At 51.9% G+C, this 57,671-nt stretch carries 57 protein-coding genes and 1 other annotated feature (2 of these 58 running past the window's edge); of the genes, 50 read left to right on the forward strand and 7 right to left on the reverse strand.

Features of this window, described 5'->3' with window-relative positions; translation table 11 throughout:
• Together EDM58_RS08650 and EDM58_RS08655 are read left to right on the forward strand one after the other, a co-directional pair.
• A protein-coding gene (locus EDM58_RS08650; RefSeq protein WP_122912969.1) for an MBL fold metallo-hydrolase crosses the window boundary here: on the forward strand, window positions 1-221 show its end. The gene continues 427 nt to the left of window position 1, outside the view; the window shows 221 of its 648 coding nt (coding positions 428-648); the start codon falls outside the window, past its left edge; it ends in the stop codon at window positions 219-221.
• An 80-nt stretch (window positions 222-301) separates the two neighbouring features.
• Window positions 302-1,573 (forward strand): CapA family protein, encoded by a 1,272-nt coding sequence (locus EDM58_RS08655; RefSeq protein ID WP_122912970.1) that lies wholly within the window; start codon window positions 302-304, stop codon window positions 1,571-1,573.
• 22 nt (window positions 1,574-1,595) lie between these two features.
• Here EDM58_RS08655 and EDM58_RS08660 read toward each other — a convergent pair whose 3' ends face one another.
• On the reverse strand, window positions 1,596-2,669 hold the full coding sequence (locus EDM58_RS08660; protein WP_122912971.1) for a coiled-coil domain-containing protein: 1,074 nt from the start codon (window positions 2,667-2,669) through the stop codon (window positions 1,596-1,598).
• Window positions 2,670-2,787: 118 nt separating this feature from the next.
• Between EDM58_RS08660 and EDM58_RS08665 the strand changes: the two genes are divergently transcribed.
• Window positions 2,788-3,912 carry a class I SAM-dependent methyltransferase gene (locus EDM58_RS08665; protein ID WP_122912972.1) on the forward strand — a complete coding sequence of 375 codons (1,125 nt, stop codon included), beginning with the start codon at window positions 2,788-2,790 and terminating at the stop codon, window positions 3,910-3,912.
• Window positions 3,913-3,944: 32 nt separating this feature from the next.
• Here the strand turns inward: EDM58_RS08665 and EDM58_RS08670 are convergent, their stop codons facing one another.
• Complete coding sequence (locus EDM58_RS08670; protein WP_023557445.1) at window positions 3,945-4,211, reverse strand: DUF2626 domain-containing protein; 267 nt, start codon at window positions 4,209-4,211, stop codon at window positions 3,945-3,947.
• Between the two features lie 124 nt (window positions 4,212-4,335).
• A complete protein-coding gene (locus EDM58_RS08675; RefSeq protein ID WP_122912973.1) occupies window positions 4,336-5,040 on the reverse strand; it encodes a helix-turn-helix transcriptional regulator in 705 nt (234 codons plus the stop codon).
• A 254-nt stretch (window positions 5,041-5,294) separates the two neighbouring features.
• Between EDM58_RS08675 and EDM58_RS08680 the strand changes: the two genes are divergently transcribed.
• The 3 genes from EDM58_RS08680 (at window position 5,295) to EDM58_RS08690 (ending at window position 7,313) form a co-directional block, all read left to right on the forward strand.
• Window positions 5,295-5,672, forward strand: a complete 378-nt coding sequence (locus EDM58_RS08680; RefSeq protein WP_122912974.1) for a Spx/MgsR family RNA polymerase-binding regulatory protein — start codon at window positions 5,295-5,297, stop codon at window positions 5,670-5,672.
• An 81-nt stretch (window positions 5,673-5,753) separates the two neighbouring features.
• Entirely contained in the window at window positions 5,754-6,530 is a 777-nt protein-coding gene (locus EDM58_RS08685; RefSeq protein WP_246000599.1) for an enoyl-CoA hydratase/isomerase family protein, read from the forward strand.
• 141 nt (window positions 6,531-6,671) lie between these two features.
• Window positions 6,672-7,313, forward strand: coding sequence for an RsfA family transcriptional regulator (locus EDM58_RS08690; RefSeq protein ID WP_122912976.1), 642 nt, complete (start codon window positions 6,672-6,674; stop codon window positions 7,311-7,313).
• Between the two features lie 69 nt (window positions 7,314-7,382).
• Here EDM58_RS08690 and EDM58_RS08695 read toward each other — a convergent pair whose 3' ends face one another.
• Window positions 7,383-7,850 carry an N-acetyltransferase gene (locus EDM58_RS08695; protein WP_023557440.1) on the reverse strand — a complete coding sequence of 156 codons (468 nt, stop codon included), beginning with the start codon at window positions 7,848-7,850 and terminating at the stop codon, window positions 7,383-7,385.
• Between the two features lie 282 nt (window positions 7,851-8,132).
• Between EDM58_RS08695 and EDM58_RS08700 the strand changes: the two genes are divergently transcribed.
• The 10 genes from EDM58_RS08700 (at window position 8,133) to EDM58_RS08745 (ending at window position 18,050) form a co-directional block, all read left to right on the forward strand.
• Complete coding sequence (locus EDM58_RS08700; protein ID WP_122912977.1) at window positions 8,133-9,479, forward strand: acetyl-CoA carboxylase biotin carboxylase subunit; 1,347 nt, start codon at window positions 8,133-8,135, stop codon at window positions 9,477-9,479.
• Between the two features lie 15 nt (window positions 9,480-9,494).
• Window positions 9,495-9,710, forward strand: coding sequence for an acetyl-CoA carboxylase biotin carboxyl carrier protein subunit (locus EDM58_RS08705; protein WP_122912978.1), 216 nt, complete (start codon window positions 9,495-9,497; stop codon window positions 9,708-9,710).
• 60 nt (window positions 9,711-9,770) lie between these two features.
• Window positions 9,771-10,682: a hydroxymethylglutaryl-CoA lyase gene (locus EDM58_RS08710; RefSeq protein WP_122913055.1), complete on the forward strand. Its 912-nt coding sequence runs from the start codon at window positions 9,771-9,773 to the stop codon at window positions 10,680-10,682.
• A gap of 17 nt (window positions 10,683-10,699) precedes the next feature.
• A complete protein-coding gene (locus EDM58_RS08715) occupies window positions 10,700-11,452 on the forward strand; it encodes an enoyl-CoA hydratase-related protein (RefSeq protein ID WP_122912979.1) in 753 nt (250 codons plus the stop codon).
• Window positions 11,453-11,486: 34 nt separating this feature from the next.
• Window positions 11,487-13,025: an acyl-CoA carboxylase subunit beta gene (locus EDM58_RS08720; protein ID WP_122912980.1), complete on the forward strand. Its 1,539-nt coding sequence runs from the start codon at window positions 11,487-11,489 to the stop codon at window positions 13,023-13,025.
• Between the two features lie 156 nt (window positions 13,026-13,181).
• Entirely contained in the window at window positions 13,182-14,147 is a 966-nt protein-coding gene (locus EDM58_RS08725) for a ketopantoate reductase family protein (RefSeq protein WP_122912981.1), read from the forward strand.
• Complete coding sequence (locus EDM58_RS08730) at window positions 14,144-14,542, forward strand: DUF3397 domain-containing protein (protein WP_122912982.1); 399 nt, start codon at window positions 14,144-14,146, stop codon at window positions 14,540-14,542. The genes EDM58_RS08725 and EDM58_RS08730 overlap by 4 nt, the downstream gene beginning before the upstream one ends.
• A gap of 55 nt (window positions 14,543-14,597) precedes the next feature.
• A complete protein-coding gene (locus EDM58_RS08735) occupies window positions 14,598-15,155 on the forward strand; it encodes a helix-turn-helix domain-containing protein (protein WP_122912983.1) in 558 nt (185 codons plus the stop codon).
• A gap of 115 nt (window positions 15,156-15,270) precedes the next feature.
• Complete coding sequence (gene bshC, locus EDM58_RS08740) at window positions 15,271-16,893, forward strand: bacillithiol biosynthesis cysteine-adding enzyme BshC (RefSeq protein WP_122912984.1); 1,623 nt, start codon at window positions 15,271-15,273, stop codon at window positions 16,891-16,893.
• A 110-nt stretch (window positions 16,894-17,003) separates the two neighbouring features.
• Complete coding sequence (locus EDM58_RS08745; RefSeq protein ID WP_246000601.1) at window positions 17,004-18,050, forward strand: S-layer homology domain-containing protein; 1,047 nt, start codon at window positions 17,004-17,006, stop codon at window positions 18,048-18,050.
• A 76-nt stretch (window positions 18,051-18,126) separates the two neighbouring features.
• Here the strand turns inward: EDM58_RS08745 and EDM58_RS08750 are convergent, their stop codons facing one another.
• Window positions 18,127-19,404, reverse strand: coding sequence for an APC family permease (locus tag EDM58_RS08750; RefSeq protein ID WP_122912986.1), 1,278 nt, complete (start codon window positions 19,402-19,404; stop codon window positions 18,127-18,129).
• Between the two features lie 120 nt (window positions 19,405-19,524).
• On the opposite strand from EDM58_RS08750, the gene EDM58_RS08755 reads away from it, so the two are divergent.
• The 31 genes from EDM58_RS08755 (at window position 19,525) to ileS (ending at window position 52,994) form a co-directional block, all read left to right on the forward strand.
• Window positions 19,525-20,442 carry a LysR family transcriptional regulator gene (locus EDM58_RS08755; RefSeq protein ID WP_122912987.1) on the forward strand — a complete coding sequence of 306 codons (918 nt, stop codon included), beginning with the start codon at window positions 19,525-19,527 and terminating at the stop codon, window positions 20,440-20,442.
• 100 nt (window positions 20,443-20,542) lie between these two features.
• The gene (locus EDM58_RS08760; protein ID WP_122912988.1) at window positions 20,543-21,802 is read left to right on the forward strand and encodes an adenosylhomocysteinase; all 1,260 of its coding nucleotides are present in this window, start codon (window positions 20,543-20,545) and stop codon (window positions 21,800-21,802) included.
• A 151-nt stretch (window positions 21,803-21,953) separates the two neighbouring features.
• Window positions 21,954-22,385, forward strand: a complete 432-nt coding sequence (gene mraZ, locus EDM58_RS08765; protein WP_122912989.1) for a division/cell wall cluster transcriptional repressor MraZ — start codon at window positions 21,954-21,956, stop codon at window positions 22,383-22,385.
• Between the two features lie 17 nt (window positions 22,386-22,402).
• A complete protein-coding gene (rsmH, locus tag EDM58_RS08770) occupies window positions 22,403-23,347 on the forward strand; it encodes a 16S rRNA (cytosine(1402)-N(4))-methyltransferase RsmH (protein ID WP_122912990.1) in 945 nt (314 codons plus the stop codon).
• 34 nt (window positions 23,348-23,381) lie between these two features.
• Complete coding sequence (ftsL2, locus tag EDM58_RS08775; protein WP_122912991.1) at window positions 23,382-23,810, forward strand: cell division protein FtsL; 429 nt, start codon at window positions 23,382-23,384, stop codon at window positions 23,808-23,810.
• A gap of 141 nt (window positions 23,811-23,951) precedes the next feature.
• On the forward strand, window positions 23,952-26,345 hold the full coding sequence (locus EDM58_RS08780; RefSeq protein ID WP_122912992.1) for a penicillin-binding protein: 2,394 nt from the start codon (window positions 23,952-23,954) through the stop codon (window positions 26,343-26,345).
• Window positions 26,346-26,408: 63 nt separating this feature from the next.
• Window positions 26,409-28,328 (forward strand): stage V sporulation protein D, encoded by a 1,920-nt coding sequence (locus EDM58_RS08785; RefSeq protein ID WP_122912993.1) that lies wholly within the window; start codon window positions 26,409-26,411, stop codon window positions 28,326-28,328.
• 126 nt (window positions 28,329-28,454) lie between these two features.
• Window positions 28,455-29,948 carry a UDP-N-acetylmuramoyl-L-alanyl-D-glutamate--2,6-diaminopimelate ligase gene (locus EDM58_RS08790; RefSeq protein WP_122912994.1) on the forward strand — a complete coding sequence of 498 codons (1,494 nt, stop codon included), beginning with the start codon at window positions 28,455-28,457 and terminating at the stop codon, window positions 29,946-29,948.
• A 44-nt stretch (window positions 29,949-29,992) separates the two neighbouring features.
• Window positions 29,993-30,964: a phospho-N-acetylmuramoyl-pentapeptide-transferase gene (gene mraY / locus EDM58_RS08795; protein ID WP_023557420.1), complete on the forward strand. Its 972-nt coding sequence runs from the start codon at window positions 29,993-29,995 to the stop codon at window positions 30,962-30,964.
• A complete protein-coding gene (gene murD / locus EDM58_RS08800) occupies window positions 30,961-32,325 on the forward strand; it encodes a UDP-N-acetylmuramoyl-L-alanine--D-glutamate ligase (protein WP_122912995.1) in 1,365 nt (454 codons plus the stop codon). Before mraY ends, murD begins: the two co-directional genes overlap by 4 nt.
• Before the next feature lie 70 nt (window positions 32,326-32,395).
• Window positions 32,396-33,484: a stage V sporulation protein E gene (gene spoVE / locus EDM58_RS08805; protein WP_122912996.1), complete on the forward strand. Its 1,089-nt coding sequence runs from the start codon at window positions 32,396-32,398 to the stop codon at window positions 33,482-33,484.
• Window positions 33,485-33,568: 84 nt separating this feature from the next.
• Window positions 33,569-34,672, forward strand: coding sequence for an undecaprenyldiphospho-muramoylpentapeptide beta-N-acetylglucosaminyltransferase (gene murG / locus EDM58_RS08810; RefSeq protein WP_122912997.1), 1,104 nt, complete (start codon window positions 33,569-33,571; stop codon window positions 34,670-34,672).
• Window positions 34,673-34,773: 101 nt separating this feature from the next.
• A complete protein-coding gene (murB, locus tag EDM58_RS08815) occupies window positions 34,774-35,679 on the forward strand; it encodes a UDP-N-acetylmuramate dehydrogenase (protein ID WP_122912998.1) in 906 nt (301 codons plus the stop codon).
• A gap of 15 nt (window positions 35,680-35,694) precedes the next feature.
• On the forward strand, window positions 35,695-36,951 hold the full coding sequence (murA, locus tag EDM58_RS08820) for a UDP-N-acetylglucosamine 1-carboxyvinyltransferase (RefSeq protein WP_122912999.1): 1,257 nt from the start codon (window positions 35,695-35,697) through the stop codon (window positions 36,949-36,951).
• 138 nt (window positions 36,952-37,089) lie between these two features.
• Entirely contained in the window at window positions 37,090-37,884 is a 795-nt protein-coding gene (locus EDM58_RS08825) for a cell division protein FtsQ/DivIB (RefSeq protein WP_122913000.1), read from the forward strand.
• A 24-nt stretch (window positions 37,885-37,908) separates the two neighbouring features.
• Window positions 37,909-38,619, forward strand: a complete 711-nt coding sequence (locus tag EDM58_RS08830) for a DUF881 domain-containing protein (RefSeq protein WP_122913001.1) — start codon at window positions 37,909-37,911, stop codon at window positions 38,617-38,619.
• A gap of 19 nt (window positions 38,620-38,638) precedes the next feature.
• On the forward strand, window positions 38,639-39,382 hold the full coding sequence (locus tag EDM58_RS08835) for a DUF881 domain-containing protein (RefSeq protein WP_122913002.1): 744 nt from the start codon (window positions 38,639-38,641) through the stop codon (window positions 39,380-39,382).
• Between the two features lie 2 nt (window positions 39,383-39,384).
• Window positions 39,385-39,732: a small basic family protein gene (locus EDM58_RS08840; protein ID WP_023557411.1), complete on the forward strand. Its 348-nt coding sequence runs from the start codon at window positions 39,385-39,387 to the stop codon at window positions 39,730-39,732.
• Between the two features lie 140 nt (window positions 39,733-39,872).
• Window positions 39,873-41,129, forward strand: coding sequence for a cell division protein FtsA (gene ftsA / locus EDM58_RS08845; protein ID WP_122913003.1), 1,257 nt, complete (start codon window positions 39,873-39,875; stop codon window positions 41,127-41,129).
• A gap of 93 nt (window positions 41,130-41,222) precedes the next feature.
• Window positions 41,223-42,380, forward strand: a complete 1,158-nt coding sequence (gene ftsZ, locus EDM58_RS08850; RefSeq protein WP_122913004.1) for a cell division protein FtsZ — start codon at window positions 41,223-41,225, stop codon at window positions 42,378-42,380.
• A gap of 647 nt (window positions 42,381-43,027) precedes the next feature.
• Entirely contained in the window at window positions 43,028-43,990 is a 963-nt protein-coding gene (gene spoIIGA, locus EDM58_RS08860) for a sigma-E processing peptidase SpoIIGA (protein WP_122913006.1), read from the forward strand.
• 2 nt (window positions 43,991-43,992) lie between these two features.
• Window positions 43,993-44,715, forward strand: coding sequence for an RNA polymerase sporulation sigma factor SigE (gene sigE / locus EDM58_RS08865; protein ID WP_122913007.1), 723 nt, complete (start codon window positions 43,993-43,995; stop codon window positions 44,713-44,715).
• Window positions 44,716-44,861: 146 nt separating this feature from the next.
• Entirely contained in the window at window positions 44,862-45,641 is a 780-nt protein-coding gene (gene sigG / locus EDM58_RS08870; protein WP_122913008.1) for an RNA polymerase sporulation sigma factor SigG, read from the forward strand.
• 134 nt (window positions 45,642-45,775) lie between these two features.
• Window positions 45,776-46,057, forward strand: a complete 282-nt coding sequence (locus EDM58_RS08875) for a YlmC/YmxH family sporulation protein (protein WP_122913009.1) — start codon at window positions 45,776-45,778, stop codon at window positions 46,055-46,057.
• Between the two features lie 79 nt (window positions 46,058-46,136).
• Window positions 46,137-46,967, forward strand: a complete 831-nt coding sequence (pgeF, locus tag EDM58_RS08880) for a peptidoglycan editing factor PgeF (protein WP_122913010.1) — start codon at window positions 46,137-46,139, stop codon at window positions 46,965-46,967.
• A gap of 24 nt (window positions 46,968-46,991) precedes the next feature.
• Window positions 46,992-47,690: a YggS family pyridoxal phosphate-dependent enzyme gene (locus tag EDM58_RS08885; protein WP_122913056.1), complete on the forward strand. Its 699-nt coding sequence runs from the start codon at window positions 46,992-46,994 to the stop codon at window positions 47,688-47,690.
• A 45-nt stretch (window positions 47,691-47,735) separates the two neighbouring features.
• Window positions 47,736-48,158: a cell division protein SepF gene (locus tag EDM58_RS08890; RefSeq protein WP_023557402.1), complete on the forward strand. Its 423-nt coding sequence runs from the start codon at window positions 47,736-47,738 to the stop codon at window positions 48,156-48,158.
• Window positions 48,159-48,187: 29 nt separating this feature from the next.
• Window positions 48,188-48,451: a YggT family protein gene (locus EDM58_RS08895; protein ID WP_122913011.1), complete on the forward strand. Its 264-nt coding sequence runs from the start codon at window positions 48,188-48,190 to the stop codon at window positions 48,449-48,451.
• A gap of 17 nt (window positions 48,452-48,468) precedes the next feature.
• Complete coding sequence (locus EDM58_RS08900) at window positions 48,469-49,242, forward strand: YlmH family RNA-binding protein (RefSeq protein ID WP_122913012.1); 774 nt, start codon at window positions 48,469-48,471, stop codon at window positions 49,240-49,242.
• Between the two features lie 106 nt (window positions 49,243-49,348).
• Window positions 49,349-49,834 carry a DivIVA domain-containing protein gene (locus EDM58_RS08905; protein WP_023557399.1) on the forward strand — a complete coding sequence of 162 codons (486 nt, stop codon included), beginning with the start codon at window positions 49,349-49,351 and terminating at the stop codon, window positions 49,832-49,834.
• Window positions 49,835-49,890: 56 nt separating this feature from the next.
• Window positions 49,891-50,158, forward strand: a binding site (T-box leader).
• A 49-nt stretch (window positions 50,159-50,207) separates the two neighbouring features.
• Entirely contained in the window at window positions 50,208-52,994 is a 2,787-nt protein-coding gene (gene ileS / locus EDM58_RS08910) for an isoleucine--tRNA ligase (RefSeq protein WP_122913013.1), read from the forward strand.
• 139 nt (window positions 52,995-53,133) lie between these two features.
• Here ileS and EDM58_RS08915 read toward each other — a convergent pair whose 3' ends face one another.
• Window positions 53,134-54,264 carry a M24 family metallopeptidase gene (locus EDM58_RS08915; protein ID WP_246000604.1) on the reverse strand — a complete coding sequence of 377 codons (1,131 nt, stop codon included), beginning with the start codon at window positions 54,262-54,264 and terminating at the stop codon, window positions 53,134-53,136.
• Between the two features lie 52 nt (window positions 54,265-54,316).
• Window positions 54,317-55,549 carry an MFS transporter gene (locus EDM58_RS08920; RefSeq protein ID WP_122913014.1) on the reverse strand — a complete coding sequence of 411 codons (1,233 nt, stop codon included), beginning with the start codon at window positions 55,547-55,549 and terminating at the stop codon, window positions 54,317-54,319.
• A gap of 155 nt (window positions 55,550-55,704) precedes the next feature.
• On the opposite strand from EDM58_RS08920, the gene EDM58_RS08925 reads away from it, so the two are divergent.
• The 3 genes from EDM58_RS08925 to EDM58_RS08935 form a co-directional block, all read left to right on the forward strand.
• Window positions 55,705-56,589: a LysR substrate-binding domain-containing protein gene (locus tag EDM58_RS08925; protein WP_122913015.1), complete on the forward strand. Its 885-nt coding sequence runs from the start codon at window positions 55,705-55,707 to the stop codon at window positions 56,587-56,589.
• An 85-nt stretch (window positions 56,590-56,674) separates the two neighbouring features.
• Entirely contained in the window at window positions 56,675-57,436 is a 762-nt protein-coding gene (locus tag EDM58_RS08930; protein WP_246000605.1) for a TraR/DksA C4-type zinc finger protein, read from the forward strand.
• 20 nt (window positions 57,437-57,456) lie between these two features.
• Window positions 57,457-57,671, forward strand: the 5' portion of a protein-coding gene (locus EDM58_RS08935) for a mandelate racemase/muconate lactonizing enzyme family protein (protein WP_122913016.1). The gene runs 904 nt beyond the window's last position; only the first 215 of its 1,119 coding nucleotides appear in the window; the start codon lies at window positions 57,457-57,459; its stop codon lies beyond the right edge, outside the window.

Here is a 57,671-nt window from a genome sequence, read left to right on the forward strand (position 1 = left end):
TTGTAATCGGGCAGCATTGCTTTGGCGGTGATGTCTTGTTTGCGCAAAGCATCGGCCGCACGGATTTGCCCGGCGGCGATTATGAGACGTTGATGGCAAGCATCCAGGATAAATTGTTCGAGCTGGATGACGAGACAATCGTCTATCCCGGCCACGGACCCAAAACGACCATCGATACGGAGAAGACCTATAATCCCTATGTAACCGGCATGCTGCGGTAAGTCAGAAATCAGGGTGAGCAGAGGAATTTGTCAGCAAATGGCGAAAAGATATGGGCAGTAATGAAAAAGGAGCGACAGTCATGAGAAGTAACAGGCGTTCCCGGGCGTGGGTGATCACCCTGTCTCTCGCCCTGCTGGCAGGGTGTGCACCAGTGCCTGCCAATCCGGAGGAATCTACCGCCTCAAAGGTGCAGTCGCTACCGCAACCAGTGTCCGTACAGACGGGAGAGTCTTTGCCCAGCGAACCTTCGCCTCCTCCGCCCATCAGGGAAGAAACGGAATCCCGATTTCCCGAAGTGCGTATATCCGTAATGGCAGTCGGCGATATCATGGTCCATGATCAGCAATTGGAGGGTGCCTGGAATCCCGCCAGCAAGTCCTATGATTTCCTTCCATCGTTTGAGCATGTGAAGCCCTTGTTTCAGGAAGCGGATTGGGTGATCGGCAATCTGGAGACGACAATGACTGGGAAAGAGGCACGCTATACGGGCTACCCCATGTTCAATTCCCCTGAAACGCTTGCCCAGACGTTGGTTGATGTCGGTTTTACGGCAGTATCCACGGCGAACAACCACTCCCTGGACCGCAAAGAGCAGGGAGTAATGAAAACGATTGAACATTTGGACCAGTCAGGCCTTTTGCACACGGGGACTTTTCGCAGCGCCGAGGAGCGAGACGAACCGCTTTTCCTGACCAAAGATGGTCTCACGATGGCTTTGCTTTCCTACACCTATGGGACCAATGGCATTCCGATCCCCGAGGGCAAACCGTATCTGGTCAACCTGATCGACCCGGACTTGATGAAGAAGGACATCGCCCGTGCGCGGGAAAAGGCTGATCTGGTGGCGGTAGCGCTGCACTTCGGCGATGAATACGCGCGATTGCCGAACGCCTTTCAAAAACAGACGGCGGAGCTTTGCCTGCAGTATGGTGCGGACCTTATTCTCGGAGCACATCCGCATGTCGTGCAGCCATACGAATGGAAAAAGGTGACACTGGAGGACGGCCGTGAGCATACAGGCTTGATTGCGTATTCGCTGGGCAATTTTATCTCCGCGCAGCGCTGGGATTACAAGGATGTAGGGGCGATTTTGAAGCTTAGCTTGTACAAGGGAGAAAACGGGGATGCAAAGATCGAAAGCGCAGAAATGATTCCGACTTATGTTTATTTTTCCCGCCAGAAAGGCAAACGCAGCTATGTCATCTATCCCGTCCCGCAAACGTTGGAGAAGCTTCAAAATGGGGAAAAAGGACTGTCCCTGTCCAAAGAGGCCATCCAGTATATGAAAAAGCTTAACGTAGAAATCCCGGTCCATGTGAACCTGGATCAGTCCAAACCAAAAGCCAGCTAATTCGATAGCTGGCTTTTTGCCGTTACGGTTTGCCCCAACCAAACGGGAGGTTTAATTTTAGCTGGAGCTTCAATACCTCATCCATCATGCTCAGCTGTTCTACCTGGATATTGGGCGAAATCAACTCCGGGTAAAAGCCGAGATCGTATAGCTTCTCCATTTCCTCGACTGTAGAGCGAGGCAATTCAAAACCGTCAAAATACAGCGATTCGATATGAAATTGCAAATGGGTAGGAGAAACCAGCTCATAGGCTCCGATCAGCTTGATTTCCATGTGATCGTAGGTCCCTTGTACCACCAGCTTGTTGTCGTCGAAGCTGAATTGGGATTGCTTGAACATCTCGTCTTTCGAGCTGAGGAACTGATTGAACTCGTCTTGATTGATCGTCAATGTATGGAGGAATAGGCCGTTGGATTGAATCCGCTCTGGAGTGGCCAGCTCCGGGATTTGCCCCATGACGCCAGCCAGCGTACCGAAAAACCTCTGGAAGGCAGGCAATCCGCGCTGTTGCCAGTCGATAATCAGGTGGTCCATCAAAGCTTCGACCCGGGTAGGGTCCTCCAGTTTTTGGACGTTCTCTTCTTTTTGCTGTTGGATTGCGATCATTTCGGCAAGCTGCAGCTCGTATTTTTCCCGCAGCTGTGTCAATTGTGCCAGGCGATTTTGCTGATCGGTTTGCATTATAGCCAGTCTCGCGCGTTCTTCCTGAAACATTGCCAATCTTGTGAAATCACGCTCGTAGAGATATTGGATCATATCCATCATGATCAGCAGTTGATTGAAGTTCTCCGCCTCAAACAACAAGGTCAATAACGTAGCTCTTTCACCTGTATAATAAGCACGCGCCACTTCACCGGCATGGCGCCGCATGGCATCGATTATCAGCTTCTGCCGCTGCATGTCCATTTCAAGGCGGGCGATATCGTTCTGGGTGCGTTTTTCTTCTTCCTTAATCAATGTCAATGTCCGTTCCAGTTCTTTTTGCGTAAAATGCTGCTGCAAAATCAGTTGCTCCAGGGGAACCGCTTGCTCTTCCTGGGCAAAAACGCTCAACGGACACAGAACCAGAAGCAGAATGAGCAGGAATTTGCGCATATCTTCACCTTTTATAGTATGATGGGGGACAAAGTGCCTTCCACTTTCTTTTATTGTATGACTTCTTTACGTATTATAGCCTTATCAGGCTGAATTTGGGTAGCAGGAGTAGAGGAGAATGGGTCTAGTCGAATGGATTCGCGAGGAAATAAACAGCGCGCCTGCAAAAGCAATCCCTTTTGCGCGCTACATGGAATTGGCTCTCTACCATCCAGTCTGGGGCTATTATATGACCGACAGGCAGAAGGTAGGGAAACAAGGGGACTTTTACACCAGTGCCGTCGTCCACCCCGTATTTGCGGAAACCTTGGCGGACGTGGTGGCAACGATGTGCCGTGCGGGAGAGTTTGCCAATCCGCACTTCGTGGAGATTGGCGGCGGGACGGGGAGCCTGTGCCGTTATTTGTTGGATCGTCTGCGTGAAAGTGAGCCGGAGCTCTATTCGCGCATCCGAGTGGTGATGATCGAGACCAGCCCTTACCATCGCGCTTTGCAGCAGGAGAGTTTGCGGGACCATGAAGTGGAGAAGGTCTGGTACGATTCCTTGGGTGATGCTGCGAGGGAGACAAACGGAATCGCGGGTGTCGTGCTGTCCAATGAATGGCTGGATGCGTTCCCGGTACATATCGCAATGAAGCAAGCAGGAGGCTGGCGCGAGGTATGGGTGGCGTCAAGCGATGAAGGCTTTGTCGAGACCTACCGGGACCCGGTGCCTGCCCTGGCTGATTATCTCAAATGCATGGAGGAAGAGATCCCGCGCGGTGTACGGATCGAAGTCAATCTCGCGATGGATCAGGCTGCCCGCGACGTAGCTCAGCTGTTGGACGCAGGCTATGTGATCACAATCGACTATGGGGATTTGCAGGAGGAGCTGTACCACCCGAGCCGCAAAAAGGGGACGCTGATGTGCTTTCATCGCCACCAGGCGCATGATGATCCCTACCAGCACGTCGGTGAGCAGGATCTGACCTGCCATGTGAATTTTTCCCAGTGGATGAAGAGCGGGGAGGAAAACGGTCTGCGCGTGCTCGACTATCTGCGGCAGGATCAGTTCCTCATGCGAGGGGGTCTACTTCAAAAAGCGGTGGCCCATGCAGATCGCGACCCGTTCACCAGCCAGGCCATGAAGCGGAATCGGGCAATTGTACAACTGCTGGACCCTGCTGGTTTGGGAGGGCGTTTCCGAGTGGTGGTTCAAGGGAAGAACGTGCGGGAAGATGCCGCCTATTATCCGACAAATTAAAAAAAGATGCTCGTGGCGAGCATCTTTTTTTCTTACATGATCATTTGCAGGAATGCGTGTTCTTGTGGTCCTACTGGCATTACAAAGAATGTATAGTAGGTGAAACCTACGAAGGACACGAACATAAAACCGAAGAAAATGTTTAAGTATACCCGCTCCGTCAGGTTCATGTAGCTGAGTGCTACGAAGAAAGCGGTCAAACCAAAGAAGATCAGTGCCATTGGCCACAACTGTGCCCAGAACGCCATCAGCGCGATCACAATCGTCCAGAAACCAAGAACGCGATACATACGATCCATCTGTATCCCCCCTTTTGCGTAATCGGCAATATTTACAAGATTCCTTCCCCATTATATAGGACAGGTGAACACGTGTAAACGGGAAGGTATGACGGTTTTTTGGCAAAGCGGTATTCAGGTTGGTTTATTTATAACGGAGAACAGTATAGTTGCAGGATTTGCAACCGCATTGCATCGATTCGTCCTCACGTAACTCAATGTTCCCCAGGTACGTCTGGAATATTCCCGTCAGCAAGGCATTGTGCATTTTGCAGATGGAATCGGGGTATTTTTTGGCTGACTCCGAAAAGGTGCAATTTTGTACACGAAAACGAAGGCAACCGTCCTCAATCACTTCGATTTCCGGCTTCAAGCCCTGAGCTACGACAAGACGGTGAATATGATTCATTTTTTCTTCCAGAGAAGCGCTTTGCACATGCAGACTGCTTTGGGCGACTGCCCGTTTTGCCATCTCTGTACCCATTCGATATCCCATGTTGATCAGCGCTTTTTCACCGGCCTCGCCGAGCGAGAGAAGACTTTCGATGGCGATGTCCGCAAGCAGCTGGTAGTCACGAGGAGGGAACTGCAGGCTTACCACCTGATCAGACAAAGAGTAGAGGCGACTAGGGCGTCCGCCTTTTCCGCTTTTGTCCGAGACGGCCTTGAGGAGATGGACGTCTTCCAGTTTCGTTAGATGAAGCCGGGCCACGTTGGGATGGATGGAAAAATGATCGGCTACTTCCTGAACCGTTATCGGGTTTTTGCTGTATGCCACATATTGATAAATGGAAAAACGGGTGGGGTCAGCTAAAGCGCTGGTTAACTTTTGTGCATCATCGTATTCCATGCTGGTACCCCCTTTAATGAGACATCTGTATAAGTGTATCCGATTTTCCCCGGGTTGTTAAGGTTGCAGTGTGTTTTCGGCCTCTTTGCCTCGAAATTGCATCTATATTTTATATTAACTACTATTGACATAGTGTTAATGAGACCTTTATAATCCGAAGTAAGAAAGGTTTTTTTATTTGCTTACTTTTATAAAGTGACATATCCAGTTTACACCAAAATGGATATGCGATATAGGAGACGGAGGGGTAACTGATGGCAGTTGCTGAACGTACACGCACTTCAAAAATTACGTTTTTCACGTATCCGAGCTGTACATCCTGTCGCAAGGCGAAGGCATGGCTGGCAGAAAACGGAGTCAATTATGAAGAACGGCACTTGTTTAAAAATCCGCCGACAGCAGAAGAACTGCTTGATATGATTAAAATGACAACCAACGGACTTGATGAAATCCTGTCTACCAGAAGCCAGCGCTTCAAAAACCTGGACGTGGACATCAACGAAATGTCTGTAAAGGAACTGCTCGAAATGCTGAGCGAGGAACCACAGCTCCTGAAGCGTCCGATCCTGACTGACGGAGAAAACCTGATTGTCGGCTACAATTCTTCTGCGATGAAAAACTTACTTTCCTAAATAGTAAAAGGAGGGCCAAGGCCTTCCTTTTTTATTTGTATCTGTTGCCTGTACAATAGAGAGAACAGCAGAAAGGAAGCGATGAAGAACATGCAGACGATTCTTTTTGAGAAAAAGACAGGAATCGGGGTCATCACGCTAAATCGCCCCGAAGTACATAATGCCATCAGCATCGAGCTTGTGGACGAACTGAGTCAGCTGCTTGAGCAATGCCGCACTGACGAGCAGGTGAAGGTGCTCATCCTGACCGGGGCAGGCAAAAGCTTCGTCTCCGGTGGGGATCTGCCGCAGTTCATCGCGGCGCGGGGAAGAGAGCAGGCAGAGCTCCTGCTGGGGAAAGTAGCCAGCATGCTCTCGATGATGAGTCATTACAACAAGCCGATCATTGCCATGATCAATGGCTCTGCTGTCGGCGGGGGATGTGAGGTCGCGGGTGCTGCCCATTTTCGCTTTGCCAGCGAAAAAGCTGTTTTCGGCTTTATTCAAATCGGCATGCACATCACCACGGGATGGGGAGGAGGCACGAGACTGCTGGATTTGCTCCCTACGTCCAAGGCCTTGGCACTCTTGCTTACCGGGGAGCGGATCACGGCCGAGGAGGCGAAGAGCAGCGGATTCGTCGATGAGGTGTACCCTGAGGACCGGTTGAGGGAGGAAGTGGAGCGTTTCGCGTTGAAAATTGCCGCCCAACCGCTTGCAGGGATCGAGGCCTACATGAACATTCTGAAATGGAAGCGGGAGGGACTCGATCAGGAAGAGCGGATCAAGCGGGAAGTAGCACAGTGTGCAGGTTTGTGGGGAAGTGAAGAGCATAGATACGTGGTAGACCAATTTCTGTCAAAAGGCAAAAAAGGATAAATAAGGAATTCGGAGGTTTCTCCCGTTTAAACATTTATTCGCTTGGACATACTTTTTCTAGTAGAAAGCGATTCTACAAGAATAGGGAAAAGCATAGGATGAACTACATCATCCTTTTTAAAGGTTACGGGAGGGACTTATATGGTAGCTTCCAGGCAAGACGCGTGGACGGAAGATGACGATCTGGTATTAGCAGAAGTCACTTTGCGTCACATTCGAGAGGGCGGCACACAGCTAGCCGCTTTTGAAGAGGTAGGACAACGGTTAGGGCGGACTGCAGCAGCATGCGGTTTTCGTTGGAACAGTTGCGTCCGCAAGCGATATGATGCAGCCATTTCCATCGCCAAGAGCCAACGTCAGCAGTTGAAGAAGCTGGGACGAATCGCTGCGCCTGAGATTGAAGAGGTCCAGGCAGTATCCGTACCGCTCAAGCCGCCATTGACACAAACAGTGGGAGCGGTATCGGCTGCAAGCGATGAAGAGCAGCAGATCGAGTCTGTCATCCGCATGCTGGTAAACCAAAAAGATTTGCTGCGTCGAGTAAAGCATTTGGAACAAGAATTGGAAGGAAAAGAATTGAAAATAAAAGAATTGACCGAGTCCCTGGAGCGTGCCAAAAAAGAACTGGAGCAGGTACAGGATGTCGGGGAGGATTACCGGGCGCTCGTCCAGATCATGGATCGCGCACGCAAGCTCGCTATTTTGCAAGAAGAAGACAGGAGTGCGTCCAAGCCCATTTTCAAAATGGATGAAAACGGGAACCTGGAGCGCGTAGAAAAGTAGCGACGAATAAAAAAAGAAGCGGTCTCGCACCGCTTCTTTTTTGCATCGCATAATCATTTCAAGGTAGGTCTAATCTTGCAGAGAGACGTTTTCAGGCAGCCACACATAAGGGTTTTCGCCACGGTCCCGCATCGGGTTGTACTTTACAGGTGTAAAGCCCATTTTCAGCCAAAACTGATCGGCACGACAGCGGGAGTTGGTTTTGATCGGGGAACCGAAGCTTTTTGCGTGGTTGACGAGAGCCGTACCATAGTCCTTGCCGCGGTAGTCGGGCAGCACTTCCAGCTTCCACAGCTCGTAATACTCCTGCGATGGCTCAAAATAACGGTCGTACTTGGCGTCAATTTTATAAAGGCTCATACGGGCGACGAGCAGGTCATTATCGTAAATGCCATAAAAAGGAGATTCCGAATCGTTCTCCACAATATTTGCCTCCAGGTCTTCCTTCATGGAAAGCTCCTCCAGGCCAAATTCGCGAAACTTCTGGAATTCTTCCAGTGTCTTGTAATTGATTTGTAAACGCTTTACTTCAAACATGCTTGGCCACTCCTCTCAAAACCCATTGTCTAAAACCACTTGCGCATACCTGTATTATACACCATTCTCAGGCAAGAAAAGAGGTTTTCTTCACATCTGGCCCAGCCGAGTTTTACGTATTTGAAGTGCATGTTGGAAAAAAATATATTTTCATCCTAGAACTATGAGCCGACTCATGGCAAAATAGATACGAGATGAAGTTGCGTGTTCGGGGGCAGTCATCCTGCAAACGCTTTCAGTCCATTTGCTCCCAATGCGCGTAAATGAGAGGAGGATCGTATCATGAAGAAGGTCTTGATTGCCAACCGTGGCGAGATTGCCCGAAGGATTATTCGCACTTGTCGGGAAAAAGGGATAGCGACAGTGGCGATTTACTCCGACGCGGATCAAGGGATGCCGTATGTCCGTGAAGCGGATGAAGCTGTGCATATCGGTCCGCCGCCTGTTCCGCACAGTTATCTGAACATTGAGGCCATTCTTGCTGCTGCCAAGGAATGCCAAGCGGATGCGATCCATCCAGGGTATGGCCTGTTGTCGGAGAATGAATCGTTTGCCCGCAGAGTGATTGAAGAGGGCATTGTATTCATCGGACCGACTCCAGAAGTGATCGGACAGATGGGGGATAAACTGACGGCGCGCAGGATCATGCAGCAGGCAGGAGTTCCGGTGGTTCCAGGAGGCGATCAGCCTGTCGAGACCGGGGACGAAGCTGTACAGATGGCGGTATCCATCGGCTTTCCCGTCATGTTGAAGGCTAGCGCAGGAGGCGGCGGGATCGGCATGCAGATTTGCCGCGATGAAGAAGAGCTTCGCCAGGCGTTCCAATCCGCTCGCGGACGGGCGAAAGCGTATTTCGGCAACGATGCCATGTACGTGGAGAAATACGTGGAAAGGCCGCACCATATCGAAGTCCAGATCGCTGGAGATCAGAATGGTCAAGTGATCCATCTCCTGGAAAGAGAGTGCTCCATTCAGCGCCGCCATCAAAAGGTGGTCGAAGAAAGCCCTTCTCCCTTCCTGGATGAAGAAACACGAAAAGCCTTGTGTCAGGCTGCCGTGCAAGCGGGAAAGGCTGTTGGCTACACAGGTGTGGGCACCGTGGAGTTTATCGTTGACGAGCAGAAAGCATTTTACTTCCTGGAGATGAACACGAGGCTGCAAGTCGAGCATCCGGTCACAGAGGAGATGATCGGCCTGGATCTGGTCGCGCTGCAACTGGAAATAGCCCAAGGCAAGCCGCTTTCTGTCGAGCAAGAGGACATTCACGCCAAGCGCCATGCGATCGAATTGCGGGTCTACGCAGAAGATCCCGTATCGTTTTTGCCTTCACCCGGCACGATTACGCTGTACCAGGCCCCTGATCTGGAGCATGTCCGCATCGATGACGGCGTAGAGACAGGGACAAAGGTAACTCCGTTCTACGATCCGATGATTGCCAAGGTCATTTCCTCCGGCGCCACTCGCGAAGAGGCGATTCAACGGGCCAGGAAAGCCATGCAACAATATCTGGTCACCGGAATCAAAACCAACATCCCGTTTTTGCTGGAGGTATTGGAGGACGAACGCTTTCTTGCAGGGCAGTACAATACATGGTTTATCCAGGAACGAAAACCCAAATCGACGATCTAAAAGGAGTGTAGTCTGATGAAACAAGTAGCAGCGAATATGGCAGGTACCGTATTTAAAGTATTGGTCCAAGCAGGAGACGTCGTGACAGCAGGCCAGGATCTGATCGTGCTGGAATCGATGAAGATGGAGATTCCGTTTGCAGCCGAAGGAGCGGGAAAAGTAGCAGAAGTAAAGGTGCAGGTCGGCGATTTTGTCAATGAAGGCGACATCCTCGTCGTTCTGGAAGAATGATTGGCAGTTTTTTTTGACCGCAAACCAACTGAGCGCTCGCTTGGAAAGAAGGTGTGCAGCGTGCATGTGAAAATTGTGGAGGTTGGCCCGCGAGACGGGCTGCAAAATGAGAAGGAGATCGTGCCGACCGAAGTCAAGATTGCATTGATCGGGAAGCTGGCTGCCTCTGGTCTGACGACGATTGAGGCCACTTCTTTTGTCAATCCCCGCTGGATTCCGCAGCTGGCAGATGCTGAGGAGGTATTGGCCAGGCTTCCACGCGGGAAGAGCGCAACCTATACGGCTTTGGTCCCCAATCTGCGTGGACTGGAGCGAGCGGTGTCGAGCGGCTTGCAGGAGATTGCATTGTTCATGTCAGCCTCGCAGACCCACAACCAGAAAAATATCAACAAGACGATCGAGGAGACCATTCCTGTCCTGCGAGAGGTGGCACAAGCAGCCCATTCTTACGGAATGCGCGTGCGCGGCTACATATCGACCGTATTTGGCTGCCCGTACGAAGGAGACGTTCCCGTCGACAACAGCCGCCGCGTAATGCAAGCCCTGCTGGAAATGGGCGTTCACGAGATCTCAGTGGGAGACACGATTGGCGTCGCCACCCCCAAACAGGTGCGCCATATTTTCGGGGAATTGGTGAAAGAGGCTCCACCTGAGCGTCTGGCTGCCCATTTTCACGACACCCGGGGAACCGGCCTTGCCAATGTCGTAGCAGCACTGGATGTTGGAATCCGCATTTTTGACAGCTCGATCGGCGGACTGGGCGGCTGCCCATACGCGCCGGGAGCGGCAGGAAACATTTCTACCGAAGATCTCGTCTACCTCCTCCATGGCATGGACATCGAGACAGGGGTCGACCTGGAGCGGTTGATGGAAGCTGGGGCGTACATCCAGCAGCAATTGGGGCGCGAGCTTCCTTCCAAGGTATTGAAGGCGCATCTCGCTGCCGACTGCGCAAGTCAGGGCGATGCATAGAGCAGGAGGGATCCGTTTTGAGCGTTTTGTTGCAAAAGGAAGGCGCAGTCGCCGTTCTGACCATCGATCGGCCGCATGTGCACAATTGTTTGAACTTCGCGGCATTATGCAGTCTGCGTGAGCGAGTTGCACAGCTTGCTTTGGACAGGGGGACTCGTGTGGTCGTCGTCACCGGCTCGGGGGAAAAAGCATTTTGCGCTGGAGCAGATCTGAAGGAACGCCGCGGGATGGAGCCGCAGCAGGTGGAAGCCTACATCCGGATGATCCGCGAAACCTTCAGTGAACTGGAGCGTTTGCCCAAGCCCGTGATTGCGGCGGTGAACGGCTTGGCTTTAGGCGGAGGGACAGAGCTTGCCCTGGCCTGCGATTTGCGCGTCATGAGTGAGACGGCTCAGATGGGACTGACGGAAACCTCGCTTGGAATCATCCCCGGTGCGGGTGGGACACAACGGCTCCCTCGCTTGGTGGGCAAAGGATTGGCCAAAGAACTGATCTTTACCGCACGTCGCGTCCTTCCGGATGAAGCGCTGCGCATCGGCTTAGTCAATCGCGTAGTGCCTGCCGAACGGCTGATGACCGATTCGCTCGAGCTGGCGCGGCAAATCGCGGAGCAGGCGCCTCTTGCGCTCGCTCAGGCGAAGGTAGCGATCGACTGCGGGTCAGAGGTGGAATTGGCGACAGGGCTGATGATGGAGAGCCAGGCCTATCAACTCTTGATACCAACCAAGGACAGGCTGGAAGGACTGGCGGCATTTCAGGAAAAAAGATAACCTGTATATCGTGGAGAGTGACAAGGAGGAAGCCATGAGCAAACAAGCGGACGAGAAACTGTACGAGAAAATCGATCAGGTGAAGCAGGGCGGAGAGCCCAAATACCATGCCAAGGCAAAAGAGCAAAACAAGCTGTTTGTCCGTGACCGCCTCAAACTGCTGTTCGATGACGAATTCATGGTAGAGGACGGACTGTTCGCCAATGTAATGGCAGGCGATCTGCCGGCAGATGGGGTCGTTACCGCCATCGGCAAGGTAAATGGACAAACCGTATGCGTGATGGCCAATGACTCGACGGTAAAAGCAGGCTCCTGGGGAGCGCGCACGGTTGAGAAAATCATCCGTATTCAAGAGACGGCCGAAAAAATGCAGGTGCCGTTGATCTACCTGGTGGATTCCGCCGGGGCGCGAATTACGGATCAACTGGAGATGTTTCCAGGACGCCGGGGAGCGGGACGCATTTTCTATAATGAAGTAAAGCTGTCCGGCAAAATTCCCCAGGTATGCATCCTGTTTGGGCCGTCTGCTGCGGGCGGCGCTTATATCCCGGCTTTCTGCGACATCGTCATCATGGTCGATAAAAATGCCAGCATGTACCTCGGATCGCCGCGCATGGCGGAAATGGTCATCGGCGAAAAAGTCACCCTCGAAGAACTGGGCGGGGCCCGCATGCATTGTACAGTGAGCGGCTGCGGTGACGTCCTTGCCGCGAATGAAGAGGAAGCGATTTCGGCAGCTCGTGAATACCTTCGCTTTTTCCCTGCCAACTACACGCAGAAGCCGCCCGTCCTCGAAGGGAAGCTTCCTGTTCCGACTGCGAAGGAAATAACGGCGCTTGTCCCTGAAAATCAAAACGCGCCATTTAACGTGCACGAACTGATCGAAGCGCTGGTAGATGAAGGCTCCTTCTTTGAAATCAAAAAGCTGTTCGCCCAGGAGCTGGTGACCGGTCTGGCCCGTCTTGACGGCAAGCCGGTCGGGATCATCGCCAACCAGCCGCGAGTCAAAGGCGGCGTGTTATTCGTCGATTCGGCCGACAAGGCGGCGCGCTTTATAACCTTGTGCGATGCGTTTTCGATTCCGTTGCTCTTCCTTGCCGATGTGCCAGGCTTTATGATTGGCACAGCGGTCGAACGGGCAGGGATCATCCGTCATGGCGCGAAAATGATAGCGGCGATGGCGGAAGCGACGGTACCGAAAATCTCCGTCATCGTACGCAAGGCATATGGAGCTGGCTTGTACGCGATGGCGAGCTCCGCGTTTGAACCGGATGCCGTACTGGCTCTGCCGGGAGCACAGATCGCGGTCATGGGACCGGAGGCTGCAGTCAACGCCGTCTACAGCAACAAAATTCAGGAAATAGAAGACCCGCAGGAGCGCCAGGCTTTTATCGCCCAGAAGAGGAAGGAATATCAGGAGGATATCGACATCTACCTGCTCGCTTCCAATCTGATTGTCGATGCGATCGTTCCTCCTGCCGAGCTTCGGCAGGAACTCATCTCGCGCTTTTCGGTCTATCAAGGTAAAAACCAGCTGTTCTCTGAAAGAAAACACCCCGTCTATCCGGTATAGCCCTGTCAGCAGACCGCTTCTTCGCGAAAGAGGCGGTCTGCCTGTTTTTTACGTTAAATTTTTCGACAATTTTGATCTTTTTTTAACCCAATCAATTGCTCAATCTCCTAATCTCTGTTATTCTTTAGATAAGTATTGATTAATGTGGGTGAACAAATGCGATCGGAATCGATTCCTGTCAAGACGGTAGTGATAGGCGGCGGTGCGGTAGGGCTGTTGTATGCTGCCAGACTTGTTCTGAGCGGACAGTCAGCGTCAGTCGTGACTCGAAGTGCTCTTCAGGCCGAACAGATCAACCGACAGAAAATGACATTTCATTCTCTGGACGGGCAGGTTTTCTCCGTTCCGCTCGCAGCAAGTCCGATTGAACAGGGCTTGCCACCGGGCAACTTGTACCTGCTTGCCGTAAAACAAAACGACTTGCCTGGATTGTTGCCGTTTTTGCGGCAGATCCCCAAAAATGCTTCTATCCTGGCCTTGCAAAACGGTATGGGACACCAGGAATGGCTGGCTGAGAAGCTGCCCGACAGAATTTGCTACTTCGGGATCAACGCAGAGGGAGCCAGGCGCTTGTCTGGGACAGAAGTGATTCACACGGGAAGCGGCTCGCTTCGAGTCGGTCCCTGGAATGAGGAGGCGGGTCCCGATCCTGTAATCTCGGCTTTTCTTGAATGGGCAGGGTCCGTTCAAATTCAATCCACCTATGAAGCCTCGATCCAGCCGTTTGCCTGGCGCAAGCTAGTGGCCAACGCGCTGATCAATCCGTTAACCGCGATTTTTGATATTCCCAATGGAGCTCTGCTCGAGAATCCGTACACCGTGAGCCTGATGCGCGATCTTTTTGTGGAAGCAGCGGCTGTCGCAAGTCATCACGGACAAAAATTGGGGGAAATGGATTGGCAGGAAATCTCTGTAATTTGTCGAAATACTTCACGAAATCTTTCCTCCATGTTACAGGACGTGAAACGACAGAGGCGGACGGAGGTAGAGGCAATCAATGGCTATCTCGTCCAAAAAGGAAAGGAAGCAGGGATTCCCACTCCGTTGCATGAAAGCTTGCTTCGCGTAATCCTTCTCAAGACGAGCATGGGAGAAGAGAAGGTGGGAGGCGACAGATCATGACCTTTGTGGCAAATGTCTGGTCCTACTTATGGGGCACACTCACCGTCATACCTTTCCTGGGTTTCCCGATCGTCTATTATCTGATGTGGGTCTGGAAGCGGGACAAGCGGTTGGCGGGGAGGTGGGCAGTGAATATCACGAATCTTTTGTTGATTCGTTCGGTTGTTGTCGCCTATGGCGAGATCTGGCCAGATGCCATGTCTGCCTGGTGGTGGATCGTTTGCTTTTACCTTGTCTTCATCGCTGTCCTTGGCTGGATGCAAGTGCGCTGGAAGGGAAAGCTGTCCCTGGGAAAGATCAGTTTTTCCGTATGGCGTTTGTCGTTTCTCTGGTTTGGACTCATCTACGTAGTGTTGATTACGACAGGCATTTTCAAAACAATGAGCGTCGTATAAACACTGGTGACATACATAATCGTTTCTATTCCGATAAAGAAAGAAGGTTGGAAATATGCGACTTCCCATCGAGACCATCGGACACAAGATACGTATGATTCGGAAAGAGCGCGGCTTTACCCTGGAAATCATGGCGAACAAAACGGGGTTAAGCAAAGGGCTGCTCAGTCAAGTGGAGAGGGGGATTTCACAACCGTCATTGGACTCCCTGTGGAAAATCACGAAAGCCCTCGAATCCCCTATCATTCATTTTTTTGAGGACATCGATCAAAAGCAGGTGCATGTCGCAAGGCAACACAAGCGCAGACAATTGGTGTTTCCCGAATCTACAGGTACCTATTCGCTGCTCTCCATGGGAGGAAGCGCCAAACTCGGGATGCTGGAGGTCCGGCTCAAGCCAGGTGAAATGGCCGTAGACAAATTCGTGCAAACCGAGGGTGAGGAATGCTTTACCGTCATTACGGGAACCGTCGTGGCCCGTTTTAATGATGAAGAGCATGTTTTGGAGGCTGGCGACAGCATTTCCTTCGACAGTGCCAAAAACCATTCCGTCGAGAATTGCGGCGAAACGGAAGCCGTTTTGATCTGGTGCGTCACGCCGCCACAATTTTAAGACAATTCCACCTTACACTTTGACAACCCATTGATATGGGTTGTTTTGTTTTTTCATGGGAGGGAGCATGATATAATTTGCAAAAGAACACGGCCCTAGGAAAGGTGAGCATGTCATGAACGTTGATCATATAGCTATTCCGTTAGCCAATCGGCTGGCGCAGGACTACCAGGAGGGAAAGGAATCCGCGGTCTCCTTTTTTGCCTACCAGCCGTATCGAACCGAATCCTATCGGGAACGGCTGCAATGGCTGCGCGGACGGCATTTTTCCCATCGAGAGAAGCTGGCGGATGGATTATATACGTACAACAAGGAAATCGGAAATCACGAAGAAGCACTCAAGCGAATCGATGCTCTTAAAAAACCGGACACCTACGTGGTCATTGGCGGGCAACAGGCTGGAGTGCTGACAGGCCCGCTCTACACGGTCTATAAAGCAGTCCATCTGATCCAAGCGGCTCAAAAGCTGTCGCAGGAGCTTGAAGTAGAGGTCATCCCGGTCTTTTGGATCGCGGGCGAAGATCATGATCTGGACGAGATCGACCATGTCTTCTGGTTGAGTGAAAAAGAACGGCGCCTGCACAAAGAAAGGTTGAAGCTGAACAAAAAGGGACGTTTTTCCGCGAGTCATGTAACAATGGATGCGTCAGCCGTCGAAGCTTTTCTCCAGGCGTTTTTCGACGGGCATCCGGAGACTGTGCATACTTCGGAAATCCGCGGCTTATTGCAAGAGACAGCCTCCAGTTCCCAGTCACCCGTAGAATGGTTTGCACGGCTTCTCGCGCGGTTGTTCGGCAAACACGGACTGGTGCTGGTGGAGTCCTCGTCTCCGTACATTCGGGAGCTGGAGCAGCCTGTTTTTCAGAAGGTGATCGCGAACAATGAGCAGATCTCCCATCTGTTGACAGAAGCGGCAACGCGAATTGCTGATGCAGGATACCCCTTGCAGCTTGAAGTGGGCGAGCATCAGGCAAATTTGTTCCTCTATGAAGGGGGAGAACGCTTGCTTCTGGAGCGTTTTGGAGATCGTTTTGTCAACAGGCGATGTACGTACTCGCGCGAGGAGTTGCTGAAGCTGGCAGAGGAAGCGCCGCAACGCTTCAGCGCCAATGTAGTGACCCGCGGTCTGATGCAGGAGCATCTCTTTCCGACGCTTGCCTTCGTCGGGGGGGCTGGAGAAGTTGCGTATTGGGCCTTCTATCGGGAGATCTTCGCTGCCCTCGACATGCGGATGCCCATTGTCCTGCCGCGCATCTCGGTCACGCTGCTGGAGGGAGCGCTGGAAAGACTGCTCGCCGGTTTTGACCTTGACCTCGCACAGGTGCTGGGCCAAGGAGAGGCATGGCAAGAAGCGCAGATGAGGACGAGGGAACAGCGGCCGTTGGATGAGCGGTTTGCCCATGTACGGGAATCGCTTCTCGATCTGTATCGACCGTTGGTAGAGGACGTAGTCCGGCTGGACGGAGGTCTTCGCGGCATAGCTGACAAAAATCTGTCTATTTTGCTTGGACAGGTCGATTTTTTGGAGCAGCGCTTGACCCGTTCCCTGCAAGAGCGTGAGGACACAGATCAGCACCGGCTTTGGCGCTTGGAGGCGAATCTTTTGCCGGAGGGCGGCTTGCAGGAGAGAAAGATCTCCTTTTTTTCCTTCGCCAATAAATACGGCTTGGCCCTGGTCGACCGACTGGTGCAGGCTCCGTTTACTCACGATGGAAGGCATCAGGTCTTCCACCTGTAACCAGATTGTATGGATATCATTTCCTGCTGATATGCTGAAACATTCTCGACAATATCTGCGTCAAACCCAGTACAGGAACTGCCTGTGGAAGGGGAGAGGATCTAGTGCAGATGAAATGGCGACAACTCGGCAGACGATTCATCATGAAAGCTCTCGTGCTCTCGATCGCTCTGGCAGGTACGGCATTTGGCAGTGTCAGCGCGGCGAAGGCTAGGTCGATGGCAGCAGCGTCTGCGGTTTCTTTTACAGATATTCATGGACATTGGGCTTCCCGAGAAATTGTGGAAGCGAATAAAAAAGGATGGATTCGCGGTTTTCCTGACGGAAACTTCCGTCCCGAGCAGACGATCTCCCAAGAAGAGTTTCTCGTAATGATTGAACGGGTGATTCCTTCTTTTCCTGGGCATGAACCCGATTCTTTTGCACGTGAAACCTATTTGTCTAAAGCGGAGGGACGGTGGTCCTATGGAACGTATGCCCATCTGCTCAGCGCCGGGATCATTCCGTCCGGAAAGCCGACTGAGCCCCTCGATCGGCTGGAGGGAGCGAGGCTGATGCTCGCGGCATTGGGACAGCAGTCCGAGGGGGAGAAATACAGGGGAACCAAATCCCGCTTCTTCTCTGACCTTCCCGTAGAAGAGGAGTATCAAGTCATGACCGTCTATCCGGCGTACAAGCTCGGGATCATTACTGGCTATCCGGATGGTACGTTCCGAGCGAATGAAAAAATTAGCCGGGCACAGGCTGTCGTTCTGATTTCGCGTCTGTCCCAGCAAATCGAGGATTTGTTCCCTGGTCAGGTGAGCGAGGAAGAGAAGCAGGGCATGAGGAAGACGGTCGCTTCGTTCATGGAGGAAGTGATGGACAAGCAACGCATCCGCCGCTATGACGAGCTGGTCAGCTACGTGAAGAAGAAAGAACTGCCGGCTAGCCCGCAGTTTTTACGCGAGCATTTTTCCTTCATGAATTACGAGGTCTATGATTTCGTCCGCTTTCCTCAGTTCAATGAGCTGATCTATTATGCCAAGATCGGCAACGGCAAGTACCGCATGACCGTCCAGTATTACTCCGGCGAGCCGGGTGGCAGTGTAGACCGCACCTTCTATCTCTCTTCGACAGACGGCAAAACGTTCCAACTGATCGGAAAAGACGAATAATACCGCATAAAATGAGGCGGAACCGAATGTAGAATGCTCTACAAAAGGTTCCGCCTTTTTGCGATCAGGTACACCATTATGTTTCCATATGCGAGAGCTGCTTTTTCCCTCCTATAAAGAACAGCACCGCTGCGATTGCCAATGGATAGAGGGCAGGCCAGCCGAGGAAAGGGTACAAGCCGACAGTAAAAATCAGCGATGTCCACGAAGCGATCAGACCGATCCGATTGCCGCGCAACAGCTTGATCCCAGCCAGGCATCCCCCGATATACGTCGCGATAAACGTAGAATTGGGGAGTGCGATGAGGCTCGACAAGTTGACGAGCTGGAGCTGTAGAGCAGTCAGAACAAGGACGAAGCAAATGCTCAAAAAGGCCAGTCCCCCAACGGGCGTGCGGTGCTTGGGATGGAGAATCCCAAACCAGCGCGGGGCGAACCCCTTCTGGGACAGCGAATACGCAATGCGCGAAGCCGCACCTACATAAACATTGGCGGACGCGATGCAGATAAACAAGGCGATCAGAGCTACGAACCAGCCGCCGACAGGTCCGAGAGAAAGCTGGATCATGCGGCTAAGTGAAGCGGCTGTAATTCCGTTTCCGTAACTGTGTGTTGCAACGGTCATCAAGGCAACCAGGAAGTACAACAAGGCAATGATGCCAGCGCTCCAAAAAACGCCGCGAATCGCGTTCCGGGGATCGACCATCTCGCCTGACAGATGGGTGACCGCTTCCCAGCCGATAAAGCACCAGAACATCAATACCGCTGCTTGAATCACACTGAGCCAGCCGTGTGGGACAAAAGGAGTGAAGTCGGCAGCAGAGGCATGGGGAACCGCCGCGACGATCGCCAGAATCAGGATGGACACAATCAGCGACACCACGATGGTCTGTACCCGTCCGGCTACCTTCAGACCCATGGTATTCATCCAGAGAACAGACAGCAGGATCATGCCTGCACACAGGGTAACCTGCCAATCGTTCCAATTGAACAAAATGGCGATATAATGAGAGCCGATTACACTTAGAATCGGAGCGCCAAGCGGGACGGAAAGCAGAAAAAACCATCCGACCATATTGCCGAAGCGTTCGCCGTATGCTGTTTGGACAAAGGAAGAGACGCCCCCCGAGCTGGGATAACGAGCGGAGAGCAGGCCCATCGTGACACCCATCGGAAGGACCAGAATCGACATCAGCAGCCAGGCCAATATAGAGGCCGGGCCCGCGATTTCCGCAGCCAGTCCGGGTATTAGCAGCACGCCCGAACCGAGCACTGAGCCGATGTACAAGGCAATGATTTGCTGGAGTCCCAAGGTTTTGGTCAGTCTTGCTGAAGTTGCTGCGGTAGATTTCATTTTGTTCCCTCGCTCTTTTCATTTCATGATGGGATTAGCGTAGCATAGACATTGGAATCAGTGTTATCTATAATTACAGATACAATCAATCGGAAAAACCGATTCGAAAAGAGGGAGAGCATGGATACTCGCTATTTGCAAACGTTTCGGGAAGTAGCCAAATGGCAAAGCTTCACCCGTGCCGCAGAGGTTTTGGGCTATGCGCAATCCAGCATCACCACGCAGATCCAGAACCTGGAGAATGAGTTTGGGGTGGTGCTGTTTGAACGCTGGGGGCGAAAAATCAGACCGACTCAGGCTGGCGAAGTGCTGCTTGCCTATAGCGAGCAGCTGCTTGCCATATTGGATGAGGCGAGGGGACAGCTCTCGGATCAGGCTCAATTGGCAGGAACGCTCACGATCGGGACCGTCGAATCATTGGCTGCCTTTTATCTGCCTCCCTACCTGCAAAAATTTCGTCAGGAGCAACCGCAGATGCGCGTGCTTTTGCATCCCGGGATTTGCCATGAATTGCGGCAAGGGGTGAAGGAGGGGACGTATGATTTTGCCTTTATTCTGGATCGATGGCAGGAGCAGCCTGATCTGGTGAGCTTGAATTTTGGTGAAGAAGAGCTGGTGGTGATTGCAGCGCCTGGCCATCGTTTGGGGCAGGCCGAAAAGGTGGAGGCAGAAGATTTTTCCGGAGAGAACTGGATTTTCACGGAACAAGGCTGCAGCTACCGCATCATGATGGAAAACGTCCTGCGCAAAGCGAACGCAGCCGTCCACTCGTCGCTGGAATTCGGAAGCATGGAAGCGATCAAGCAGTGTGTCACCTATGATCTTGGCATTGCCCTCGTCCCGAAAATCACAGTCACAGATGAAGTGAAGAACGGGACATTGATTATTCTTCCGTTTTCCCATCCGGAGGTTCGCGTCTTCCGGCAGCTCGTCTACCATCAGAAAAAGTGGATGCCGCAGGCAATGCGCTATTTTATCGGCCTGCTGAAGGCGGGAGATCTGGATCGAACGAACCGTACACGGAAGAATGCTCTTTAACTTCGAATTGGCTACAAGAGGAAAAACAGATGATGGCAGAAGTTGCGTATGATATGATAGAGACTAAGCTGTTTTTGAGATGAAGGAGGTTCATATTACCGTGAACAGTGTAGAGGAAAGCATTGTAAAAGATATGGGACTGGCTCATAATGGCCATCTGAAAATCGACTGGGTAAAGGAACACATGCCCGTTCTGAACCGCATCCGCGAACGCTTTGAAAAAGAAAAGCCGTTTGCCGGCCTGAAAGTGGCAATCTCCCTTCACCTGGAAGCCAAGACTGCCTATCTGGCGAAAGTGGTGCAAGCTGGAGGCGCGGAAGTAACCATCACAGGTTCCAACCCGCTCTCCACGCAGGATGACGTCTGCGCAGCGCTGGTGGAGGATGGCATTCGCGTATTTGCGAAGTACAATCCAGATCCAGCCGAGTACAAAGAGCATCTGATCAAAACGCTGGAAACTCGCCCTGACCTGATCATCGACGATGGCGGCGATTTGGTGACAATCCTGCACAGCGAGCGTCGCGATCTGCTGGCGCAAGTACGCGGTGGCGCAGAAGAGACGACGACAGGGATCCTGCGTCTGAAAGCTCTCGAAAAAGAAGGCAAGCTGGAATTCCCGATGGTTGCGGTAAACGATGCTTTCTGCAAATACTTGTTTGACAACCGTTACGGCACAGGCCAATCCGTTTGGGATGGCATCAACCGTACGACAAACCTGGTTGTTGCCGGTAAAACCGTTGTGGTCGTTGGCTACGGCTGGTGCGGGAAAGGTGTGGCAATGCGTGCAAAAGGCTTGGGCGCAAAAGTCATCGTCACTGAAATCGATGCGATCAAAGCGGTAGAAGCGTATATGGACGGCTTTGAAGTAATGCCGATGAGCGAAGCGGCAAAACACGGCGATTACTTCGTGACCGTTACCGGAAACCGCGACGTGATTCGCAAGGAGCATTTTGAAGTGATGAAAGATGGCGCAATCCTGTCCAACGCAGGCCACTTCGATGTCGAAGTGAACAAAGTGGAATTGAAGGAAATGTCGACTTCCACGCGCATTGTGCGCAAAGACATCGAAGAATTTGTCATGGCAGACGGTCGAAAACTGTATCTCCTGGCTGAAGGCCGCCTCGTGAACCTTGCTGCAGGTGACGGACATCCTGCCGAGATCATGGACATGACCTTCGCACTGCAAGCTGTTTCCCTTGCTTATGTGAACGAGCAATACAAAAACATCGGTAAAAAAGTCCTGAACGTACCTTACGAACTGGATGCGATGGTTGCTCAATACAAGCTGGAAGCTCTGGGAATCGGCATCGACAAATTGACCGACGAGCAAAAAGCGTATCTGGACAGCTGGGTCGAATAGTCCCGCGAAAACCGTCTTTTCCCGGAAAAAAAAGAAACGAAAAATCCTGCATACACATGCGGGATTTTTTTTGTATAATAGCAAGTAGGTAGCAAAGTGGGGAAAAGTGGGGGAAAGTGGTGCCCCTTGATCGGAAAGTGGGGGATTGGGCATGTTCATGGGTGAATATCAGCATAGCATCGATGAAAAAGGCCGCCTGACCATCCCCGCGAAATTCCGTGAAGGACTGGGCAACTCCTTTGTCATGACCCGTGGCTTGGACCAATGCTTGTTTGCCTACCCGCTGGACGAATGGAAACAACTGGAGGAGCGTCTCAAAACATTGCCTTTTACCAAAGCAGACGCTCGTGCTTTTACACGCTTCTTCTTTTCGGGAGCGACTGAATGCGACTGGGACAAGCAGGGAAGGGTAAATATACCCCAAAATCTGCGTGACCACGCCGCCATTCAAAAAGAATGCGTGGTCATCGGCGTGTCCAACCGCGTCGAGGTCTGGAGCAAAGAGCGCTGGGAGGCGTACTTGGCAGAATCAGAGGGCTCGTATGGAGAGATCGCTGAAAAACTGGTTGATTTCAATTTGTAGCAGCAAGAAGAACGGGAGTGACGATCTTGTCGTTTCATCATGTAACCGTATTGCGGGAAGAAGCAGTCGCAGGCCTCAACATTCGCCCTGGCGGCATCTATGTGGATTGCACCCTGGGAGGGGCTGGACACAGCAGCTTGATTGTCTCTCGTCTGACTGAAGGTGGGCGCCTGATTGCCATCGATCAGGACGACTGGGCACTGGATCATGCACGCGAACGCTTCTCTTCCACTATGGATAAAGTAACGTTGGTAAAGAGCAATTTTCGCCATCTCAAAGAAATTGTCAGCGATTTGGGCTTGGACGGAGTAGATGGCATCTTGTTTGATCTGGGGGTCTCTTCCCCGCAGCTGGATGAGGGAGAGCGAGGCTTCAGCTATAATGCCGATGCTCCTCTGGATATGAGGATGGACCAGCAGGCACCCTTGACCGCTTACACCATCGTCAACGAATGGGATGAGGAAGAGATCGCAAGGGTGATCTGGGAGTACGGGGAAGAAAAATTTTCCCGGCGAATTGCCCGGCAAATCGTAGAATATCGAAAAAAACGTCCTGTCGAGACGACTGGCGAGCTGGTGGAAGTGATAAAAGAAGCGATTCCTGCAGCCGCAAGAAGGACAGGCCCACATCCGGCCAAAAGAACGTTTCAAGCGATTCGGATCGCGGTCAACGATGAACTGGATGCCTTTCGAGAAGCGATCAGTGATGCGATCGACGTATTGCGTCCCGGGGGAAGAGTCAGCGTCATTACCTTCCATTCGCTGGAGGATCGCATTTGCAAGCAGGTTTATCAGGATTTTTCCAAAGGCTGCACCTGTCCGCCGGCCTTTCCGATTTGTGTTTGCGGCAACCAGGCAATTGTCAAAGTGATCACGAAAAAACCGATTTTGCCGTCTGAAGAAGAGCTGGAAATGAATCCGCGTGCGCGTTCGGCGAAGCTGCGCGTCGCTGAGAAACTGTAACCGATCACATGGGCTCAACGAGGGGGTAAGAAAAGTGAGCTACTACTACCGGGGCAACCTGGCTATGGAGCTGGAGCAAGAGCAGCAGACCAGCACGGTAAAAAAAACAAAACGAACCATTCGGCTAAAACCGACCATCCCTACTAGAGAGAAACTCCTCTATTTGTTCGTAATCTCAATCACCGTTGCTGGTCTTGGGTTTGTCGGAGTTCGATACTCTCAAATCTCCCAGTACAATTACGACATCCAGAGCGTCAAAAAAGAGAATCGGCTGATGGCAGAACAAAATGCCGCCCTGCAGTTGCAAATCGAACAGATGAGCAACCGGGATCGCATCCAGGCGGAAGCGGAGCGTCAAGGCATGATGTTTAATCCCGATGCTGTGCATGTGATCGGAAAAGCGGGCGCAGTAGTTAGCCCGGTACATGCGGGAGGATCCAACCAATCAACCAAGCAACCATAATGTTACTTGCCACTCGCCAAGTAACATTTTTTTCTTCGGGTGAAAAAAGGGAAACGTTGATACGAACTTCCCGATACTGCATGACTCGCAAATCGCGTAAGTTACATAATGGAATACGTCTTGCGTATGGAGTGAATGACAATGGATACAAAACGGCGCGTAAACTGGCGGATTCTTTTGTTTGCCCTATGTGTGATCATTGGCTTTTCCAGCCTCAGCATGCGGCTTTGGTGGCTGCAAACTGTGGAAGCTGCCAAAATTATGGACTATGCCCGAAGTCAGTGGGACTGGGAAAAGACATTGAAGCCAAAGCGTGGGGCGATCATGGACCGCAACGGGGAGATTCTTGCGTATGAGGGCAAGGCCTACACAGTGAATGCGAGACTGAAGCCCATGAATGAAAAGGATCAGGATTATGTGAAGGATCCGTATTATACGGCGACGACGCTCTCCCGCATCCTCAATGCTCCGATGGATTATATTTTAAAGCGCATGACCACTTCCCAATCCAACGTCATTGAATTGGGAAGCTGGGGGCAAAAGATCACGGAAGAGCAGAAGAAATTGATCGAAGAGGCGCAATACCCCAAGCTTCCCAGCGGAGAACAGGTGAAAACGAATCAGCTTCCAGGGATCTATCTGACGGAAGCGACGAGGCGCTTTTATCCGAACAACAGCTTTGCCGCACATGTCTTGGGATACATAGACTTGTATGACAACCCGAAAATGGGCTTGGAGCTGCAGCTGGACGAGCACCTTCGCGGCGAAAAGGGCGAAATGGCGATCATGACGGACGGCGCCGGCTATCAGCTTCCAGACGGGGAGCACAAGTACAAGCCCGCAGAAGACGGCAAAAATGTCTATCTGACCATCGACCGGCAAATCCAGGACTATGTCGAACAGGCACTGGACGCGGCGGAAAAAGAATTTAAGCCAAAGGGTCTGATGGTCGTCGTCTCGGATCCGCAAACGGGAGAAATTCTGGCGATGGGCAATCGTCCGCAGTTCAACCCGAATACCTATTACAAAGGAATCACCAACTTCACGAACCACGCCGTCACCTCGATGTTTGAGCCTGGCTCGACGTTCAAGATCATTACGCTGGCGGCGGCGATCGAAGAAGGCATGTTCAATCCAAATGAAGACTATCAATCCGGGACGTACACAATCAAAGGGCAAAAGCCGATTCGCGACCACAACAACGGCCGGGGCTGGGGCAAGATCAGCTTCCTGAAAGGCGTACAGCGCTCAAGTAACGTGGTGTTTGTCATATTAGGGTACGAACGTTTGAAGCTGGAGAAATTGAAAGCTTATTTCGAGAAGTTCGGTATCGGTTCCCTGACAGGGATTGAACTGCCCTACGAGAAGAGGGGGAATATTGCCAACCTGGAAAACCCGCGCTCACCCCGTGACTGGGCGGTCACGACATTTGGGCAAGGGGTGACGGTGACGGCGATTCAGCAGATAGCGGCAGTTGGCGCGATCGCCAACGGCGGAGAATTGTTGAAGCCGCATATCATCAAGGAGATGCGTGATCCGCATACGGGAGCCGTCGTACACCGTACCGGAAGGGAAGTCGTTCGTCGCGTGGTGAGCACGGCGACAGCCAAGCAGACGCGCGATATTCTGGAGACAGTCGTGGAAGATCCCGATGGAACAGGGAAAGCCTATCGCATCCCGGGCTACTCCGTAGCAGGGAAGACCGGAACGGCGCAAAAATACGAGGGAAACAAGATTCTGGAAGGTCACTACATCGCTTCCTTCATCGGTTTTGCTCCAAAGGACAATCCGCGCCTGCTGGTCTATGTCGTCGTGGATGATCCGAATACCTCTGATTACACGACCTATAGCTCCAAGATCGTCGCTCCGATCTTCAAATCGGTCATGGAGCGCAGCTTGCAGTATCTGCAGCAGCAGCCAGATATGCAGTCGGCAAGCGGAGGGGACAAGAAGCAAGCGGCTGCCCAGCAAACTGCCTTGCCTCCCGTCAAAGAGCTGACGCTACCCAAATTTATCGATATGGCTACGACGACAGCACAGCTTCGTGCCAAGCAGGATGAGCTTGAAGTGACGGTAGTGGGTACCGGGACCAAGATCGTCGAGCAGTATCCGGCGCCGTATACCAAGGTCGTGTCCGGGCAGAAGATCACCTTGATCACCGACCGGGTGGAAGGGACGAAGATGCCGGATCTGACTGGAAAATCCTTGCGCGATGTCATGGAGTTCGCTTCCATCTTGCACATGAACGTAAGCGCAACAGGCGTGGGCTTCGTCGATTCGCAAAGCATCAAGGCAGGCACCTCGCTAAAAGGAGGGGAAACCCTGATCGTGACGTTGAAGTCAGAGTCGGAGCCTGCACCGCCTGCACCTGTGCAAGATGAGCAGGCAGGCCAGGACGGAGCCGAATCTCCTGACGCCCAGGCGCCGCCAGAGACTACTGGAGCGTCTGAAGGGCAGTCGGAAGAAGCTGACAACCAAGACGGTACCGACAATCCCCAGGAAGGCGATACAGGGCAAACAAGCGCCTCCCCTTAGTTCTAACAAGTCCCCCCATAGAATAGGGTAGAAAAGAGACAACCTATTCGAGGGGGGACTCGTTTGCGAGTATCCAACGCTACTGTACGCCGTCGCATTTTTGTCGCTTTGGTGGTTGGCATTGTTCTGTATGCGGCATTGATTACCCGATTGGGGTATGTACAAATGATAGAGGGTCCAAAACTGGCAGAGATGGCAGGAGATTTGCTGAAACGCAATATCAAATTTCAGCCCAACCGCGGCCGCATTCTGGATCGCAACGGCAACGAACTGGTAACAAACATCACCGTACCGACTGTCATTGCTGTGCCTGTGCAAATCAAGGACCCTGAATCGACCGCAAAGCAGCTTGCTGTTATTCTGGAACAAAAAGAAGAGGACATTTTCAAGGCGATAACCAAAAGAGCAATGAGCATTGATAAAATTCCGGGAGGCCGCAAAATTTCAGAAGAGAAGGCCCGAAAGATTCAGGATTTGAACCTGCCTGGGATCTATCTGGCTGGCGATACCAAACGCTTTTATCCCAATGGTACGATGGCTGCCCACATCCTCGGGTTTACAGGGATTGACAATCAGGGATTGACGGGCCTGGAGAAAATCTATGAACCATTTCTGAAAGGAAAGGAAGGCTACATCGCCTATCCTTCCGACGCGAAAGGCCGTATCTTGCCAGGCGGCTCCGAGGAATATGTCGCGCCCATCGATGGAATGGACATGTATTTGACCATCGACAGCACGATCCAGGCATTCATTGAACGAGAGCTGGATCAGGCGGTCGTCGCCTATCAACCGGACGACGTTCTCGCGATTGCCATGAACCCCAAGACCGGAGAGATCCTCGGCATGGGGAGCAGGCCGACCTTTTATCCGGATCAGTACCAGAACTACGATACAGAGGTCTACAACCGCAATCTGCCGATCTGGAAGACCTATGAGCCAGGTTCTACCTTCAAAATCGTCACCTTGGCTGCTGCGCTCAACGAAGGCGTGGTCAAGCTCAATGAAGGCTTCTACGACCCGGGCTACATCACTGTGGCGGGAAAAAGGCTGCGCTGCTGGAAGCGGCAGGGGCATGGGCAGGAAACCATGCTGGAGGTCGTCGAAAACTCCTGCAACCCGGGCTTTGTGACGATGGGACAACGACTGCAAAAAGAACGCTTGTTCGAATACATCAAGAAATTTGGTTTTGGACAAAAGACGGGTGTTGATCTTATTGGCGAAGAGAATGGGCTTCTTTTCAAGCTCGATCGGGTAGGTCCGGTTGAACTAGGGACGACTTCTTTCGGCCAAGGGGTATCGGTGACGCCCATTCAGCAGATGGCAGCAGTCTCGGCGGCCATCAACGGAGGCAAGCTGATGAAGCCTTACGTGGCCAAAGAATGGCGAGACAGCATCACACATGATGTCATCGGACGGACATTGCCAACAGAGGTGCGGCAGGTGATCAAGCCCGAGGTGTCCGAGCAGGTGCGGTACGCCCTGGAGAGCGTGGTGGCGAAAGGGACAGGCGGAAGGGCCTATATCGAAGGATACCGTGTCGGAGGGAAGACCGGGACCGCCCAAAAGGTAAGGAACGGCCGCTACGTCGATGGCGAATATATCGTGTCCTTTATCGGCTTCGCACCGGCGGATGATCCGCAAATCGTCGTCTATTTTGCTGTAGACAATCCCAAAGCCCTGGCTTTTGGCGGACTGATTGCGGCGCCCAGCGTCAAAAACATCATCGAATCGTCACTCCAGCACTTGCAGGTGCAGCCGCGCAAAGACGGGATTTCCAAAGAGATCAACAAGGCATTGGGAGAAAGGGCCCCGATCGAAGTTCCTGATATGGTCGGTCAAACCTTGAAGGATATCGCGACCCTGTACGAGACCTTGCCATTGGTCGTTTCCGGCAAAGGAAAATACGTCATTTCCCAATCTCCGGCTCCAGGTGTGAAAATTGAAGACGGGGGAAAAATTCGCATCTACCTTGGTGACAAATAAAGCAAATAGCTATAAAATGAGTTTTTGGAGGCGGAGGAGAGTAGGCTTTTCTACGGGCGCTCACCTCCGCTCTTTGCAAAAAACGCTAGATTTCTGTCTATACTAATGGAAAATGGGGTGCCTGTCATGTTGTTACGAGATCTGCTCTCACCTCTGTTGCACAAAAAGGTTCAAGGAGATGACAGCATAGAAATAACGGGTTTGACAGCAGATTCGCGCCAGGTAAAGCCCGGTTTCCTGTTCATTTGTCTGACAGGATATACAGTCGATGGACATGATTATGCCGCCAAGGCTGTTGAGTTGGGGGCTGCAGCTGTCCTCGCCCAAAAAGAGCTTGATCCCGCGGTTATCCGAAGCCAAGCGACGGTCATCACCGTATCGGATACGCGCAGGGCGATGGCTCTTTTGGCTGACCGTTTTTACGAATCGCCAACCCGCGAATTGAAATTGATCGGCGTGACCGGGACGAACGGCAAAACCACGACGACGCATCTGATCGACAAGATTTTGCGCGACCATCAATACCAGACAGGTTTGATCGGAACGATTCACATGCGGATAGGCGACGTAAGCGAAGAAGTGAAAAATACGACACCTGACGTTATTGATTTGCAAAAAAGCTTTCGACGGATGCGCGATGTGGGGACGGATTACGCAGTCATTGAAGTTTCCTCCCATGCGCTGGAACAAGGACGAGTGCGCGGGTGTGATGTACATACCGCTGTCTTTACCAATCTCACGCAGGATCATCTCGATTACCACAAAACCATGGAGAATTATCGCTTCGCCAAATCCCTGCTGTTCGCCCAGCTTGGCAATCACTACCAGTGGGATCGCATGAAAACCGCCGTGCTGAATGCAGATGACGAGGCTTCCCAATTTTTTGCGACGGTTACTCCTGCCCGGGTCATTACGTATGGCATCGACCAAGCAGCGGATGTGGCCGCAAGCGAGATTAAAATCACGAGCAAAGGAACGTCGTTTGTCGCAACCACTTTCGCAGGCACGATCGAGCTGCAGCTCAAGCTGATGGGAAAATTCAACGTGTACAATGCATTGGCGGCGATGGCTGCTACCTTGGCAGAGGGCATACCGCTGGAAGAAATCAAAGCCAGCCTGGAGTCGATTCCAGGGGTCAACGGCCGCTTTGAAGCCGTAGAGGCAGGGCAGCCTTTTGCCGTGCTGGTGGATTATTCCCATACGCCTGACAGTCTGGAAAACGCCTTGCAAACCGTAAAAGAATTTGCCAAGGGTCGCATCATGTGCATCGTGGGCTGCGGTGGCGACCGGGATGCAGGCAAGCGCCCGATTATGGCCAAGATTGCAACAAAATATGCGGATTACAGCGTCTTAACCTCTGATAACCCACGATCTGAAGAACCGCAAGCCATACTGGACGACATGCTCGCAGGAGTGGCGGATGTAGACCAGGAGCGTTATACCACCAGGGTTGACCGCCGTGCTGCCATTTTCCATGCCGTGTCGCTGGCGAAGCCGGATGACGTGATCCTGATTGCCGGAAAAGGGCATGAGACGTATCAAATCATCAAGGATCAGGTATTGCCGTTTGACGACCGTGAAGTGGCGCGGGAAGCCATTGCCCAGTACTACCACGAATAGAGAGAGATGCGTCTGAATAGCATCGAAAGAAAGGAGGGTCGGGCATGTTCGCTGACAACGTACTCATCGTCACGATCGTCGCCGCGTTTCTCATCGCCGTACTCATTGGTCCCTTATTCATTCCCTTTCTTCGCCGCCTGAAATTTGGGCAGGCGATCCGGGAGGAAGGACCCCAGTCTCATCAAAAGAAAGCTGGAACTCCCACAATGGGTGGTACCATCATCCTTTTGGCACTTATTTTTACTGTGTTGAAGTTTGCAAATTCCTCCATGGAAGTAACCTTTCTTTTGCTGGTGACGCTTGGTTACGGTTTGATTGGATTCATGGATGACTTTTTGAAAATCAGAAGAAAACACAATCTCGGACTAACTGCAAAGCAAAAATTTGCCGGACAGATCCTGCTGGCGATCGGTGCCTACATTCTCTTGATCATGATGGGGCATGATACCTCCCTGCATCTGCCGGGCACCCCTTGGAAGCTGGAACTCGGGTATTTTTATTTCCCATTCCTGTTGTTTCTGCTTGTGGGGACGACCAATGCGGTCAATATTACGGATGGACTTGACGGCTTGCTGGCAGGTACGGGAGCCATTGCTTTCGGCGCCTACGCGATTATCGCCTGGTTCGGTCAAAACTACGACACGGCGATTTTCAGCGCGGCTGTCGTCGGCGGCGTCCTCGGATTTCTCGTCTTCAATGCCCATCCGGCGAGAGTGTTCATGGGGGATACCGGCTCACTCGCGTTGGGAGGAGCTTTGGCGGGGATTGCCATCATGACCAAGACAGAGCTGTTGCTCGCAATCATCGGCGGCGTATTCGTCGTCGAGACGCTGTCTGTCATCCTGCAGGTAATCTCCTTTAAGACGAGAGGGAAACGGATTTTTCGCATGAGCCCGCTCCATCACCATTTTGAACTGACAGGTTGGTCGGAGTGGCGCGTGGTGGTGACGTTCTGGCTGGTGGGAATGTTCTTTGCCGGCTTGGGCGTATATCTTGAGGTGGTGACGATAAAATGATGGACTACCGGGATCGGCATATTGTGGTATTAGGAATGGCCAAAAGCGGTGTAGCAGTGGCAAAACTGTTGCACCGCTTTGGTGCTCATGTTGTGGTAAACGATCAAAAGCCGCGCGAGGAAGCAGCAGGGGCAGAAGAGCTGGAGGCCTTGGGAATTCCGGTCATCTGCGGCTACCACCCTCATGATTTGATCCATGACGGGGTCTCTTTGGTTGTCAAGAATCCGGGTATCCCGTATGAAGCTGCTCCAGTGGCGCAGGCAATGGGACTGGGGATCCCGATCATTACCGAAGTAGAGCTTGCCTACCAGATCTCGCAGGCTCCCATTATCGGGATCACCGGCTCCAATGGGAAGACCACCACGACGACGCTCGTAGGGCTGATCCTGCAGCAGGCGGGGGTTGATGCTCTGGTCGGAGGCAACATCGGAACAGTACTGTGCGGGCTTGCACAGACCGCGACACCAGAGCAATGGCTGGTAGCCGAGTTGAGCAGCTTTCAATTGGCGGGTACATCCAGTTTTCGGCCGCGTATCGGCGTCATGATGAATTTGTACCCTGCTCACCTCGATTATCATCACTCGCTGGAAGCGTACCTGGAGGCCAAGCTGCGGATGTTTGCCAACCAGACGAAGGACGATATCGCGATTCTGCCGTACGATCAGACGGAGCTTCGGCCGCACTTTGAAGCGCTGAAGGCGAGCAAGTACTTTTTCAGCAAGCAGCAGCCGGTAGAGCGCGGTGCTTTTGTACGGGACGGCATGATCGTCTACGCGGACGGAGAAGGGAACCAAGAGGAGATCATCGCTCTTGATTCGATCACGGTCCCGCATGTGGACAATGCTTTGGCAGCGATACTCGTAGCGCTTCTGGCGGGTGCGGACAAGCAGTCAATCGCGCAGGTGCTGACGACTTTCCCAGGCGTCGAGCATCGCATGGAATACGTAACCACCATCGATGGTGTCAAATACTATAATGATTCCAAGGCGACGAATCCGGAAGCCGCATCCCGCGCATTGCAGGCGTGTACGGAGCCGGTAGTCTGGATCTGCGGCGGCTTGGACAGAGGGGTTGACTTCAAGGAGCTGATCCCGGTGATCCAGGGGCGGGTGAAGGCAGTCGTGGCTTTGGGCCAAACTGCCGAGATCTTGCTGCAGCGAGCCAAGGAAGCAGGGATTAAAGAGCGAGTCCATGTCGATACTGTGGAAAAAGCCGTTCTGACAGCTTCGCAGTTGGCCGCATCGGGTGACGTCGTTTTGCTCAGCCCAGCGTGTGCGAGCTGGGACATGTTTCCTTCGTTTGAGGTCAGGGGGAGCATGTTTAAGGACGGGGTGCATAGACTTAAAACAAGCCTAGCATAACGTCCCGCAGCATCGAAGAGATTCAGCTACAGCCAAGTCCGGGACGCATGAGAAAGGATGACCTGCCCCCATGAGCAAGGTTCGCTCTGCTCCCGACTTCGTAATTATTTTTGCAACACTTTTTTTATTAGGAATTGGCATCGTGATGGTATACAGCGCGAGTGCCATCGTAGCGCAAAAGTTCAATGATCCCTATTTCTTCGCCAAGCGGCAATTGATTTTTGCCATCCTCGGCATCACATCCATGTACATCACGATGAATATTGATTACTGGGTGTGGAAGAAATGGGCCAAAGCGGGCTTTTTCCTGAGTCTTGGGCTTCTGGTGCTGGTTCTCATCATCGGGATTGAAGTAAACGGCTCCAAAAGCTGGCTTGGAATCGGCGCGTTCGGCATTCAGCCGGGAGAATTCGCCAAGCTGGGCGTTGTCGCTTTTCTGGCAAAATGGCTCTCCGACAACCAGAAGCAAATTGTCCTGTTTCGCAAGGGGCTGGCTCCCGCCTTGGGGATTCCCCTGGCGTGCTTTGGCCTGATCATGCTCCAGCCTGATTTGGGAACCGGGACTGTACTGATGGGGACTGCCATCGTGATGATTTTTGCTTCCGGAGCGCGGATCAGCCACTTTGTCGGTCTGGGCATGATCGGAGTCGCCGGCTTCGTCGCTCTGGTCATCTCCGCACCGTATCGAATCAAGCGGATCACGTCTTTTATCGATCCCTGGACGGACCCGCTCGGAGCGGGCTATCAAATCATCCAATCCCTCTATGCGATCGGCCCCGGCGGCCTTTTGGGCCTGGGATTGGGACAAAGCAGACAAAAGCATTTGTATTTGCCGGAGCCGTACAATGACTTCATCTTTTCCATTATTGCGGAGGAACTGGGCTTCATCGGAGGCACACTAGTCCTGCTCTTGTTCCTTCTGCTTCTGTGGAGAGGGATGCGCACGGCGATCACGGCTCCGGATCTGTTCGGCAGCCTGCTGGCGCTCGGGATTATTGGCATGATTGCGATACAAGTGATTATCAATATCGGCGTTGTTACGGGGATGTTTCCGGTGACGGGAATTACGCTTCCGTTTTTAAGCTACGGCGGCTCGTCCTTGACGCTGATACTTACAGGCGTGGGTGTGCTCTTGAACATTTCCCGCTTTTCGAGGTAGAGAAAGATTCATCCTGTATGGATGGGACGCATGTAATGAAAGCGGCGTAAGTGTCCGATACAGGTAAAAAAGGGTGTGACTGGAATGCGTGTCGTATTGACAGGCGGAGGTACAGGTGGACATATTTATCCGGCGCTTGCGGTAGCGAGAGAAATCTCTCGCCAGATGCCGCAAGCTGCCTTTTTGTATATTGGCAGTAAAAACGGCTTGGAGGCGAATCTGGTTCCACGCGAGGGAATTCCGTTTCAGTCCGTCGAAATCAGCGGCTTGAAACGGAAACTGACTCTCGAAAACGTGAAGACGTTGTGGAAATTTTGGCGTGCTGTCCAAGATTCGAAACATATGCTGCGAGAATTCAAACCGGATGTCGTGATCGGTACAGGCGGATATGTTTGCGGACCTGTCGTGTATGCGGCAGCGAAGCTGGGAATACCGACCATGATCCATGAACAAAATGTCGTCCCCGGCTTGACGAACAAGTTTCTGGCACGCTCGGTCAGCACAGTGGCGGTTTGTTTTGAAGAATCGCTGTCCTTGTTTCCTGCCTCCAAAACGGTGTTGACAGGCAATCCTCGCGCGACTGAAGTCAAGCATGGCAACAAACAGGCGGGGCGGGACTTTTTGGGGATAGATGCGGACAAGCGAATCGTGCTGATCATCGGGGGAAGCCGCGGTGCCCGGGCGATCAACGAGGCGGTCCTGTCCGTCATCCCGCAGCTGGGAGCGCTGGAGCGCACGCACGTCGTATACGTCACCGGTGAGGTCCATTACCAGACAATTTCGGATGAGCTGAAGAAAAAAACTCCCTTGCCGGAAAACATTACGGTCCTTCCATTCGTCCATAATATGCCGGATCTTTTAGCCGCTACCCACGTGCTCGTCGGGCGGGCAGGGGCGTCTACACTGGCTGAAATCACGGCGTTGGGCGTACCGGCGATATTGATTCCGTCTCCTTATGTCACGAATAATCATCAGGAAAAAAATGCTCGCGGTCTGGAGCGGGCACATGCAGCTCGCGTAATCGTGGAGCGGGAATTGACAGGAGAACGGCTGGTATCTGTCCTGTCTGAGCTGCTCGATGACCCGAACGAGTGGGAAAAAATGCGCAAGGGCTCGCTCTCCCTGGGGATGCCGGATGCTGCGGCCGAGATTGTGCGGCAGCTGCGAGAAATTGCCAGCAAAAAATGAACGGATGGGCGATTGTCACGCCGATCTGGGCGTTCGCATAGTATGGAGCAAACACGTGATAAGAGCTGTATCCGACCTAGATAGTATCAGGAGGTTCACAAATGAAACAAATTGCAGATGAGTTAAAGCAAGCAGGGATCGAGAAAGTGTGGACTGATGAACCTCTCGCCAATCATACGACATGGCGGATCGGGGGTCCTGCTGATTTGTTAATCCAACCCAAGGATAAGGAATCCTTGAGGACAGCCTTACAAATTCTCCATCGCCATGATATTCCTTGGAGTGTAATCGGGCGCGGTTCCAACCTTCTGGTGAGGGACAGAGGGATACGCGGAGCCGTGCTCAAGGTGACTGAGGGCTTGAGTCACTGCGAATTCAGGGGCGAAGAGGTGTGTGTGGGTGCCGGATATTCCATGATCCGCCTGGCGATGGAAACAGGGAAAATGGGATTAACAGGTATGGAATTCGCGGGAGGCATTCCTGGTACGGTAGGCGGCGCTGTCTACATGAATGCTGGGGCGCACGGATCGGATCTTTCACGTATTCTCATTGATGCCGAGATCCTCTTCGAGAGTGGCGATATGAAAGTGTTGACCAACGAGGAATTGAACTTCAGCTATCGGACGTCTTTGTTGCAGCAGCAAAAAGGGATTGTCGTGGAGGCTCGCTTCCGCTTGCAGCAGGGTGATCGCAAGGAAATCGCGGCCACACTCGCAGCAAACAAGGAGCGGCGGCGTCAGACACAGCCTTTGCAGATGCCCTGTGCCGGCAGCGTATTCCGCAACCCCCCGGGTGATCACGCCGGGAGATTGATTGAGGCAGCGGGATTAAAGGGATACCGATACGGAGGAGCTCAAGTTTCGGAGATACATGCCAACTTTATCGTCAACCGCGGAGGAGCAACGGCAGCCGACGTCCTCACCTTGATCAAACACATTCAGGACACGATCCGGGATAAAAACGGGATCGACATGCACCCAGAAGTACTGGTGGTGGGCGAGGGGTAACACGGAGGTGAAAGTTTGGAGACTTTTGCGATCGAAGGCGGAAGACCTCTGTCCGGTTCGCTTCGGATCCAAGGAGCTAAGAACGCTGCTCTTCCGATTCTGGCTGCGGCTGTATTGGCGGAAGGGCAATTCTATATCTATGACGTTCCCCATCTGCGAGACATTGAAGTCATGCTGGAGATCCTCACAGCCTTGGGTGCCAAAACCAGGCTTGACGACGGATGTGTCGATCTGGACACGACGTCTGTCTCGTTGCCGATGATCCCGGATGATTTGATGGGGCAGATGCGGTCATCCATATTCCTGGCGGGACCTTTGCTGGCACGTCTGGGAGAGGTCACGATCTCCCGGCCTGGCGGATGTGATATTGGAGAGAGACGCATCGATCTGCATCTGGCAGGCTTGACTGCTCTGGGAGCGAAAATCGAAGAATCGGAAGGCTACATCACATTTCGGGCGAAGCAGCTTCGCGGCACCAATATTTTTCTCTCCTTTCCAAGCGTGGGTGCCACCGAAAACATCATGATGGCAGCGGTCCTGGCCAAAGGAACGACGCGCATCTGCAATGCAGCCAGAGAACCGGAAATTGTGGATTTGCAGAATTTCCTCAACGCGATGGGAGCCCGCATCCGGGGCGCAGGCACTGACACGATTGAAATCAACGGTGTTCCCCGGCTGCGTTCCGTCAGCTATCGGATTATTCCCGACAGAATCGTCACTGGTACCTTCCTTCTGGCCGTCGGAGTCGCACAGGGGCATATTGAGTTGACCAACACCATACCGGAGCATCTGACGGCATTGATTGAGGTTGCACGTAGCTGCGGTGTTGAAATCAAAACCCGCCATGATATAATGGAAATCAAATGCACCTCACGTCCTCGCGCTTACGACCGGATCATTACTTCTCCATACCCGGGCTTCCCTACTGACCTGCAGGCGCAATTAATGGTTTTCCTGGCACAAGCGAGAGGAACGAGCGTCATCAAAGAGACGATATTTGAGGGAAGATTTAAACATGTGAATGAATTGGCGCGAATGGGCGCATCCATATACGTAGATCTGGGCTCTGCCATCATACGGGGCACCAATAAATTGACAGCGACGAGTGTGGAAGCGACAGATCTGCGGGCAGGAGCAGCACTGGTTTTAGCAGGGCTGACTGCTGAAGGGGTCACTACGGTGAACCAGATCCATCATATCGACCGGGGGTATGAGCGGCTAGAGCAACAGTTGCACCAGCTTGGTGCCGATATTACACGGGTGTCGATATAGGAAGGGAATGATCAGCGGCATACTGCTATGCCGCTTTCCCTGTTTTTTTAGATTTACAAAAAATTCCATCTCTCAAGTGAGGGACGATGGGAAATTGCAGGCATCTCACGCCTAGCATGAGCGAGGATGGTTAGGACGATGGCGGCATTCGAGGAACGCATTCCCCAAGTCAAGCAACAACGTCCCCGCCGAAGGGGAAACCGCAAGCTGATTGTACTACTCGTGCTTTTTTTTCTTACAGTTCTCATCATTGTATTTATTCGTTCTCCATACAGCAAGGTGCAGGAAATTCAGGTGTTCGGAAATGACATCTACACAGCGGAAGAAATTGTCGCCAAGTCTGGCTTAACCCTAGATATGCAATTCCTCAATGTCTGGGAGGGAAGCGTGAGAAGCAATCTGAAGCCGCTTGAAGGAATCAAGGACGTTGCCTTGACTCGGCAGTTCCCGGGCGTCATTCAGCTGCATGTCACCGAATTAAAACGCGTCGCATTTTGGAACGGACAGGATGGAACACGCTACCCGCTCCTCGAGAATGGCTATGTCCTCAAACAGGTGGATTTTTCCAAGCGGGTGGTGGACAGGCCCTTGATCAGCTCCTGGTCCGCGCCAGAGCTGCTTCCGAATTTGGCCAAAACGCTATCCAAGCTTTCACCAGCGGTATTGGGTGAAATTTCCGATATCGCGCTGACTCCAACCGTGTATGATAAACAACGTGTGCGTCTTTTTATGCGAGACGGCAATGAGGTGCGCAGCGTCGTCTACAAGCTGGACAAGATGATGAATTGGTATCCGGCGATCGTGAAGGAGTTGCCAAGCGATTCGAAGGGTGTGCTGTCGCTCTTTGAGCAGCCTTGGTTTGTCCCATACGGGAAGGGGGAAGCTGCTGTTCCGTTGCCTGACCACGGGGGACAAGCCCAAAATCCGCAGTAAACTAGCAAAAGGGGAAAGCAGAAAATGAATCGTCGCAACAAGTTTCATGTGTATTTGACCATCGTGACGTTTTGTACCGGCTTTCTGGTGGCGACCTCGATCGAGACAACCAAGTTGATGCGGAAAGAACGGATGAACGATCAGCTGTTCCAACAGGAAACCCAATTGAACGAGCGGATTCTGGCGGAAAAGGAGCAGAACCGGCATCTTGAAAATCAATTGCTCGATTTGCAGCGTCAGGTCGGGAAGGTCGAGGAAGCGATGGCGACTCGCAAAGCAGAAGCCGCGGAGATTCTCAGCCAGCTGGAAGCGGCGCGGATGCAGGCTGGCGTCGTTGCGGTAGAAGGACCAGGCATAGTCGTAACCATGCAGGATTCGCAACACGCGGCGTCCAGTCCGGATATTACCAACTATATCGTGCATGAACATGATGTGCGTCTTGTCGTCAACGAGCTGCGTCTCGCCGGAGCGGAAGCAATCAGCATCAACGGACAGCGCCTGGTGAGCAACTCTTCCATTCGCTGCATCGGACCGACGATTATTGTAAATGGGGTCAAATCCGCCGCTCCATTCGTAGTGTCGGCAATCGGAGATCCGGAAACATTGGAGGGAGCCTTGAACCTGCCGGGAGGAGTATTACAAACCTTGCAGGATTTCGTACAAATCGATGTTGCCAAGCAAAACTCTATTCAGTTGCCAGCTTTCGTAGGGGATGCCAAATCCAAACACTCCTAGTTGAAGGATGCGTTTAACCATGTTGCAAAAAAGCCGTAAAATCACGTTTATTCTTGCTATTATTAGTGCTATCATAGGTGTGATGTTAACCGTTCAATTGCGCAGCAGTTTGGACCCGGTGCACAAGGAATCCAGAAGTATCGCAGAGCTTCGGGCCTCGCTGCAAAAAGAGCTGGAAAAACATAAAAACCTGCTAGCCGACATCTCCAAATACAATCAGTTGTACTACCAGTACGAAACTGCACTGAGTGAGGATGAGAGCCTCTCTGTCATGAAGGAAGAGCTGGCGCGCAATCGGAAAATGGGTGGAATGGTTGCGGTAGAAGGACCTGGGATTATCCTCAATATCGTGGATCAGGTATACGATGAGCATGTCATGGACGAGCATGTGCCAGTGCCAGTGATCGGCGGGTATACAATCGATGACGAGGATTTGCGATGGCTGGTGAACATCCTTTTTGCGAACGGTGCGCAAGCCGTCTCCATCAATGGACATCGCTTGATTGCCACGACAGCCATTCGCAATGTAGGGGATGTGATTCAGATCGACACAAGAACGGTTCAACCCCCTTATGAGCTGAAAGCATTGGGAGAACCCGAAGTTCTATTGTCAGCTTTGAAGCTGGAAGGTGTGGAGGAGTACTTTCAGCTTTCCAATAAACATGTAATTGCCGAGAAGCAGGACAATCTGATGATTCCAGCCAACACAGAAGAACGTCGCATTCGCTTCATGAAAACGGTGAAAGAAAAAGGAGATTCGTAACCATGTGGCTCCCGCTTATCGGACTGATCGTCGGTCTCGTCGTCGGCTTTTTGCTGGATTGGCGTGTGCCTCAGGAGTATAGTAGCTATCTTTCCATCGCTTTGTTGGCAGGATTAGATACAATCTTTGGGGGAATTCGTTCATTCCTGGAACGCACGTTCAATGTGCGTATCTTCTTGTCCGGGTTTTTCTTCAATACACTGTTCGCAGCAGGTCTTGCCTTTATCGGAGGTTTCTTGGGCATCGATCTGTACCTGGCTGCCATCGTCGCCTTTGGCGTTCGCTTGTTTAACAACTTGGCGGTTATCAGGAGAATAGTTCTATCTCGGTGGATCAATCAGGAAGAGTAGGACGAGTAACTGGGAAGAAGGTCATATTTTTACAAAAATTCAAGATGAAAAAAAGGGAATGGTAGTCCTGTGTGGAATAAAATATGCAGGTGTTCTCATGATTACAAGACAGAAGACGTAGCAGGGGAGGTGTCACAGGTTTGGTAAGCAATGAACTCATCGTCAGCCTAGATATTGGGACTTCCAAAGTTCGCGTTATGATCGGCGAAGTCAACAACGGTTCCATCAACATCATCGGTGTCGGCCAGTCGCATTCGGAAGGGATTAAGAAGGGTGTTATCGTCGACATTGACCAAACCGTGCATGCCATCCGGGAAGCTGTCGACCATGCAGAGCGCATGGTTGGCGTTTCGATCGAAGAAGTATATGTAGGAATCACCGGAAATCATATCGAGCTGCATGAAACACAAGGGGTTGTCGCTGTATCAAGCGAGGACCGTGAGATACGGGAAGAAGACATCCAACGCGTCATTCAGGCTGCGAAGGTAGTCGCAATCCCACCAGATCGGGAGATTATCGAAGTAGTACCAAAGGAGTATATTGTCGACGGGCAAGGGAGTATAAAAGACCCACGCGGGATGATCGGGGTACGGTTGGAGATGGAAGGAACCATTGTAACCGGATCCAAAACGGTTGTACATAACATCGTGCGTTGCGCGCAACGCACCAATCTGCGCGTTGCTGGTATTTTTCTACAACCATTGGCTGCTAGCACAGTCGCTCTTTCCAAGGATGACAAGAACATGGGTGTCGTCCTTGTAGATATTGGTGCTGGGTCTACCACGATCGGTGTCTTCGAGCAGGGTAAGCTGGCTGCCACTACTGTGATCGGAATTGGCGGCGATCATATTACTAGCGATATCGCACTGGGATTACGTACACATACGGAAGTTGCGGACCGGGTGAAGACGAAGAATGGTTGTGCCTTGATCGATGAAGCATCCGAGGATGTCAAATTCAAGGTCAACCGTATTGGTAGTGAAGTGGAAAAGCAGTTTACACAAGTAGATTTGGCCAATATAATTGAGCCTCGTGCAGCCGAAATATTCCAACTCGTAGAGGAAGCTGTCTACAAATTGGGGTATCGCGACGAAATTGCCGGAGGGTATGTGCTCACCGGGGGTACCGTCGCAATGCCTGGAATGTTGGAGTTGGCAAAGGAAGAACTGGATGCTCCTGTTCGTATCGCGATACCAGACTACATTGGAGTTCGCGACCCTGCCTACACCACTGGAGTAGGCCTGATTCAATATGCCTTGCAGTTGATGGAGCGCCGCAGCATAAGCGTCACCCCCTCATTCAAGGGCACCCAGAAAAAGCAAACCGTCACGAAGTCAAGAGACAGCAACGGCGGTTTAATGGAAAAGGTAAAAAACTGGTTTAGTGAGTTTATTTAACAGCAAGAATACCCGCCGCTAGACGCGGTCGCTCATCCTTGAATATGCCTCACATCGAGGTTTTCTTATGTTGAATTGGGGAGGACTAGCAATATGCTGGAATTTGATATGGACATGGAATCCTTTGCGCAGATTAAGGTAATTGGTTGTGGTGGTGGCGGAAGCAACGCCGTCAACCGAATGATTGAAGGCGGTCTGAAAGGCGTGGAATTTATCACGCTGAATACCGATGCTCAAGCCCTCCAGCTTTCCAGCGCGGACATCAAGCTCCAAATCGGAGAAAAACTGACACGCGGTCTTGGGGCAGGCGCCAATCCGGAAATCGGAAAGAAAGCGGCTGAGGAAAGCCGTGAATTGATCGAAAATGCTTTGCGAGGCGCTGACATGGTATTTGTCACAGCTGGCATGGGCGGTGGAACCGGTACGGGTGCTGCACCAGTCGTCGCGGAAATTGCCAAGGAGCTGGGAGCTCTTACGGTCGGTGTCGTGACACGTCCGTTCTCTTTCGAGGGTCGCAAGCGTTTCAACCAGGGTGAATTGGGAATCGCCGCTTTGAAAGAAAAAGTAGATACGCTGATCGTGATTCCGAATGACCGGCTGTTGGAAATTGTTGACAAAAATACACCGATGCTCGAAGCATTCCGTGCAGCAGACAACATCCTGCGCCAGGGTGTGCAGGGCATCTCGGATTTGATTGCCGTTCCTGGATTGATCAACCTCGACTTTGCTGACGTCAAGACCATCATGACAGAACGTGGCTCTGCCTTGATGGGGATTGGTCTGGGCAGTGGCGAGAACCGTGCGGCAGAAGCGGCACGTCGTGCGATCTCCAGCCCGTTGCTTGAAACATCTATCGACGGCGCTCGCGGAGTTCTGATGAATATTACCGGCGGAACCAACCTGAGCCTGTACGAAGTGAATGAAGCTGCTGATATCGTCTCTTCTGCAGCCGATCCGGATGTAAATATGATTTTCGGTGCGGTCATCAACGAAAATCTGAAAAATGAGCTGGTTGTGACTGTTATTGCAACCGGTTTTGAAGAGAATCAACGGCAGTCGGCGGCAGTCCGCCGTCCGCAACAGCCGGCGGCTACACCGAATCGTCCAACTCCGATTTCGCAAGCCCCGAGCTCCAATCGGTCCAACAGCGCCACTGAAGAAGAAGAAGAAAAATCCTTCTTCACGATGAGCAATCTGGACAACCTGGATATTCCGGCTTTCCTGCGCAATCGCCGCCGGAATAAAAAGTAAAAATAAGTGATCACATGCTAAAACCTTGTCTCTGTTAAAAGAGGCAAGGTTTTTTTGTTGATAAAAAGCAATTTTCACTAAGGTGTCTGTTTATTATGGCTTGATGACATGACCTGGGAATGCAGGTGGCAACGACGAATTGTCTAAATCCGATATCGCAATGCCTCGCGGACAGCTTAAGAAGGAGAAGAAGAGTCAAGATGTTTGATTTTGAGTTAGTTTTTTAAAAACGCTTGGCGACCAGTGAGAGCTGGTTGAGGAAAAAGGGGGGAATCAGCAAAGGCATTTGGGATCTTGACCCAGCCGCAATGGAAAAGGAGGAACACGCATTCAGCGGCCAACCTTGAACCACTTCTTCGAAGTGGCTGCTTTTGGCCGCGGTTCCGCCTTTGGAATGGAGGCGTCCAGGGATTACCTCCAGCAAAGATCCCAACCCGCCTGAAGCGTTCCCCCCTTTTTCCTCCCCAAAGATACAGCCCGATGACCACCATACAAGGAAAAAGGCCACTATCAACAGCATAAATCTTCTACAAAAAATCCAAAAAAAGTCCGTCAAGAATTGACAGATTTTACATACACATTGATATATACTGCTTTTAACCGGAAAATGCGTCCTTCGCGATGTGTCCAAAATGGAGGGATACAAGGTGATTGTGTATCTTGATATTATTTTACTCCTCAACATCGCGATTGATACCTTATTACTCTGGTTCACAGCGTTTTTTCGCAAAGAGCGCGTAGTTTGGTGGAGGATTGTCACTGCTTCCGTATGCGGCTCGATGTATGTCCTTTTTTTCTTTTTTCCGACCTTCTCGCTGATCTACCAATGGCCGGTCAAGCTGCTCTTCTCCATCGTGATCCTGTGGATTGCATTCGGCAACAAACGCATTTGGGCATTCACACAGAATCTGATCATTTTTTATTTCGTCTCCTTTGTCTTTGGAGGGGGGGTGTTTGGCTTGCAGTATTTCCTCGCTCCCCAAAACGAGATTCTGGGTGGATTGGTGGTGACGCATAACGACGGGTTTGGTGTAGGATTCAAGCCCACGCTGGCCATCCTCGTCATCGGTTTTGCGCTTGTTTTTGTTTTGGGACGCAGAAGCTATCAGGCGATCCAGGAGCCCAGGAGAATGGAAGCCTTCCTGGCAGATGTCGTGGTGACTCTGGAGGGTGAGAGAATCATTTGCAGGGGGCTGATAGACACGGGGAACCAGTTGCATGAGCCGATCACGCGGATTCCAGTCATGATCATGGAGACGCGCATGCTCGCTCATCTCTTGCCGCCGCCGCTTCTCCGACAAGCCGATGAAAACGGTGGAGTGTGGGAAAAGCTGGACGGCTGCTGGGAGGATCTACCACAGGAGTGGCAACCACGTGTACGTCTGATTCCTTACCGGAGTGTATCGCGAGGAATGGACTTTTTGCTTGCGGTCAAGCCGGATTCGGTCACGATCGTACAAGACGGCATGCACTACGTGACCCGCAAAGTGCTGATTGGCCTCAATCCCATCCCGCTCGCTGCTGACGGCAAGTATCAAGCCATCGTCCATCCCGCAATGATGGAGACCTATTCACAAGAACCTACCGTAATTCTCGAACAGGAGGGCTAATCATGTATGTAAAACTTCGCCTACAACTCCAATTAACCTGGTACCGTTTCCTGATGTGGATTGGTGCAAAAGCAGAAGAAGTCTACTATATCGGCGGGAGTGAGGCCCTACCTCCACCACTGACCAGGGAAGAAGAAGAAGTCTTGCTGATACGCCTCCCATCGGGCGATCCAGCCGTCCGGGCGATGCTGATCGAACGCAATTTGCGTCTCGTCGTCTATATCGCCCGCAAATTTGAAAACACGGGGATCAACATCGAGGATCTCGTCAGCATTGGCACGATCGGACTGATCAAGGCAGTGAACACCTTCGATCCCGACAAAAACATCAAGCTGGCTACGTACGCCTCCCGCTGTATTGAAAACGAAATCCTGATGTATCTGCGCCGCAACAACAAGATCCGCTCGGAGGTCTCCTTCGACGAGCCGCTGAACATCGATTGGGATGGCAATGAACTCTTGCTGTCGGACGTACTCGGGACAGAGAACGACACGATCTACAAGAACATTGAGGACCAGGTAGATCGCAAACTTTTGAAAAAAGCGCTGGATAAGCTCTCGGAACGGGAGCGGATCATCATGGAGCTGCGCTTTGGCCTTGCAGGCGAGGAGGAGAAGACCCAGAAGGACGTAGCCGATCTTCTTGGCATCTCCCAGTCCTATATTTCCCGGCTGGAAAAGCGAATTATAAAACGGTTGCGAAAAGAATTCAACAAAATGGTCTAACGCATATTTTCCCAATCGAAGGAGATACTGTTCCTAACACCGAGCCAGATAGTGGTAACTGCCACTCTCTCGTCGGCCACGCGTCAGCACGCGGCCTTTCAAGACAACCGGGTTAGGAACTTTTCTTGCTTCGAGGAGGGAAAGACGTGACGCGCAATAAGGTGGAGATATGCGGGGTAGACACCTCCAAACTTCCGGTACTGACCAACAAAGAGATGAGAGAATTGTTCGAGCGTCTGCAAAGCGGCGAACTGGCAGCCCGTGAAAAACTGGTCAACGGCAACCTGCGTCTGGTACTCAGCGTGATCCAGCGCTTCAACAATCGCGGAGAGTACGTAGACGACTTGTTTCAAGTGGGCTGCATCGGATTGATGAAAGCGATTGACAACTTTGATTTAGGGCAAAATGTAAAGTTCTCTACGTATGCAGTACCCATGATCATCGGTGAAATTCGTCGCTACCTGCGCGACAACAATCCGATACGCGTATCCCGTTCCTTGCGGGACATCGCCTACAAAGCCTTGCAGGTACGTGACAACCTGACAAACAAGCATTCACGCGAACCGACCATTACCGAAATTTCCAACGAACTGAATGTAGCCAAGGAAGACGTCGTCTTTGCCCTGGATGCCATTCAGGACCCGGTCTCCTTGTTTGAACCGATCTACCAGGACGGCGGGGATCCGATTTACGTCATGGATCAGATCAGTGACGAGAAAAACAAGGATGTGACATGGGTCGAAGAGATCGCGCTGCGGGAAGGCATGCAGCGGCTTGGCGAGCGTGAGAAAATGATTTTGTCCATGCGTTTTTATGAAGGAAAAACCCAGATGGAGGTCGCCGAGGAAATCGGGATCTCACAGGCCCAGGTATCGAGATTGGAGAAAGCGGCCATCGCCCATATGCAAAAGCATGTTCAATCGTAAGCAGCCTACGGAAGAGAGCCCGGCGGAGAGGAGCAATCCGCCCGGGTTTTTTGTTTCCTCCTGCATGTCAACGGACATATTCCCCAATCGTTTCATATACTGAAGTAACGCAAGAAAAGTAGGTGAGGTCATCCATGGTGAAAATCTCTGACTTCCAAACAAAAGAAGTGGTCAATATTTTAGATGGCAGGCGCTTGGGGCAAATATCGGATTTGGAAATTGATCTGCGCCACGGTCGCGTGGAATCCATCGTGATCCCAGGACCGGGAAAATTCCTTGGCTTTTTTTCCTCGGGCAATGATTACGTCATTCCCTGGCGCAATATTGTGAAAATCGGCAAGGATGTCGTGCTTGTACGAATGGAGGAAACCTTGCGGGTAGAGGCGAAGAACACCAGTCCTGACGAGTACGGTTGAGGGACCGAAGAAAGGCAGGGTTAGCCTTTCTTTTCTTTTCGGCTATGGTATGATTAGCCATATGAGGGAAGGTGAAAGGATGAAAGAACCGTTTGTTCGAGACGAAGAAAAACCATTGATGCATCTGCAGGACTGGGAGGAGCGATTTCCCGGCTTGGTGGCCGGTTTTACGATTCGGACAGGAGGGGCAAGCGGACAGCCGTATGATTCATTCAACCTTGGCTTGCATGTCGGCGATGAACCTGAACAAGTAGTAGCGAACCGGCGTAAGTTGGCCGCAGCGCTGCAAATGCCTTTTGAAGCCTGGACGTGCGCGGACCAGGTGCATGGCAGGCAAGTGTGTCAGGTCATGGCCGGTGGGGCGGGCAGAGAAAGCCTCCAGGACGTCATTGCAGCGACGGACGGATTGTATACGACCAAGCGCAATATCTTGTTGACCTCGTTTTATGCGGATTGTGTCCCGCTCTATTTTTTGGCGCCTGATACAGGGGCGATCGGCCTGGCACATGCCGGATGGAAGGGAACGGTTCAGCGTATTGCCGAGGAAATGGTCCAGGCGATCGTACAGCGGACAAAGACGCGGCCAGAGCAATTGCTGGTGGCGGTGGGGCCCTCTATCGGGGGATGCTGCTATGAAGTGGATGAACGAATCATGGAGCAGGTACGTACAAGCGTAAAGGACTGGGAAATGGCTGTCTCGCCTGCGCAGAAGGACGGCAACTGCATGCTGGATCTGCGAAGTTTGAACCGACTGGTTTTGCTCGAGGCAGGCGTGGAGGAATCCCATATCCTCATGACAAACTGGTGTACAAGCTGCCGTACCGACCTGTTCTTTTCCCATCGCAAGGAAGCGCGGGAAAAGGGGACAACAGGCCGGATGGCTTCCTATATTGGCTGGAGACAGAAGTAAAGGAGTGGAGTGAGCAACATGAGCATGAATACAGAGCAGGAAGTATTGAAGCGGCGCCTGGAAGAGATCGAAAAGAGAATCCAGGCTGCTTGCGAGCGATCCAATCGCAAGCGGGAGGACGTCAAAATCATTGCTGTTACCAAATACGTAGGAGCAGAAACAATCGGCGATCTGCTCTCGGTAGGCGTGGAGCATATCGGCGAGAATCGCTTGCAGGACGCCCTGCCGAAATACCAGCAATACGGAGACAGAGGCATCTGGCATTTCATCGGCCATCTGCAGACAAACAAGGCCAAAGAGGTGGTCGGACGTTTTTCCTATGTGCATTCGCTGGATCGGATCTCGCTGGCGCAGGAGCTCAATAAAAGGGGAGAAGCGTTGAATCAGGTCGTTTCTTGCTTTTTACAGATCAATATCTCCGGAGAAGAGACAAAATTTGGGCTTAGTCCTGATGACGTATTGGCTTTTTTGCAGGAAACCAGTAATATGAAACATATAAAGATCGATGGATTAATGACAATGGCGCCTGTTGTCGATAATCCAGAAGAGGCGCGTTTCGTTTTTCGCGGGCTGGCGGAGTGGAAAGATCGCATCAATGAATGGAACTTTTCCCATGCGAAGATTACGGAGCTTTCGATGGGAATGTCCAGCGACTTTGAGGTTGCGATTGAAGAGGGAGCGACATATATCCGGCTCGGCTCGATACTGGTCAAGCCTGAGTAAGAAATGAACGGCGATACATAAGCATAAGAGAGAGGAGGAAGGCGAATGGGAGTCATGAATCGACTGATGGGGTTCTTGGGGTTGGACAGCGAGGAGTACATCGAGGAAACCGTGGAAGAGCAGCGTGAAGAGCAGCAGGAGTCTTCTGCCAAACGGCAAGCGACAGGACGAACCAACAATGTAGTGCCGTTCCAGGCAAGGGAAAAGGAGGGGATTCGCTTGATCCTCTGTGAACCCCGCCATTACAGCGACGCACAGGATATCGCGGACAACCTGCGTCATCGCCGGCCGGTCGTGGTCAATTTGCATCGCGTCGAAAAGGAGCAGGCGAAACGGATTATCGATTTTCTAAGCGGTACCGTCTACGCTTTGAACGGTGACATTCAAAAAGTAGGGGACACGATTTTTGTCTGCACACCTGACCACGTCGATATCCAGGGTACGATTTCGAGTGTCATAGAGGAGTAGCAACCTACGACGAAAAAAAGGGTGAGTAAATGAATTACCTCTTTACGATTCTGGATTTTGCTTTTACCGTGTATCAGTACATGATTATTGCCTATATCTTGATGTCATGGGTTCCCCAGATGAGGGATACGGGAATCGGGCAATTGCTCGAACGGCTGGTCGAGCCCTATCTGGCGCCGTTTCGCCGCTTTATCCCACCGCTTGGATTCATTGATATTTCTCCGATCGTGGCCTTGATTGCCTTGCATTTCGCCCGGTACGGCCTGTTTTCCATTCTGTTCAAGATCATGTAGGCGGGATGGGTTGACAGATGAGTGTATTTGACCATTTTCGAAAAGAAGAACGTCCTTTTGTAGAGCGGGCGCTGGAAATGCTGACGCAAGTAGAGCGGAAGCAGGCCATGCGCCTTACTGATTTTCTCGATCCCAGACAAATGTCGATTTTTCAAAGTCTCGCTTCACAGGTGCAGGATGTGCAAGTATCCGCAAGCGGCGGGTACGAGGGCGCCGAGCGGGTACGTGTCTTGCTCCACCCCGATTACTTGCCTGTCGAACCGGAGGATTACAGGTTGGTTCTCTTGCGGATTGTCGCAGACCAACGCTTTCATGCATTGCAGCATCGCGATGTCATGGGGGCGCTGCTTCATGTAGGATTGAAGCGGGAGAAATTCGGAGATATGCTGGTGGACAATGACGGCTGCTTTGTAGTAGTAGCGGAGGAGGTAGCTGATTTCGTCTGCACCCAGGTCACACAGATTCACCGGACTCCAGTATCCTTCGAGCGGTTGCCTTGGGAAGAATTTACGCCCCCGGCTCCGCGTTTTACGGAAAAAATGATCACAGTACCCTCTCCGCGGACGGATGCAGTGCTAGGCGAGGTGTACCATTTTTCACGAGCCAAAGCCTTGGTCCCCATCCGCGCAGGCAAGGTAAAGGTGAATTGGAGGGTCGTAGAAGATCCCTCGCATCCCTTGCAGACCGGAGACATGGTTTCACTGGCAGGATTCGGCCGCTTCAAAGTCCTCGATGTGACGGGACCGACCCGAAGCGGCAGACTTCGGATGCTGGTAGGGCTAGTCGATTAGGGGAAGAAAATGGGCGATGGGCTAAAAATTTGCGGTATCAGAAGGAAAAGCGGTACGACTTGTCGAAATGAAGTGGAACGATTATCGGGAAAAGTGGGGGGTTCATGTGTCTTTAACGCCGCTAGACATACACAATAAAGAATTCAGCACTGGCTTTCGAGGGTATAATATCGATGAAGTGAATGAATTTTTGGATCAGGTCATCAAGGACTTTGAACTCCTGATCAAGGAAAAAAAAGAAATGGAAGAGCGCATCGCCATTTTGAATGAGCGAGTAGACCATTACAAAAGTCTGGAAGAAAATCTGAGCAAGTCTATTCTCGTCGCGCAGGAGACGGCTGAGGACGTGAAGTCCAATGCGCGCAAGGAAGCGCAGCTGATCCTGAAGGAAGCAGAGAAGAACGCAGACCGCATAGTGAACGAAGCGCTCGCCAAATCTCGCAAGATTGCCATCGAGATTGAAGAGTTGAAAAAACGGGCGTCCGTCTACCGGATGCGCTTTCGCACCTTGCTCGAAGCCCAATTGGAAATGCTGGAGCATGGCGCTTGGGACGATATTGAACAGGCTGATTCTGCTGTTGCTGTGGAATAAAAGATTGACGCTTTGTCGATGATGAGACTATAATGGATTACAAATTTTGATATTTGGATGAAACGATGAACGGGACGAGTACGTAAGGTCCGCTGCCAAGAGAGTCGGGGTCAGGTGAAAGCCCGTCCAGCAGCCTTGCGGAATATCACCCGGGAGTTCAATAACCGAAAGCCGACCCCAGCATCCTTGGATAGGCAAGTAAGTGCGCGAGTCATTCCCGTTACGGAATGTAATGAAGTGAAGCGAGTCTTTGCCGTCTCTTTTACATGCGGCATAACTCGTTTAATCAGGGTGGTACCACGGGAGCTTTCTCTCGTCCCTATTTGGGGATGAGGGAAGGCTTTTATTTATTTTTATAGGAGTGAATGAGGCTATGGATTACAGCAAAACGCTTCAATTGCCAAAAACCGAGTTTCCGATGCGCGGCAACCTGCCAGCGCGTGAGCCGCAAATGCAAGCGGCATGGGATGAGAAGGACATCTACCAAAAAGTACAGGAGCGCACCAAAGGACGCCCTCCATTTGTTCTCCACGACGGTCCTCCATATGCGAACGGGGATATCCATATCGGCCACGCCTTGAATAAAATCATCAAGGACATGATTGTCCGCTACAAATCTATGGCGGGTTTTGACGCTCCCTATGTGCCAGGTTGGGATACACATGGATTGCCGATCGAGCAAGCGATCATTAATGCACAAGGGCTGGATCGCCGTTCGATCGAGGTAAACGATTTCCGCAAGCGTTGCGAAGAGTACGCATGGTCCTATATCCACAAGCAGCGTGACCAGTTTAAACGCCTGGGTGTTCGCGGGGATTGGGAAAATCCTTACGTTACGCTGTTGCCGGAATATGAAGCGAATCAAATCCGCGTCTTTGGTGAAATGGCAAAAAAAGGATACATCTACAAGGGACTGCGCTGCGTCTACTGGTCGCCTTCTTCGGAAACCGCGCTGGCTGATGCCGAGATCGAGTACAAAGACAAGCGCTCTCCTTCCATTTATGTCAGCTTCCAGGTCGTCGATGGCAAAGGCAAGCTGGATACCCAGACAGGCGTCGTGATCTGGACAACAACTCCTTGGACACTGCCTGCCAACCTGGCTATCTCTCTCCATCCGGAATTGGAGTACAGCGTAGTGAAAGTGGCAGATCGCCAATTCCTCGTTGCCAGCGGCCTGCTCGAGACAGCGAGCAAGGAAATCGGCTGGGAAGACGTAGAAGTACTGGCAACGCACAAAGGTGCTGATCTGGAAGGGGTACTGACGCAGCATCCGTTCTACGACCGCACTTCTCCGCTCATTCTGGGCGAGCATGTCACACTCGACGCCGGTACAGGCTGCGTTCATACGGCTCCTGGTCACGGGGAAGACGACTTCATCATCGGTCAAAAATACAATCTTGGCGTGCTCTGCCCGGTAGACCATGAAGGAAAAATGACCAGTGAAGTGCCCGGATTTGAAGGCTTGTTCTACGAGGATGCCAACAAGGTCGTCACCGAGAAGCTGAAGGAGAACAACGCGCTGCTCAAGCTGAGCTTCTTTACGCACTCCTATCCGCATGACTGGCGCACCAAAAAACCGGTAATCTATCGTGCGACCGAGCAATGGTTTGCGTCCATCGACGGCTTCCGTGAGCAGATGCTGGAAGCGATCAAACAGGTGAAATGGATCCCGCAATGGGGTGAAACTCGCTTGGCTAACATGATCGCCGATCGCGGTGACTGGTGTATCTCTCGTCAACGCGTGTGGGGCGTACCGATTCCGATCTTCTATTGCAAATGCTGCAATGAACCGATCATCAACGATATGACGATCAACCATATCGCAGAATTGTTCCGCAAAGAGGGCTCTTCGGTCTGGTTTGCCCGTGAAGCGAGCGAGCTGGTGCCAGAAGGACTGGCATGCCCGAAATGCGATACGAAGGAATTCCGCAAAGAAACCGACATCATGGACGTTTGGTTTGACTCCGGTTCCAGCCATCAAGCTGTACTCAGAGAGCGCGGCATGAGCTGGCCGGCGGATATGTATTTGGAAGGCTCTGACCAATATCGCGGTTGGTTCAACTCCTCCTTGTCTACAGGGGTTGCGGTATATGGCACAGCGCCGTATAAATCCGTATTGAGCCATGGCTTTGCCCTCGATGGCGAAGGACGCAAAATGTCCAAATCGCTGGGGAATGTCGTCGTGCCGCAGCAGGTCATCGACAAGCTGGGTGCAGATATTCTGCGTCTGTGGGTGGCTTCGGTGGATTACCAGTCTGACGTTCGTATTTCCGACGCGATTTTGAATCAGATCGCCGAGGTGTATCGCAAAATCCGCAATACCTTCCGTTTCCTGCTGGGTAATCTGGACGGCTTTGATCCGGCTCGCGACCGTGTAGCCTATGAAAATCTCGGCGAATTGGATCGCTTCGTTCTCGCCAAAGCTGCGCAGGTGACACAGCGAGCACGCAAGGCATATGACGAATACCAGTTCCATACTGTCTTCCATGCCGTTCATAACTTCTGTGTGATCGACTTGTCTTCGTTCTATCTGGACATCTGCAAAGACAGACTGTACGTGGAAGCGCCAAACAGCACGAAGCGCCGCGCCGCCCAAACTGTCATGTACGATTGCTTGCTGACGCTGGTGAGACTGGTAGCTCCGATCCTGCCGCATACCGCTGATGAAGTATGGAGCTTTATCCCGGGCGTAGAAGTGGAAAGCGTGCAACTGACCGACATGCCGGAAGCGGAAGAGAAGCATCTCAGCTTCTCTGGGGAAGCTCTCCAAAAATGGAATGCCTTCCTGGAAGTCCGTGACGAAGTGCTCAAAGCGATGGAAGAGGCGCGCCGCAACAAGGTGTTCGGCAACTCGGTAGACGCCAAACTCGCTTTGTACCCGCAAAACGAAGAGGTTGCAAAAACCTTGGCTGCCATGGACGATCTCGCGGATCTGTTTATCGTGGCTCATGTGGATCTTCACAGCCAAGATGCTGCAGCACCAGCCGAAGCCGTCCAATTGGAAGGAATCAGCGTGGTTGTAGCGGCTGCAGATGGCGTCAAATGCGAGCGTTGCCGTGTGGTGAAGCAAGACGTAGGCTCCCACTCCGCACATCCTGCGATTTGCGGACGCTGTGCTGACGTCGTGGAAGAGCATTATGCTCATGTTCATGAAGAATAAAAATAGCTTGATCGAGCCTGTCTTTCCCAGCTGGGGAAGACAGGTTTTTTCATGAAGGCTTGTTATATGGAAAAAAGCAAAAAGCATGGTACGTCACGAAGACCCCATGCTTTTTTGCTTGATTCATCTACATTCCCACTTAAAGTACCATGCTCTCCAAATCCCTCTCCACCTGCGTAATCACTTCGCAGCCCTCCTTGGTCACAATGACCGTATCTGAGTGACGGAATCCACCCAGCCCCGGGACATAAAACCCTGGCTCGACGGTAAAGACCATACCTTCCTCCAATACAGCATGTTCATCAAAGCGGAAGAAGGGAGGTTCATGAACATCCAGGCCCATGCTGTGACCCGTGCGGTGAATGGCGTACTCCCCGAATCCAGCCTTTTGAATGATAGACCGAGCGGCGAGATCCACTTCGCACATCGGAACTCCTGCCTTGACTGTATCCAATGCAGCTTGCTGGGCGGCAAGCATGACGGCGAAGGCTTCCTTTTGCCTGTCGGTGGCTTCGCCCACGAAGCACGTCCGCTCGCATTCAGCAATATAGCCGTTTAGAAAGACATGGTGCGTATGAATAAGGATGTCTCCTCGCTCCAGCTTTCGTGTATTGGAAAACACATGCGGCAGGATGGAGCGCTCGATGCCCGATGGGGTCATGGCGTTTACTCCGGCGATCATTTCTGGATAACGGCGAGAAACCTCCTCCAAGGCAGCCAAGTGCCCTGCTTGATCAATCTCCAGTTCCGTCGCACCGGGCTTGACCGCACCCAAAGAAGCGCGAACAGCCAGGCTGACCAATTCACTCGCTTGACGCAGCAGACCCAGTTCTTCCTCATCCTTCACGACGCGAGCCTGCAAAAGTTCAGAGGAGACATCGACCAGCTCCCAGCCTGCCTCCTGCAGCGCTTTTTCCAGCTTCATCGACACAGACGAGAACTCGACTCCCAGCTTTCCACCCTGACCATATGTCTGCAAGTACGAAAGCAGGGACTCGACTGGATTGGTTCCTTTCTCCGCTTTCTCTGGATGCTCATAGTAGGTGATGATGCGATCTACCTGTGCGAAGTGCTTGGCGTGATCTTCTTCCAGTCCCGGCACGATAAACGTACTCTCTTTTTGCGAGTAGATGTAAAAGATCGGGCGAGAGTAAATGATCGCTTTAAAACCGCTGACAAAGTACTGATTGTTGGGGGAAGTCAACAATATGGCAGTAAGGTCATGCTCTTTCATCAATTTTTGCATCATTTCTCTACGTTTTGTTTTCATTTTGTCCTCCTCCTGGGTCATTTATTGTTGTCTCGATCGTTTGAGCGTTTTGCTAGGCTTGGGACGACTTGGCGACAGAAGACGAGGCCAATAGCTTTTTGGATTGTCCCAGCAGCAGTCCCATGACGAGCGAGAGAAGATTGCCGACGATGAGATAGCTGAAAGCGACGTTGTATGATCCGTCAAAGGCTTGGATCAGGAAGCCCATCACAGCAGGCGTGAGGAAGGAGGCGAGATTCGCTCCTGTATTCAGCATGCCGAATGCGCTTCCCATGATTTGGGAGGGCAATTGCCGAAGCGGCATAGCCAAAATACCCATATAGGCCACTTGAAAGAAGAAAGCGGCGATGATTTGCGCGGTGATCGTCAGCACGAGCGATTCTACGGTAAACATTGCGTAGATGCAGATCGCTGCGATCAGATTGCCGTAGATGATCAGGCTCCTTTCGCGGTTCGCAAAGACTTTGTCTGCCAGCCAGCCGCCAGCCAGATAGCCAACCATACCCGCCAACAGAGGTAGCGAAGCGTAGATGCCTGCGTCCAGCAGGTTGATCCCGCGGACATTCGTCAGGTAGGAAGGCACCCAGCTGTTCAATCCCCACATCGCGGTATACAAGCCGAACAGCGCGATCAAAATTTTCCACATGGCAGAAGAGGTAAACAAGGCACGAAGCGATACTTCTTGCTCTTGGGTCTCACTGACGCCTGGTTCAGCTTGCTTGTCTCGGAGGAAAAAGAAATAAACTACGGCAAGGATGATTCCTAAAATCCCCAAAACAATATACACGTTTCTCCACCCGATCTGGGTGATGAAATAGGCGCCCCCAGCACTGGCGAGAAAACCGCCCAGCATGATCGCGACCAGCAGGATCGATTGCGTGCGCGACCTTTTTTCCGGAGGCACATTTTCGCTCATTAATTTGGTTGCAGCTCCTGGGAATGCTCCCTCGCCGAGTCCGAAAATAAAACGAATGACCAAAAGAGAGGTCAGGGACCAAGCCAAACCGGACAATCCTGCAAATAAGGAAAAGACGACAATGGTAGAAATAATGGCGATTTTGGAACCATAGCGGTCTGCCAGCCAGCCTCCCGGAATTTGCATGAGGGTATACCCCAGATAAAAAATGCTCAATATGACGCCTAGTGAAGCAGGATCCAGCTTCAGCTCTTCCCCGATGGGAACGATGGCAATATTGATGAACATGCGATCCAAGGAAGAGATAAACCAGCCAAAGAATAGAAGTGCAATCAGCTTTCCTCTTTGTTGCGTCGCTTCAACTGTCAAATAGATCCCCCCGTATAAAAAAGCTATAAAAGATGATGGCGATCTCCTGATCAAAAAAGGATTATTCCTAGTATAAAAGGCTTTCTGTAATTGCGGAAATATTTAAAAAACCTATAATAATACCTTACAGGTATAAATGAGGATTGGGGGATCACATGGAACTCAGACATATTCGCTATTTCACGGTTTTGGCAGAAGAGCTTAACTTCAGTCGTGCGGCAGAAAGATTGCATATTGCGCAGCCTCCGCTCAGCAGGCAAATCCAGCAGCTGGAGGAAGAGGTGGGCGTTCGATTATTGGATCGTACCAAGAGGCGCGTCGAATTAACCAATGCAGGAAAAGCGTTTCTGGAAAAGGCATACCAATTGATCGATCTGGTAGAGGATGCCTGTGATACGGCACGCATGGCAGCCCGGGCAGAGCATGGAAAGCTGATCATCGGGTTTACAGGGACTGCCCATAATCTGCTGCCCGTCCTTGAGGTGTACCGCAATAAGTATCCAGAAGTCAGTTTGAATCTTCAGTTGATGGGAACGACAGCCCAAATCGCGGCTCTGCAGGATAAAAGCATCGACGTCGGAATTCTCACGCCACCAGTCACCAATGAAGAAATACTGGTAAAGAAAATCAAGTACCCGCCTTTGGCTGCGATCTTGCCAAAAAACCATCCTCTTGCCTTGAGGGGAGGGGCTGTTTCGATCAAAGAATTAGCTGCTGAATCTTTCGTGATTACACCACGGTCGATTGGGCCCGGCTTTTACGATGCGGTTACCAGAATTTGTCACGAGGCGGGTTTTTCCCCAAATATCACAATCGAAACGCATGACCTGCAGACGGTTTTTGTCCTTGTATCTGCAGGCATGGGAGTATCTATTGCACCTGCGATCAGCTACGAGCCGGGGGGAGTCGTCTTTCGGGAATTGGCAGATCAAGATATTACGATGGATGGGGGAATCGCCTACAGACGGGAGGAAACATCGGAAGTGGTGCATTCATTTTTGGACACTTTTTTGGAATACATCACGTACAAGCCATTTTAAAGGGTCCTTATGGCGCATCGGTTATTTCCGGTAAGGCCAAGCCATACTACCTGTTGAGGAAACCAAACGAAGGGTGGTATCCGGTGTGGACCAGAACAAGATGGCCATTCTCAAGGAAAAATTGCTGGACGAAAAACGGGAGATCGAAGAACGCGTACAGGCCCATTACAGCATGAGGGAGCAAATGTCTTCAGCTATTCAAGAGTTTTCCATGTACGATAACCATCCTGCTGACATTGGGACGGAAATGTTTGAAAGAGAGAAGGACTTGGCGCTAGATCTCCTGGATCGGGAAACGCTGCGGGAAATCGATCAAGCTTTGCAAAAAATGGAAGAGGGGACGTATGGTATTTGTACCGTATGCGGGACTGAGATTCCGCTTGAGCGTTTGGAGGCATTGCCGCATGCTCTCACCTGCAAAGAACACGCGCCAGCTCCCAACCGGAATGACTCGCGGCCCATTGAGGAGGAATTTCTCCAGCCGCCGTTTGGCAGGACCTCTCTGGATGAAAAAGAAGGGCAGAATGGCTTTGATGGGGAAGATGCTTGGCAGATCGTCGAGGCCTGGGGCACTTCAAGCACTCCTTTTTCATTTGTAGATAACGACAAGACCGACTACAAGGAAATGTACATCGAAAGCGATGAGCCGGACGGTTTTGTGCAAGCAGTCGAAGAGATCGGGTATACAGGCATTGATGGTTATCACGGGCCGGACAGTGTTCAGTTTATGCGCAGCGGCACTTATGAGGAGTACATGCGAAAAGGCGAAGGCAAGGGAAACTTCCTGTCTTACGAAGACTATGAAGCAGAGCGTGCGGAGCGAGAAGGCCGCGATGATTTGCTGTAGAGGGAGGGCAAGGCCGGATTATGCAGATCGAGCGCGTTGAAACTTACCCCCTGCTGTATCGTTTGCCGAAAGCCTACGGAGATGCCAATGGATACAAACGCTACCGCACGACGTACTTGATCCGTATACTCACAACATCCGGAGTCGATGGCTGGGGAGAGATTCTGGATTGGCTGCCTACCTTGGACTTGGGTTTTCGCGAGCGAATCATTCCCTATCTGATCGGAAAGCAGGC

The organism is Brevibacillus panacihumi, assembly GCF_003710985.1.
Lineage (GTDB): Bacteria > Bacillota > Bacilli > Brevibacillales > Brevibacillaceae > Brevibacillus > Brevibacillus panacihumi.

Excerpts from the sequence above, each read along its gene's own strand:
- EDM58_RS08925 (WP_122913015.1), top strand. The coding sequence starts at position 55,705 with ATGGAACTCAGACATATTCGCTATTTCACGGTTTTGGCAGAAGAGCTT.
- EDM58_RS08720 (WP_122912980.1), top strand. The coding sequence starts at position 11,487 with ATGAGCAAACAAGCGGACGAGAAACTGTACGAGAAAATCGATCAGGTG.
- EDM58_RS08840 (WP_023557411.1), top strand. The coding sequence starts at position 39,385 with ATGTGGCTCCCGCTTATCGGACTGATCGTCGGTCTCGTCGTCGGCTTT.
- EDM58_RS08895 (WP_122913011.1), top strand. The coding sequence starts at position 48,188 with ATGAATTACCTCTTTACGATTCTGGATTTTGCTTTTACCGTGTATCAG.
- EDM58_RS08790 (WP_122912994.1), top strand. The coding sequence starts at position 28,455 with ATGTTGTTACGAGATCTGCTCTCACCTCTGTTGCACAAAAAGGTTCAA.
- sigE (WP_122913007.1), top strand. The coding sequence starts at position 43,993 with ATGTATGTAAAACTTCGCCTACAACTCCAATTAACCTGGTACCGTTTC.
- murB (WP_122912998.1), top strand. The coding sequence starts at position 34,774 with ATGAAACAAATTGCAGATGAGTTAAAGCAAGCAGGGATCGAGAAAGTG.
- EDM58_RS08700 (WP_122912977.1), top strand. The coding sequence starts at position 8,133 with ATGAAGAAGGTCTTGATTGCCAACCGTGGCGAGATTGCCCGAAGGATT.
- murG (WP_122912997.1), top strand. The coding sequence starts at position 33,569 with ATGCGTGTCGTATTGACAGGCGGAGGTACAGGTGGACATATTTATCCG.
- mraY (WP_023557420.1), top strand. The coding sequence starts at position 29,993 with ATGTTCGCTGACAACGTACTCATCGTCACGATCGTCGCCGCGTTTCTC.
- EDM58_RS08730 (WP_122912982.1), top strand. The coding sequence starts at position 14,144 with ATGACCTTTGTGGCAAATGTCTGGTCCTACTTATGGGGCACACTCACC.
- EDM58_RS08685 (WP_246000599.1), top strand. The coding sequence starts at position 5,754 with ATGAAGAACATGCAGACGATTCTTTTTGAGAAAAAGACAGGAATCGGG.
- EDM58_RS08900 (WP_122913012.1), top strand. The coding sequence starts at position 48,469 with ATGAGTGTATTTGACCATTTTCGAAAAGAAGAACGTCCTTTTGTAGAG.
- EDM58_RS08750 (WP_122912986.1), bottom strand. The coding sequence starts at position 19,404 with ATGAAATCTACCGCAGCAACTTCAGCAAGACTGACCAAAACCTTGGGA.
- EDM58_RS08660 (WP_122912971.1), bottom strand. The coding sequence starts at position 2,669 with ATGCGCAAATTCCTGCTCATTCTGCTTCTGGTTCTGTGTCCGTTGAGC.
- EDM58_RS08725 (WP_122912981.1), top strand. The coding sequence starts at position 13,182 with ATGCGATCGGAATCGATTCCTGTCAAGACGGTAGTGATAGGCGGCGGT.
- EDM58_RS08885 (WP_122913056.1), top strand. The coding sequence starts at position 46,992 with ATGAATACAGAGCAGGAAGTATTGAAGCGGCGCCTGGAAGAGATCGAA.
- EDM58_RS08680 (WP_122912974.1), top strand. The coding sequence starts at position 5,295 with ATGGCAGTTGCTGAACGTACACGCACTTCAAAAATTACGTTTTTCACG.
- murD (WP_122912995.1), top strand. The coding sequence starts at position 30,961 with ATGATGGACTACCGGGATCGGCATATTGTGGTATTAGGAATGGCCAAA.
- EDM58_RS08665 (WP_122912972.1), top strand. The coding sequence starts at position 2,788 with ATGGGTCTAGTCGAATGGATTCGCGAGGAAATAAACAGCGCGCCTGCA.
- ftsZ (WP_122913004.1), top strand. The coding sequence starts at position 41,223 with ATGCTGGAATTTGATATGGACATGGAATCCTTTGCGCAGATTAAGGTA.
- EDM58_RS08875 (WP_122913009.1), top strand. The coding sequence starts at position 45,776 with ATGGTGAAAATCTCTGACTTCCAAACAAAAGAAGTGGTCAATATTTTA.
- EDM58_RS08695 (WP_023557440.1), bottom strand. The coding sequence starts at position 7,850 with ATGTTTGAAGTAAAGCGTTTACAAATCAATTACAAGACACTGGAAGAA.
- EDM58_RS08890 (WP_023557402.1), top strand. The coding sequence starts at position 47,736 with ATGGGAGTCATGAATCGACTGATGGGGTTCTTGGGGTTGGACAGCGAG.
- pgeF (WP_122913010.1), top strand. The coding sequence starts at position 46,137 with ATGAAAGAACCGTTTGTTCGAGACGAAGAAAAACCATTGATGCATCTG.
- EDM58_RS08835 (WP_122913002.1), top strand. The coding sequence starts at position 38,639 with ATGTTGCAAAAAAGCCGTAAAATCACGTTTATTCTTGCTATTATTAGT.
- EDM58_RS08755 (WP_122912987.1), top strand. The coding sequence starts at position 19,525 with ATGGATACTCGCTATTTGCAAACGTTTCGGGAAGTAGCCAAATGGCAA.
- EDM58_RS08915 (WP_246000604.1), bottom strand. The coding sequence starts at position 54,264 with ATGAAAACAAAACGTAGAGAAATGATGCAAAAATTGATGAAAGAGCAT.
- EDM58_RS08705 (WP_122912978.1), top strand. The coding sequence starts at position 9,495 with ATGAAACAAGTAGCAGCGAATATGGCAGGTACCGTATTTAAAGTATTG.
- mraZ (WP_122912989.1), top strand. The coding sequence starts at position 21,954 with ATGTTCATGGGTGAATATCAGCATAGCATCGATGAAAAAGGCCGCCTG.
- EDM58_RS08690 (WP_122912976.1), top strand. The coding sequence starts at position 6,672 with ATGGTAGCTTCCAGGCAAGACGCGTGGACGGAAGATGACGATCTGGTA.
- EDM58_RS08735 (WP_122912983.1), top strand. The coding sequence starts at position 14,598 with ATGCGACTTCCCATCGAGACCATCGGACACAAGATACGTATGATTCGG.
- spoVE (WP_122912996.1), top strand. The coding sequence starts at position 32,396 with ATGAGCAAGGTTCGCTCTGCTCCCGACTTCGTAATTATTTTTGCAACA.
- EDM58_RS08745 (WP_246000601.1), top strand. The coding sequence starts at position 17,004 with ATGAAATGGCGACAACTCGGCAGACGATTCATCATGAAAGCTCTCGTG.
- EDM58_RS08830 (WP_122913001.1), top strand. The coding sequence starts at position 37,909 with ATGAATCGTCGCAACAAGTTTCATGTGTATTTGACCATCGTGACGTTT.
- EDM58_RS08670 (WP_023557445.1), bottom strand. The coding sequence starts at position 4,211 with ATGGATCGTATGTATCGCGTTCTTGGTTTCTGGACGATTGTGATCGCG.
- EDM58_RS08655 (WP_122912970.1), top strand. The coding sequence starts at position 302 with ATGAGAAGTAACAGGCGTTCCCGGGCGTGGGTGATCACCCTGTCTCTC.
- EDM58_RS08780 (WP_122912992.1), top strand. The coding sequence starts at position 23,952 with ATGGATACAAAACGGCGCGTAAACTGGCGGATTCTTTTGTTTGCCCTA.
- ileS (WP_122913013.1), top strand. The coding sequence starts at position 50,208 with ATGGATTACAGCAAAACGCTTCAATTGCCAAAAACCGAGTTTCCGATG.
- bshC (WP_122912984.1), top strand. The coding sequence starts at position 15,271 with ATGAACGTTGATCATATAGCTATTCCGTTAGCCAATCGGCTGGCGCAG.
- EDM58_RS08675 (WP_122912973.1), bottom strand. The coding sequence starts at position 5,040 with ATGGAATACGATGATGCACAAAAGTTAACCAGCGCTTTAGCTGACCCC.
- EDM58_RS08825 (WP_122913000.1), top strand. The coding sequence starts at position 37,090 with ATGGCGGCATTCGAGGAACGCATTCCCCAAGTCAAGCAACAACGTCCC.